This is a genomic window from Bacillus cereus group sp. MYBK95-2, from assembly GCF_051915225.1.
Lineage (GTDB): Bacteria > Bacillota > Bacilli > Bacillales > Bacillaceae_G > Bacillus_A > Bacillus_A cereus.
This window is the reverse complement of the sequence record NZ_JBQAEH010000001.1, coordinates 862,740-920,410: the sequence shown is the minus strand read 5'-3', so window position 1 is coordinate 920,410 and position 57,671 is coordinate 862,740. Positions and strand designations below refer to the sequence as shown.

Genomic DNA, 57,671 nt, shown 5'->3' with positions numbered 1-57,671 from the left:
TCGCGGAAATATCGATACACGTTTACGTAAATTAAAAGAAGAAGATTACGATGCAATTATTTTAGCGACAGCAGGATTACAAAGAATGGGCTGGGATAATGAAGTTATTACAGAACATTTAGATGAGACGTTATGTGTACCTGCTGTAGGACAAGGTGCATTAGCGATTGAGTGTCGTGAGGATGATAAGGATTTATTGCAGTTGTTAGCGCATATTAATGATACGATAACAGAAAGAACAGTGGCAGCGGAGCGAGTATTTCTTCATAAACTTGAAGGTGGATGCCAAGTTCCAATTGCTGGATATGCAACCCTTACAGAAAACGATACAATCGAATTAACAGCTCTTGTCGGCTCTATGGATGGCTCTGTTTTATTAAAAGAGACAGTAGTGGGTACTAATCCTGAGGAAGTAGGGTTAGAGGCCGCGGACCGTTTAATTAAACAAGGCGCCAAAGAACTCATTCTTGCTGCAAATAAGGAGCAACAATAAATATGAACGCTCTCGCTGGAAAAACGGTATTGATTACACGTGCCCAGCATCAAGCGAAACAAATGAGTGTAGCAGTGAAAGAAAAGAGCGGAATTCCATTGGAAATTCCGCTTTTGCGTATGGAAGGTATGTCTCATAGGCAAATTCAACATATTGAAGAACAGCTACATTCATACGACTGGGTTATTTTTACGAGCAGAAATGGTGTAGCTTTTTTTCTAGATAGTTTAAAAAAGAAACTACCGCTAACCATTAGAATCGCTGCGGTAGGTGTGAAAACAAAATTAGAGTTAGAAAAAAGGGGCTATCAAGTTCATTTTGTTCCGACTTCATTTGTTGCAGAAGCATTTGCAGAAGAGTTTCTAAAAGAATTAAGTGGAAACGAACGTATTTTATTTCCGAAAGGGAATTTAGCAAGAGAGGTAATTCCGGTTGCACTTCGGGAAATTGGTGTTTCTCTAGATGAGCTAATCGTATACGGTACGAAAGTGAATATAGAAAAAAAGCAAGAACTTATAGCAGCATTGAAGTTAGGGAAAGTAGACATTATTACATTTACGAGCCCTTCAACTGTTACTAGTTTTGTTCGTTTACTTGAGGGTACAAACTGGAGAGAATGGACAAAAAAATGTACAATTGCTTGTATAGGACCTATTACGGAAAAAGAGGCAAGTCTTTATTTTCCGTCTGTTATTGTGCCGAAAGAGTACACTGTAGAAGCATTACTACAATATGTTTGTGAATCTATAAAATGAAAGAATGGGGATAGAAATCTATGAACTCTTTACAATTTAATCGTCATCGTCGTTTAAGACAAAGCGGGGGCATGCGTGCACTTGTGCGTGAAACGTTTTTACATACGGAAGATTTTATTTACCCTATTTTTGTATTAGAAGGTGAAAATGTTCGTAATGAAGTTCCTTCTATGCCGGGCGTATATCAAATGTCTTTAGATTTATTGCAAGCTGAAATGCAAGAAGTTGTTGATTTAGGTATTCGTTCTGTTATTGTATTTGGTTTACCTGCTGAAAAGGATGAAGTTGGATCATCAGCATATTGTGATCATGGAATTGTACAACGTGCTATTCAGCAAATTAAAGGTGATTTCCCTGAGCTAGTAGTAGTTGCAGATACATGTTTATGTCAATTTACAAGCCATGGTCATTGCGGTGTAATTGAAGATGGGATTATTTTAAATGACGAGTCTCTTGCAGTTCTTGCGAAAACAGCTGTAAGTCAAGCGAAAGCAGGAGCGGATATTATTGCGCCATCAAACATGATGGACGGCTTCGTAACAGCAATTCGTCATGCATTAGACGAAAATGGTTTTGGACACGTGCCAGTTATGTCGTACGCTGTGAAATATTCATCAGCATTTTATGGACCATTCCGTGATGCTGCGCACGGTGCACCGCAATTTGGTGACCGTAAAACATATCAAATGGATCCGGCAAACCGTATGGAAGCATTCCGTGAAGCAGAATCAGATGTAATGGAAGGTGCAGATTTCTTAATCGTAAAACCAGCTCTTTCTTACTTAGATATCGTTCGTGATGTGAAAAATAACTTTAATTTACCAGTTGTCGCTTATAATGTAAGTGGTGAATATTCGATGATTAAAGCGGCAGCGCAAAATGGTTGGATTAATGAAAAAGAAGTTGTTCTTGAAAAATTAATTAGTATGAAACGTGCAGGGGCAGATTTAATTATTACGTATCATGCAAAAGATGCAGCAAGATGGTTACAAGAAGGAGGCGCTAAATAATGAAAAAGTTTGATAAGTCAATTGCAGCGTTTGAAGAGGCGCAAGACTTAATGCCTGGTGGCGTAAATAGCCCGGTTCGTGCCTTTAAGTCTGTTGGGATGAATCCGTTGTTTATGGAGCGTGGAAAAGGCTCTAAAGTATATGATATCGATGGGAATGAATACATCGACTACGTATTATCATGGGGTCCTTTAATTCATGGTCATGCAAATGATCGTGTTGTAGAAGCGTTAAAATCTGTTGCTGAAAGAGGTACAAGCTTCGGTGCACCAACAGAAATTGAAAATAAATTAGCAAAACTTGTTATTGAGCGCGTGCCATCAATTGAGATTGTGCGTATGGTTAACTCTGGAACGGAAGCAACAATGAGTGCACTACGTTTAGCTCGTGGTTATACAGGTCGTAATAAAATCTTGAAATTTATTGGTTGTTACCACGGTCATGGTGATTCGTTATTAATTAAAGCTGGTTCTGGTGTGGCGACTTTAGGTTTACCAGATAGTCCTGGTGTACCAGAAGGTGTAGCGAAAAATACGATTACAGTAGCTTATAACGATTTAGAAAGCGTAAAATACGCGTTTGAACAATTCGGTGATGATATTGCTTGTGTAATTGTAGAACCAGTAGCAGGAAATATGGGGGTTGTTCCTCCGCAGCCTGGATTTTTAGAAGGTCTTCGTGAAGTAACAGAACAAAACGGTGCATTGCTTATTTTTGATGAAGTAATGACAGGGTTCCGAGTAGCTTATAATTGTGGCCAAGGTTATTATGGCGTAACGCCTGATTTAACATGCCTAGGTAAAGTAATCGGTGGTGGTTTACCGGTAGGAGCATACGGTGGTAAAGCGGAAATTATGCGCCAAGTTGCGCCAAGCGGACCGATTTACCAAGCTGGTACTTTATCAGGTAATCCACTTGCAATGGCGGCAGGTTATGAAACGTTAGTACAGTTAACGCCAGAATCATATGTAGAATTTGAGCGTAAAGCTGAAATGTTAGAAGCTGGATTACGTAAAGCAGCTGAAAAACATGGCATTCCGCATCATATTAACCGTGCAGGCTCTATGATTGGTATTTTCTTTACAGATGAACCCGTTATTAATTACGATGCAGCAAAATCTTCAAACTTAGAATTCTTTGCGGCTTACTACCGTGAAATGGTAGAACAAGGTGTATTCTTACCACCATCTCAATTCGAAGGTTTATTCTTATCGACAGCACATAGTGATGCAGATATTGAAGCGACGATTGCAGCAGCTGAAATTGCAATGTCAAAATTAAAAGCGTAGTGTATTAGAGAAAATCGCTCTCCATAAGGGGAGCGATTTTTTTTATTCATAAAGTAAGCTTCCCACACATAAATCTGTAATGACATATAGTTTGGGAGGGGGAAAAGAAGTGGCTGCAGATCATTCATTACGATTTTCATTAAAAGAATCTGTGTGGTTCCAAAAAGGACAGGAAGTCGAAGAACTTTTGTCAATTTCGTTAGATCCAGACGTTGAGATAGAAGAGCTTGATCATGAAGTAATCGTGAGAGGACAATTAGATTTAACGGGAGAGTATGTTGCACGAAAAGATGATTCCGCGTATTCATTAAGAGAACTATCGCCAGCAAAGTCAATTGATTATGTAGAAACAAGAGAAGATGGGGTTAATGAACTTGTTCATTCCTTTCCACTTGAAATATCAATTCCGAGAAATCGAGTGAAAGTAATTGAAGAGCTATATGTATCAATCGAGGAATTTGATTATGAATTAAAGGAAAATGGTTGCTTACAATTATTAGCGGATATATCTATTACCGGTTTGTGTGATGAAGAGAGAAGCGAGGATGAAGTTGAAGAGGAAGAAACGGTGTATGCTGAGTTAGAAGAAGATTCAGCGCAAGAGGATGAAAATAGACCGGCGCCGCATGTAGAAGAACCAGCATATAAGGAATCAGATGAGTGGGAAGATTACGCATTTGAACCGTTCCAATTAGAGGAAAGAAAAGAGCAGGAATTAGAAGAAGAGAAAATAGAAGAACATGAATTTGTGGAACGTGAAGAGGAGCAAGAAACAACGCCGCAATTTGAACTGTTCGGACGAAAAGATTTCAAGAAAGAAAAAGCGAAAAAGCAGGAAGAACAAGAAGAAGAGTACTCACAGCGAGATGAAAATGCGCTTTATTTAACAAAACTATTTACGAAAGAACCGGAAGAAGAATTTACAAAGTTAAGAATGTATTTCGTGCAAGAAGGGGATACAATTGAATCTATTGCAGACCGTTATGAAACGTCTGTACAAAATTTATACCGTGTCAATCAAACAGAAGATATATTTTTAAATACGGGGCAAATTATTTATATTCCCGTTTCAAGGGTAAAGGTGAAATAAGGAAGTGAGTGTTTTCACTCACTTCCTTTCTTAGAGGCTATGTTTTGAATAGAAAGGGTTATTCGTATGGATATTGAGTTGCGAAATCACTATGAACCTATCGTGAGGCAATATAGATTAGATACGCAGCATATGGAAGAGCACGGAAATGTAATGAAAATTTATACGAATCAAGGTCCATATGCACTCAAGAAAATAGAAGGCAGAAAGTTAGAGCGGAATAACTTTCTGCATCATATTCAATATTTGAAGGAGAAAGGTTTTTCAAATTATGTACCTATATATCATGCGACGGATGGAAGTTATATTTTAAGTGACGGGACGTATAATTATTATTTAATGCCTTGGTTAGAACGTGCAGAAGGAAACGGTGAGGACAATGATCAATACCATAAAATGTTTCAGACACTTGGAACGTTGCATCAAAAAACTGTGAAGGAAGAAACGTATACGGAAGAAGATTTAGAAAAACATTATACAAGTATATCCGATCGTTGGGAAAATGATGGTGAGATGTTAGAAGAGTTTCTCGTAGAATCTGAATCAAAATGGTATATGTCCCCGTTTGAATTGCAATATTGTACGTACTATCATCATGTAATGAGAGCGCGTGAATTTGCAACGAAGCAATTAAATGAGTGGAACGATGCGATGAAAGAAAAGGAGAAAACGCGTATTACTTTTGTGCATGGTAATGTGTCACTGAATCATTTTTTATTTGACTATGAACGGAATGGCTATTTTATTAGTTTAGAAAAATCGAAGTTTGCAACGCCTGTGCAAGATATAGTAGGTTTTTATTCACGGTCTTTAAACACATATCCAATCGCAAGAAGTGATCGGTTTGAATGGTTTCAAATGTATCAAAAAAATTTCCCTTTTACGAAAGAAGAGCAACTACTTATGTTTGCGTATATGACGTATCCATCGCAATTTATTCGGCAAATCCAGTCTTATAAGAAAAGAAGAGATAATCGTAACGAGGAAAATGAACTGCGCGGAGTAAAGAGTTTGCAACAATCGCATTGGCTCGTTAGCAATATAGAATATTTCCTGTCACAATTACAAGCTGCCCAGCAAGGGAACGGATAAAGTAAACATTCCCCGCTGATGATTAGCCTTCACTAATTGGACGTTTACGGGCACCAGGGCTCCCATCTAACTTCTTTGCTTCAGCTGAGTTTTGAGGTGGAGGTCTTACTGCCCACAAATAGCGGGGTAAAGAAGATAAGTAGAGGATTCTACTTATCTTCTTTTTGGCACCAAAAGCTGTAGTTTTAAATTTATCTTGACGAATAAGGTTTCGTTTTTTACACTATTGTATATAATAATTAACAATCATATAAATGCCTTGAAGGGGAAGAGTATAACATGAAACGTCTTCAGAGAGGAGAATCATTAGCTGGGAGATTCTCTAGATAGTTATGTTAGAAGGTAGCCCTGGAGCATCTTTTCTGAACGGAATAGTTCTTATTAGGAAAAGACGGATTTGTCCGTTATCAAATTAAGAGTATAAGCAAATTATGAATTTGTTTGTAAATAAAGGTGGTACCGCGATGTCCCTCGTCCTTTTTGGATGAGGGACATTTTTTATTTTAAGGAGGGAAAATAATGTCAAACACGGAAAAGAATTTACCAACTAAATATGATCATATGTCCGTTGAAGAAGGCCTTTATCAATGGTGGCTTGAAGGCAAATATTTTGAAGCAACAGGAGACGAGAAGAAACAACCGTATACAATTGTAATTCCACCTCCAAACGTAACTGGTAAGTTACACTTAGGTCATGCTTGGGATACAACTCTTCAAGATATTTTAACTCGTACGAAGCGTATGCAAGGATACGATGTACTATGGCTTCCAGGAATGGACCATGCTGGTATCGCAACACAAGCGAAAGTAGAAGGAAAACTTCGTGAAGAAGGTATTTCACGTTACGATCTTGGCCGTGAAAAATTCCTTGAAAAAGCTTGGGAGTGGAAAGAAGAGTACGCTTCTCACATTCGTCAACAATGGGGGAAAGTTGGTTTAGGACTAGACTATTCTCGTGAACGCTTCACATTAGACAAAGGTTTATCAGATGCGGTTAATAAAGTATTCGTTCAATTATACGAAAAAGGCTTAATTTACCGTGGTGAATATATCATCAACTGGGATCCAGCAACACGTACAGCTCTTTCTGATATTGAAGTAATTCATAAAGAAGTTCAAGGTGCATTCTACCATATGAACTATCCGTTAACAGATGGTTCTGGTCACATTCGTCTTGCTACTACTCGTCCAGAAACGATGCTTGGTGATACAGCAGTAGCAGTTCATCCAGAAGACGATCGTTACAAACATTTAATCGGAAAAACAGTTACACTTCCAATCGTAGGCCGTGAGATTCCGATTATTGCTGATGAGTACGTAGAAAAAGATTTCGGAACGGGCGTTGTAAAAATTACACCAGCTCATGACCCGAATGACTTTGAAGTAGGTAACCGTCATGACTTACCACGCATCTTAGTAATGAACGAAGATGGATCGATGAACGAAAAAGCTGGTAAGTATAACGGTATGGATCGTTTCGAATGCCGTAAAGAATTAGTAAAAGACTTACAAGAAGCTGGCGTATTAGTAGAAATCGAGCCACATATGCATTCAGTAGGTCATAGTGAGCGTAGCGGTGCGGTTGTTGAGCCTTATTTATCAACACAGTGGTTCGTAAAAATGGCTCCACTTGCTGAAAAAGCAGTAGCGCTTCAACAAAAAGAAGAAGAAAAAGTAACGTTCGTACCAGAGCGTTTTGAAAACACATATTTACGTTGGATGGAAAATATTCATGACTGGTGTATTTCTCGTCAATTATGGTGGGGACACCGTATTCCAGCTTGGTACCATAAAGAAACTGGTGAAGTATACGTAGGTACAGAAGCACCAGCAGATATTGAAAACTGGAATCAAGATAACGATGTACTTGATACATGGTTCAGTTCAGCATTATGGCCATTCTCCACACTTGGTTGGCCAAATGAAGATTCAGCAGACTTCAAACGTTACTATTCAACAGATGCACTAGTAACGGGTTATGATATCATCTTCTTCTGGGTATCTCGTATGATTTTCCAAGGTTTAGAGTTTACAGGCGAGCGTCCATTTAAAGATGTATTAATTCACGGTTTAGTTCGTGACGAGCAAGGTCGTAAAATGAGTAAATCTCTTGGTAACGGTATTGATCCAATGGATGTTATCGAGAAGTACGGTGCAGATGCAATGCGTTTCTTCTTATCAACAGGAAGTGCACCAGGTCAAGATTTACGTTTCAGCATGGAAAAAGTAGAATCTACTTGGAACTTCATTAATAAAATTTGGAACGCATCACGTTTCGTATTAATGAACATGGATGATATGAAGTATGAAGAAATCGATTTAACTGGTGAAAAATCAGTTGCGGATAAGTGGATCTTAACTCGCTTAAACGAAACAATCGAAAGCGTAACACGTAACATGGATAAATATGAGTTCGGTGAAGCTGGTCGTTCATTATACAACTTCATTTGGGACGATTTCTGTGATTGGTATATTGAAATGGCGAAACTTCCACTATACGGTGAAGATGAAGCAGCTAAGAAAACAACTCGTTCTATTTTAGCTTACGTATTAGATCAAACAATGCGTCTATTACACCCATTCATGCCATTCGTAACAGAGAAAATTTGGCAACATTTACCGCATGAAGGCGAGTCTATTACAGTAGCTGCGTGGCCAACAGTTCGCGAAGATTTACAAGATACGGAGGCTGCGGCAGAAATGCACCTTCTAGTTGATATCATTCGCTCTGTTCGTAACATCCGTGCAGAAGTAAATACGCCAATGAGCAAAAAAGTTCAAATGCAAATTAAAGCAAAAGATGAGGCTGTACTTGCTCAACTTACGAAAAATAGCTCTTACATTGAGCGTTTCTGTAACCCAAGCGAATTAACAATTCAAACGGACTTACAAGCGCCAGAAAAAGCAATGACTGCAATCGTATCAGGTGCAGAGTTATTCTTACCGTTAGCTGATCTTATCAATCTTGATGAAGAGAGAGCTCGTCTTGAGAAAGAACTTGAGAAGTTCGATAAAGAAGTAGAACGTGTACAGAAGAAACTTTCTAACCAAGGTTTCGTAGCGAAAGCTCCTGCAGCGGTTATTGAAGGAGAGCGTGCGAAAGAGCAAGATTACCTAGAAAAACGCGAAGCAGTTCGTCAACGTCTAGCAGATCTTGAAAAGTAAAAATATTTTTAGAGACTCACTATATTGGTGAGTCTCTTTTCTTTGCGTATAATAGAACTATGAAAGTTGTCTTTTGAAAGGGGAAAAGCATACGTGATACATACATACGAAGAAGCGATAGGGTGGATTCATAGCCGATTGAAATTTGGTATTAAACCAGGATTAGAAAGAATGAATTGGATGCTAGAAGAGCTCGGAAATCCAGAGCGTCATATAAAATGTGTTCATCTTGCTGGTACAAATGGAAAAGGTTCAACGTTAACATATATGCGTTACATGTTAGAAGGCGCGAAATATAAGGTAGGAACGTTTACCTCTCCTTACATCGAATCATTTAATGAACGCATTAGTGTGAATGGAACACCAATTGCAGACGAAGAGATTACTGAACTTGTAAAGCTGGTAAAACCAGTCGTGGAAAAACTAGATGAAACGGATTTAGGGGAAGCGACAGAGTTTGAAATTATTACTGTTATGGCGATTTGCTATTTCGGCAAATTCAATTTCTGTGATGTTGTTTTATTTGAAACAGGGCTTGGTGGACGTTTTGATTCTACCAATGTTATACACCCTGTCCTCACGATTATTACGAATATCGGTCACGATCATATGCATATTTTAGGAAATACACTAGGAGAAATTGCATATGAAAAGGCGGGGATTATTAAGTCTGGCGTGCCGGTAATTACTGGTGTACAAGATGAAGAAGCTTTGCAAGTCATTCAAAATGTTGCAAAGGAAAATCATGCAAACTTATACGAGATGGGCAACCATTTTACAGCATTACATAAACAGTCTAGTGAAGATGGAGAACAGTTCGATTTCACTTGTCCTTTCGCCTCTTTTGAAGATGTGCGAATCACAATGAAAGGCAGCCACCAAGTAGGAAACGCAGCACTTGCGCTTATGGCAGTCATGTATGTAAAAACATACTTATCATTTTTAATTGAGGAAGAAGAAATAAGAACTGGATTACAGGAAGCGTATTGGGTGGGGCGCTTTGAAAAACTGCAAAGTAATCCAGATATTATTATAGATGGTGCTCATAATCCAGAAGGTATCGAAAGCCTTGTGAAAACAGTAGAAGCGCATTACAAAGATAAAAATGTAATAGTGTTATTTACTGCCCTTGGTGATAAACAATTACATAACATGGTAGGCCAATTAGAAACCATTGCAGATGAAATTATTTTTACAACATTCGCCTTTGATCGTGCTATTTCTGCTGATAAGCTTGCATCATATTCACAGAAAGAATCAAAATTAGTTTTTGAAAATTGGAAAGAGGCAATTGATACAAAAGTTGAAATGATAGCAGAAAATGATGTTTTTATCATAACAGGTTCTCTTTATTTCATTTCTGAAGTACGAAAATATATTTGCGAGAAAAACTAGATAGTCTTTGCTATCTAGTTTTTTTGTTCTACAAATGAAGTCAAATGCATACATATAAGATAAATATATAGGGTTATTTGGCGAATTCCTCTGACAAATATCTCGTTTTTTTATGAAATGAATATGATATGATGCGGACAACGATAAGAGGTGAGGTGTGAGTGTATGGACAAGCAATCACGAACGATCTCAGTGAAAGTGAATGGAACAGAAGCGAAGTATGAGGAAAAAAAGAAAGATGAATTTGAATGGATGGTAGTAGAAAGTGAACGACCGAAAAATGTTGTTCCGTTTCAAAAAGGGAAATCAATGTCTGTGGAAAAATACCGAAAGAAGTGGAGTAATACATTAATTGTAATCGTTGCAACTGCAATCATTATCGGTACGGCGTTTGGAATGGGGATGCTTCATTTACTTACTGGACAAGGGACGACAGGAGGAAGTGAAGTGACAGCTTCAAGGCCGACTGGAAATGGAGAATCAAAGGTGGGTGGAACGGCAGAACAAACACCAGCACCGAAAGAAGAAAAACAAAAAGCACAAGCAGGAACGTCATTGGATCCAATGAAATTATTTTTTGTTCAAGGGGGGCTTTATTCTTCTGAAGAAAAGGGACAGGCAGCTCTTGAAGAATGGAAAGGCAATGGGGGCATTGGTGCTTTAAGACCGAGCGGTGATAAGTATGCAATAGTTGTTGGTATTGCTAGCGATGAACAGTCTATAAATCAATTAATGACTAAGTATAAAAATGATGGTGTCTCCGTTTTAAAAAAGAACTGGGATATAACAGATAAAGCATTGCTGAAAGATGATAAAGAAGTAGGAACATTTTTAACAAAAGTGCAGCCATTATACACTCATTTAGCAAAATATGCTTCTAGCGTACAAGTTGGTGGAAAAAGCAGCGCAAAAGATATAGAAGTAATTGAAAAAGAATGGAAAAAGGTTGAAAAAGAAGGGAAAAGTATGAAACAAGAAGAAGCAAAGAAACTGTATATGTATACGTCGGTAGCTGTACAAACAGTAAAAGATGGGAAGATGGATAAGGAATCTTTGGCGAAATTAAATCAAGTTATTATTGATGGTTTACTCTCGTATGAAAAAATTGTTTCGTAGAAAGTGAAATGATAGGATAATAAAATGAGTAAGAAAGAAGTACATGTACTTCTTTCTTTTCTTTTGAATTTAGAGCAAAGTGCTTTCTCTATGACAGGAATATAATCGTATGCAATAAAGAAGTGTTATTTTAGTTAGAGAAATTAATATTTCTTTCATTTGTGGACAAACTATTCCTTTGATACGATTAATATAAATTGTTCTGCTTCATGTGAGAAAGGAAGGAGAAAATATGAGAAAAATAATTTTAGCTTCAGGGTCACCTCGGAGGAAGGAATTGCTTGAGTTAGCTAGTGTGCCATTTGAAATCGTTGTAAGTGAAGTAGAGGAAACAATTGGTGCATATTCATCGCCTTCTGATATTGTAATGTCGCTTGCCTTGCAAAAAGCATCAGCGGTGGCAGAAAATAATAGTGATCACATTGTGTTAGGTGCAGATACAATTGTTACATATGAGTCGCGTATTCTTGGTAAGCCTTCTAATGAGGATGAGGCGAAAGAGATGTTGCAATTACTATCAGGGAAAACACATGAAGTGTATACAGGTGTTGCAATTATAGCAAAAGAAAAAACGGTTACTTTTTATGAGCGTACAGAAGTTACATTTTGGGAGTTAACAGAAGAGGAAATTGATACATACGTCGCGTCGAAAGAACCTCTTGATAAAGCCGGTAGTTATGGGATTCAAGGTAAAGGATCTATTTTCGTTCAAAATATTCAAGGGGACTACTATAGTGTAGTTGGCTTACCAATTGCACGTCTCGTTCGGGAATTAAAACAATTTGATATTGATGTAACCCATGCGTAAAATTGCATGGGGTTTTCTTTGAGAGAACAAATAAAGGGGTGGAGAGATGAACGGTATTCGTGATGTTGTAAGAGAAGAACAGCCACGGGAGCGTTTATTGTTAGAAGGTGCTGGAAGTTTATCAAATCGAGAGCTTCTCGCAGTGTTACTCAGAACAGGTTCTAAAGAAGAAACAGTTTTAAAGTTATCAGATAAAATTTTACATCAATTTGATGGCTTACGTATGTTGAAAGATGCAACATTAGAAGAGCTAATTAGTATACATGGTATTGGGATTTCAAAGGCATCGCAACTTATGGCAGCCTTTGAACTAGGCAGAAGAATGGTACGTTTAGAATATCAAAATAGATATAGTATTCGAAGTCCAGAAGATTGTGCGAAATACATGATGGAAGAAATGCGTTTTTTACAACAAGAGCATTTTGTTTGTTTATATTTAAATACAAAAAATCAAGTTATACATAGGCAAACGATCTTTATTGGAAGTTTAAACACGTCAATTGTACACCCGAGGGAAGTTTTTAAAGAAGCCTTCCGTCGTGCAGCAGCCTCTATCATATGTCTTCATAACCATCCCTCAGGAGATCCCACGCCGAGCCGTGAAGATATTGCAGTAACAAAACGCTTAGTAGAATGCGGCCAGATTATCGGAATTGAAGTGCTTGATCATATTATAATAGGTGACCATAAATTCGTGAGTTTAAAGGAAAAAGGTCATATTTAAGACTATGCTTTTTACTTATTTTGTTTTATAATGTGATTTATGAGTTTTTTGTAGAAATTTATCTACAAAAAGGATAAAGATATAAAAAACGTACTGTTTTTATAATATAAAGTAAGAAAAAATGAGTCCGTGAAAACAAGAAAGGAAGATAAATAATATGTTTGGATTTGGTGGATTTACTCGCGATCTTGGAATAGACTTAGGAACTGCGAACACGCTTGTATATGTAAAAGGAAAAGGTGTAGTTTTACGTGAACCTTCAGTAGTTGCGTTACAAACTGATACGAAACAAATCGTTGCTGTAGGTAGCGATGCAAAACAAATGATTGGTCGTACACCAGGGAACGTTGTGGCACTTCGCCCGATGAAAGACGGTGTAATTGCTGATTATGAAACAACTGCAACAATGATGAAATATTACATTCAACAAGCTCAAAAATCAAACGGTTTCTTCTCACGTAAGCCGTATGTAATGGTATGTGTACCATCTGGTATTACAGCTGTAGAAAGACGTGCAGTAATCGATGCGACTCGTCAAGCGGGTGCTCGTGATGCTTATCCTATCGAAGAGCCATTTGCAGCAGCAATTGGTGCAAACTTACCTGTTTGGGAACCAACTGGTAGTATGGTTGTTGATATCGGTGGCGGTACAACAGAAGTTGCAATTATTTCTCTAGGTGGTATTGTAACAAGCCAGTCAGTCCGTGTTGCTGGTGATGATATGGACGATTCAATCATTCAGTACATTAAGAAAAGCTATAACTTAATGATCGGTGAAAGAACAGCTGAAGCATTAAAATTAGAAATTGGTTCTGCAGGCGAGCCAGAAGGTATCGAGCCTATGGAAATTCGCGGTCGTGATTTAGTAAGTGGTTTACCAAAAACAGTACTAATTCAGCCAGAAGAAATTGCAGATGCATTAAAAGATACAGTAGATGCGATTGTAGAATCAGTTAAAAATACGTTAGAAAAAACTCCACCTGAATTAGCGGCTGATATTATGGACCGCGGTATCGTATTAACAGGTGGCGGGGCATTACTACGTAATTTAGATAAAGTAATTAGTGAAGAAACGAAAATGCCAGTTCTTGTTGCAGAAGATCCATTAGATTGCGTAGCAATTGGAACAGGTAAAGCATTAGACAATATCGATCTTTTCAAAACTGCTGCTCGATAATATTGCAAAATAAAAATCAGTGAAATTAAGAGGGTGTGAACGTGCCACAGTTTTTCTTAAACAAAAGATTAATTGTTTTGTTGGTTAGTATTATTCTTCTCGTGGCATTGATTGGAATCTCATTGAAAGAACGGAACAGTTTAACATGGCCAGAGCAGTTTGTTAAAGATACTGTCGGTGTTGTAGAACGTGTATTCCAAAAGCCAGCGAAATACGTAGCTGGATTCTTCGAAAATGTAGAGGATGTAAAGCGCACGTATGAAGAGAATAAAGAATTAAAAGCAAAATTAGATAATTATGCAGGTCTATCAGGGAAAGTAAAACAATTAGAAGATGATAACAAGAAGTTACAAGAGCTAACTGGTAAAAAAGAGTTAAATAGCGGGTATACTGAAATTCCAGCTACTGTTGTTTCTCGTAATCCAGATAAATGGTACGATTTAATTGGAATTGATAAAGGGGCACAGCAAGGAATTAAAAAAGATATGGCTGTAGTAACTTCACAAGGGTTAGTTGGAAGAGTGAAAAGTGTATCTCAGTTTACATCATCAGTAGAATTACTAAGTTCTATGAGCCGAACAAATCGCGTTTCTGCTATTGTACAAGGGCAAGAGAAAATCTTTGGATTGATTGAAGGTTATGACAAAGAAAAGCAATTACTTCTTTTCACAAAGATTGGCTCTGATGCACCGGTAGAGAAAGATCAACTAGTTGTAACATCTGGACTGGGTGATATTTTCCCGAAAGGTCTTGTAATTGGAAAAATCGTTGAAGTTCAGCCGGATGCATATGGCTTAACAAAAACAGCTTATGTAAAACCTGCCGCTGATTTAAATGACGTAGAGCATATTACGGTTGCTAAACGTGCAACACCTTCAGCGCCATTAGAATAGGAGGAGAAGAAGAGATGATGAAGATATTAAAAAGAGCAGCTCTTCCTCTTTTGCTCCTTTTTGTGTTTCTATTTGAAAATATGTTTGCTACTGTTGTTCCAACGGATGTATTTTGGAAAGACAGCATAGCAGCACCGCATTTCTTTATAATCGTCTTATGTTTTATTACAGTGTATTATAGTCCGGTCCAAGGGATTTATTACGGACTATTATTTGGCTTCTTATTTGATACCGTATACACAGAACTTGTCGGGATATATATTTTTGCTTATCCGATTTTAGCTTATTTAGTATATAGTGTGATGAAAGTACTACAATTGAATTTATTTATTGTTGTTTCTATCATATTAGCTAGCGTTGTAGCACTAGAGTATTATGTGTATGGATTCTTAACTTTATTAGGACGTACTCATATGCCAGCGTATGTCTTTTTCACAGATCGTCTCCTTTCTACTTTATTGTTAAATGCTATTTTCTTATTGATAGTTTGTTTCCCACTGAGACGATATATAGTGCGTCTTTCAAAAGCGATGGAAGAAAAAGAAAAAAGGATTTTCTAATTTTATGTCGAATTGAATCGGTGGGGTGAACTTTAGTGGAAGAAAAAAAGCAACAAAATGTAACGATAAAAGGGACAAAAGATGGGATAACGCTTCATTTAGATGATTGTTGTTCATTCTCAGAATTATTGATGGAATTAGACGAAAAACTTTCTACACATTACTACGATGGTGATGGGCGCTCTTTAATTGAAGTGCATGTGAAAGTAGGAAATCGTTATTTAACAGAAGTCCAACAAGAAGAGATTCGTACGTTAATTCGTAATAAAAAGAATCTTGTTGTGGATTCAATTGAAAGTGATGTTATCACTAAAGCAGAAGCAATAGCTTGGAAAGAAGAAACAGAAATTGTCCCTATTTCCAAAATTGTTCGCTCTGGACAAGTTTTACATGTAAAAGGAAATTTGTTGTTAATTGGAGATGTTAATCCAGGCGGAACGGTTATCGCTGGGGGGAATATTTTTGTCGTAGGATCATTAAGAGGAATTGCACATGCTGGGTATTATGGGGATTCGGATGCTGTAATCGCTGCATCTGTTATGAACCCGATGCAACTTCGAATTAGTGATGTGGCAATGCGGGCTCCGGAAGAGAAAGAAGACGGAGCGGAGGCGGCAGAATGTGCGTATATTAATGAGAACAATCACATTGTTGTCGATCGCCTGCAACTTCTCACTCATCTTAGACCTAATTTAACAAAGTTAGAAAGGGGAATTGTATAGCTGTGGGAGAGGCAATAGTAATTACATCTGGAAAAGGCGGAGTAGGTAAAACTACTACATCTGCGAACATTGGTACGGCCCTAGCGTTATCTGGAAAGAAAGTGTGCTTAATTGACACAGATATCGGTCTTCGAAATTTAGACGTAGTAATGGGGCTGGAAAATCGTATTGTATTTGATCTTGTTGATGTCGTTGAAGGGCGTTGCCGTTTACCTCAGGCTCTTATTAAAGACAAACGTTTTGACGATCTTTATTTATTACCTGCAGCACAAACGAGTGATAAATCAGCGGTAACACCTGAACAAATGGATGAATTAATACAAGTATTACGTCAAGATTATGATTACATATTAATCGATTGTCCTGCGGGGATTGAGCAGGGATTTAAAAATGCGGTAGCTGGTGCGGATAAAGCAATCGTTGTTACGACTCCAGAAGTATCCTCAATGCGCGATGCGGATCGTATTATTGGGCTTTTAGAAAAAGAGGATATTGAACCACCCAAACTTGTTATTAACCGTGTACGTAGTCATATGCTTCATGAACAGGATATGTTAGATGTTGATGAAATTGTACGTACATTGTCAATCGAGCTTCTTGGTGTTGTCGAAGATGACGATGAAGTTATTCGAGCTACAAATACAGGTGAACCTGTGGCGTTGCAACCAAGCGGAAAAGCAGCGTTGGCTTATCGTAATATTGCAAGACGCTTGTTAGGTGAGAATGTACCATTACAAGCATTTGAACAAGAAAAGGTATCGGTATTTGCAAAGGTGAAAAACTTCTTTGGAATCCGTTAAGAGCACTTCGCACATATGCGAGGTGCTTTCTTTTTTCTTCACACGAATATCTTTCTTTCTTAGCTCATACATATGTACAAACTGTATACAACTGTTTCTAATGAAATTAGCTTAACGAAAGAAAGGAGACAGTATGAAGAATAGACGCGTAGAAGAAATTAAAAAGCGGATTGCAAAAAGGAAGGCCGAGCAAGAAAGGATGGAGGAAGAGCAGTATTTTAACGGAGGGAATTTTGATAGTGAAGCAGTATTTATTGAAGATGGAGAAAAGGAAATGCATCCTTTATTTCGAAAGGAAGTCTTTTTCTTCAAAGTTTTATTATCAGCAATATTAGTTCTTTCGGTTGCTATTTTATATAAGAATGCTCCTTCTTCATTCAATGGAGCTAAAGCTGTTACAGAAAAAGTGATGAAAGAGGAATTTCAGTTTGCTACTGTAGCGAAATGGTACGAAAAGCAATTTGGAAAACCGCTTGTATTCTATTCGCCGAACGAGAAAAAAGAAGGAAGTATTCAGCAAAAAGATTATGCAATTCCTGCTTCTGGAAAGGTAATGCAAGGGTTTCAAAAAAATGGCCAAGGTGTATTTGTCCAAACAGCTACAAATGCAAAAGTGGAGTCAGTAAATGAAGGGTTAGTTGTTTTTGCAGGCAAGAAAGAGGAACTTGGAAATACAGTTCAAATTCAACATGCAGATGGTACGGAGTCATGGTATGCAAACTTAAACGATATGTCAGTGAAATTATATGATTACGTTTCAAAGAAACAAAAAATTGGAACGGTGAGTAATGATACAAATGATAAAAATGGAAAGTTTTATTTCGCGATAAAAAAGAATGAGAAATTTATTGATCCGATCCAGGTGATATCATTTGATTAAATATAGGGACGTTTTAACGAAAATTTCCGTGCATCCATTATTTTGGGTTATTATTGTCATTGGTATTTTTACTGCGCGTTTTAAAGAGTTACTACTGTTATTTTGTATTGTTCTTATTCATGAACTTGGGCATGCTTTTGCAGCAGCACACTATAATTGGCGTATAAAAAGAATTCAGCTTTTGCCGTTTGGTGGCGTTGCCGAGCTTGAGGAACATGGTAATAAGTCATTGAAAGAGGAACTTGTTGTCGTAATTGCAGGACCGATTCAACATGTTTGGATGATGCTGGTAGGTTATATGTTGTTCAAAGCTGGTTGGCTGAATGCAGATTTATATTATTTCTTCATGTGGAATAATATAATTATTTTAGCATTCAATTTACTTCCTATTTGGCCGTTAGATGGCGGGAAAGTATTGTTTAATGTATTATCATATCGTTTCCCTTATTTACAAGCACATGAAAAGATGATGCAATTGTCATGTGTTTTTTTTAGTGTAATATTAGGATGGCAGTTACTTTGGAATAGTAACAATATTATGATGTGGGTACTACTCATATTTTTAGCAGTGTCATTATATCAAGAGTGGAAACAAAGACGGTATGCATTTATGCGTTTTTTATTAGAACGTTATTATGGAAACAAAAGAGGAATCGAAAAGATTGCACCTATTGAAGTGCAAACGGAAGATCGTTTATATACGATTTTCACAAAATTTCGTAGAGGATATAAGCATTCTATTATCGTCCGTGGAAAATATAAAGAGCATTACACATTGGATGAAAATGAATTGCTCTATGCATATTTTACTGAAAAACGAACAACTTCATCAGTTGAAGAATTAATCGGTTAGTGTTGACGATAGCACTAACCTTTTATTATTGTAAAAGCAAAGAAGATTATAAAGTGAGGAAATAATTTTGAAAACGTTATATGTGAATTACGCTGGTTCGGAAAAGCGCGTTGCAATTGAAGAGAAGAAAAAGATTGTTGAGTTTTTATGGAAACGTAATGAAGAGCAAGAGATTGTTGGGCATATTTATGTTGGACGTGTCGTAAGAACAATTGCTGGAATGAATGCAGCTTTTGTAAACATCGGTTTAGAAAAACATGCTTACCTTTCATACGATGATGTACCATCTTCTTATCGTATACATGAAGGGCAAGCGATACTCGTACAAGTTGTGAAAGAGGCAATTGATACGAAAGGGCCTAAATTGACAGCGAATATAGAATTTACCGGGAAATATGTCGTTTATATGCCGTTTGATGAGATGCGCGCTGTTTCTCGAAAAATAAAAAATAATAAAAGAAGACAACAGTTACTCCAAATTGAAATAGAGGGAACGGGGGGGTACATTTTCCGTTCTGCTTCTGAAAAAGGAGCAATTGAAGAAATACAAGCTGAAATGCAAGGATTACAACAGTTGTATGAAGAGTTAAAAAGAAAAGAGGGTCAAGGAAAGGTGCCGTTATTACTTCATCGACCGGCGACCTTTTTAGATCGTGTATTTCAAGAGAACCCAATTGAAACAATTGAAAAAGTAGTTGTAGATACAAGAAGTATAGTAAAGGAATTAGAAGACAAAGTTGGAAAAGAAAAAGTATCTTTTTATAATGAAAAGTCTTCGATGTTTAACCATTTTGGAATAGAGCGTGAGATTGAGAAAGCACTCCAAAAAATTGTTTGGCTTCCAAATGGTGCTTATTTAATTGTAGAACAAATGGAGACGATGACTGTAATTGATGTGAATACGGGCAAGTTTACGGGAAAACAAAATTTACAAGATACAGTACTTCGCACAAATGAGCTAGCCGCTGAAGAAATTGCACGCCAATTAAGACTTCGTGATATTGGTGGTATGATATTAATTGATTTTATTAATATGAAAAAAAGAGAAGATAAAGAAAAGGTAAGAGAATGTCTCATAGCTGCTATGCAAGATGACCGAACATATACAAGGGTGCTCGGCTTTACGGAGCTAGGGATTTTGGAAATGACACGTAAACGTAAAAAGCATTCTTTACGGGACGTATTATTAAAAGAGTGTGTACCTTGCAAAGCGACGGGTTATGTGATGTCGCATGAAACAATTGCGTATGAGTTAGAGAGAGAACTAATCACATATGGCAATATAGAAGATGAAGCAGTATTAATCGCTGCGCCTAAAGAACTGCAAAAACAGTTTTTGCAAAAAGGATTACAAAAAAATATTCCATTTGAAATTTATTTCAAAGATGATATTATCGAAAAGTATGCTATCGTTCGTTTTGGAAGTAAAAAAGAAATTGTAGAACGGAAAAAATAGTTAGCAGAACATTTATTGACAACCGTCTATGATTCATGATAACATCTTTATGTTATAGTTTATAGCACCTAAACGGCTATATGCTACAACCGCACAAGACAGGTTCCCTAAAGGCATTTATGTCTACCTCGTTTTTGGCGAGTCTTAGTAATTAAGAGGAGGTGCAAGTATGTACGCAATTATCGAAACAGGTGGAAAACAAATTAAAGTTGAAGCTGGTCAAGCAATCTACATTGAAAAATTAGATGTTGAAGCTGGTGAAACTGTTACTTTTGACAAAGTTCTTTTCGTTGGTGGCGAAAACGTTAAAGTTGGTAGCCCAGTTGTAGAAGGTGCAACAGTTACTGCGAAAGTTGAAAAACAAGGTCGCGCTAAGAAAATCATCGTTTTCAAATACAAAGCGAAAAAGAACAATCGTAAGAAACAAGGTCATCGTCAACCTTACACTAAGCTAGTTGTTGAAGCTATCAACGCTTAATTCTGGTTAACATGATTAAAATTACGATAAGTCGCACGAAATTAGGAAGTATCCAATCATTTAAAATGACTGGACATGCCGATTATGCGCCACATGGACAAGACCTTGTCTGTGCTGGAACTACAGCGGTTGTGTTTGGTTCTATAAATGCAGTGGAAGAACTTTGTAATGTGCAAGCAACTATTGAACTCGGAAGTGATGGCGGATTCTTAACGTATGAATTGCCTAATGATTTAGACGTTCATGCAGCAGAAAAAGCACAAACGCTTTTAGAAGGATTAGTTGTTTCGCTTAAGACGATCGAACTTGATTACGGAAAGTATATCCGTTTAATAGAAAAAGTGCAGGAGGTGTAACGTATGTTAAGATTAGATCTTCAGTTTTTCGCATCTAAGAAAGGTGTAGGTAGTACAAAGAACGGTCGTGACTCTCAGTCAAAACGTCTTGGTGCTAAACGCGCAGATGGTCAAACGGTTACAGGTGGTTCAATTCTTTACCGTCAACGCGGTACAAAAATTTATCCAGGTGTTAACGTTGGTCGTGGTGGCGATGACACTTTATACGCGAAAGTTGACGGCGTAGTACGCTTTGAGCGTCTTGGTCGTGACCGCAAACAAGTGAGCGTATATCCTGTTGCTCAAGAAGCATAAGAACTCACGGAAAACTCTAACCTGAGTGCAGGTTAGAGTTTTTCTATATTAAGGGGTATCTAAATGAATGAAAAATGGACAATTATAGATGCATTGCGCCATTCAAGACATGATTGGCTCAATCGTATGCAGATGGTGAAAGGAAACCTTTCCCTTGGAAAAGTGGAAGAAATTCATAGTCTCATCGATCGTTTTGTCCAAGAAGCGAGACAAGAATCCAATCTGATGGGGCTATCAATGCCTTTATTTTCAGAGTGGATTTTAACATATAATTGGAAACAGCAGCCGTGCTTATTGGAGTACGAAGTATTAGGGAAATTACATAACTTATCTCACTTAGATGAGACTGTATGTACATGGACGAATCAATTTTTCTCGATGCTTCAGCATAGTTTAGACGTATATGTTGAAAATTATGTTTGTATCACAATTGAATGTGACGCGGATAATGCTCGTTTCTTTTTTGATTTTCGTGGTAAGCTAACGAGTGTAGAAGAACTACAGAATTGGCTTGCGACCCAAAACAATAAATGGTATTCCATTTCTTATACAGTGCGAGACGAAGAAGTCTCAGTTATATTACAACCAATTGAAAAAAGTGTGGTGAAATAATGTTTGTAGATCAGGTCAAGATATATGTAAAAGGCGGCGACGGTGGTAATGGTATGGTTGCGTATCGTCGTGAGAAGTATGTACCAAAAGGTGGCCCAGCAGGTGGCGACGGAGGTAAAGGTGCAGATGTTGTTTTCGTAGTTGAGGAAGGCTTACGTACATTAATGGACTTCCGCTACCAACGTCATTTCAAAGCTGATCGCGGTCAGCACGGAATGAGTAAAGGTCAGCACGGACGTAAATCTGAAGATTTACTTGTAAAGGTTCCGCCAGGAACAGTAGTAAAAGATGAAAAAACTGGTCAAATTCTTGCCGATTTAGTAACGCATGGACAAACTGCTGTAATTGCAAAAGGTGGCCGTGGTGGCCGTGGTAACTCACGTTTCGCAACAGCTACGAACCCAGCGCCAGAAATCGCTGAGAACGGGGAACCAGGTCAAGAGCGTGATGTTATTCTAGAACTTAAAGTACTAGCAGACGTTGGACTTGTTGGATTCCCAAGTGTAGGTAAATCTACATTATTATCTGTTGTATCATCAGCGCGTCCGAAAATTGCAGAGTATCACTTCACAACAATCGTTCCGAATCTTGGTGTTGTTGAAACTGGTGATAACCGCAGCTTCGTTATGGCTGACCTTCCAGGACTAATTGAAGGCGCACATGCTGGCGTCGGACTTGGACACCAATTCTTACGTCATATTGAGCGTACACGTGTAATCGTGCATGTTATTGATATGTCTGGTTTAGAAGGCCGTGATCCATATGAAGATTACGTAACGATTAATAATGAATTGAAAGAATACAATCTTCGCTTAACTGAGCGTCCGCAAGTTGTTGTTGCAAACAAAATGGATATGCCAGATGCAGAAGAAAACTTACAAGCATTTAAAGAGAAAGTGGGAGACGAAGTAAAAATCTTCCCAATCTCAGCTGTAACAAGACAAGGTGTTCGTGACTTACTGTTTGAAGTAGCGAACTTAATAGAAACAACACCAGAATTCCCAATACATGAAGTTGCGGATGAGTCTGATACAAGTGTAATGTACAAATTTGATACTGAAGGTGTTAAATTTGAAATTACACGTGAAAGTGATGGCACGTTTGTTATCTCTGGTTACGATATCGAGAAAACATTCAAGATGACAGACTTCTCACGTGATGAATCTGTACGTCGTTTCGCTCGTCAAATGCGCGGAATGGGTATTGATGAAGCGCTTCGTGCACGTGGTGCAAAAGACGGAGATATTGTAAAAATTCTTGAATATGAATTTGAATTTATCGATTAAGACTGCCGAAATACGGCAGTCTTTTTTTATATCGTAAAAATCGGATTTATATAGGAAAAAATCCCCACTAATTAAATTTTCAATTTATAATAAAAAGGGAGTGGTTTTTAGAAGAATTTTTTATGGGGAGAAAACGAACATGTATAAAATATTAATTGTAGAAGATGATGAGAAAATCGCGGGAATATTAGAAGAGCATTTAGAAAGATATGGCTATCAATCATTTAGAGCAAGTGATTTACGTCAAATAAAAGATGAGTTTGTAAAAGTGAATCCTCATCTCGTGTTACTTGATATTAATTTACCGTACTTTGACGGTTTTTATTGGTGTCGTCAAATTCGTACTGTATCGAATGCGCCAATTATTTTTGTTTCTGCAAGAACAGGAGAAATGGACCAAGTAATGGCGATTGAAAATGGCGGCGATGATTATATTACGAAGCCATTCCATTTAGATATCGTAATGGCAAAGGTGAAGAGTGCGCTTCGCCGTGGTTACGGAGAGTATGCTTCTGCTGCTGAGAGTGATTGTTTAGGTGTAAATGGACTGTTGTTATTCCCGTCTCAGCATATTGTTGAGTGGCAAGGACAACAAACTGAACTGACAAAAAATGAGTTTTACTTATTAGAGTGTTTAATGAAACAGGTGAATCAATATGTAACGCGCGAAGAACTGTTAGAAGCTCTATGGGATGAAGTAGCATTTGTGGATGATAATACATTAACCGTAAATGTAAAACGTGTAAGGAAGAAACTAGAGGAGTTAGGCATTAAAAATGCAATTGTAACGAAACGTGGATATGGTTATGCGCTTCTTACGGAGTGGGGCGAAGGGCATGAAGGTTAAAATTTACCTCATGGACCGCTTTTCTTTAATTCTTTCTTATATTGTTAGCCTTTGTTTATTTGGGCTCGTTTTACAGTTGCAAAGTCTTTTAGAAAAGCGATCCATTGATTGGAGTACATGGTTATATGGACTTTTATTAGGAACAGTTGTGTTTACTGTATACCTCATTTACGATTACCGAAAACGGAGTGTGTTTTTAAAGAGGATCGAAAAGTATGTTACTGGTGGAAATACATTACATGACTCTTTACTTATTGATGAATCTTATACATCAGAGCAAGAAATGGTCGTTGAATCTTTTACGTTATTAAGACAGCAATATATGAATGAAGTTCATAAACAGCATGCGAAAGAGCAACAGCAAATGATATTTATGAACCAATGGATTCACCAAATGAAAACACCAGTATCTGTTATTGAATTATTGCTGCAAAAGTTTGGCAAAGAGCATCGTGAGGCAAGAGCAACAGTTGAAAGTATTCGTGAAGAAAATAATCGTATACTAAATGGTTTAGATTTAGCGTTACATATGGCAAGACTAGAGCAGTTTGCGAAAGATTATAAGGTAGAAGTAGTAAATGTTATAGATGTCGTGCGAGGTATTATTAATGAAAATCGGAAATCCTTCATTCAATCGTCTGTATTTCCGAAAGTGATGTTTGAAGAAGATACTTGTATGGTTGCCTCTGATAGAAAATGGCTAAGTATTGCTATAGGTCAAATTGTTGTAAATGCAATTAAGTATACAAAAATTTCAGCGGCAGAGAAAAAAGAAATTGAATTTCAAATTGAAGAGAAAGACCAAAAGGTGTTATTACATATTAAGGACAATGGAATCGGTATTCCAGAGCAAGATGTAAAGCGTATATTTGATCCATTCTTTACGGGGGTAAATGGCCGTAAAACGAGAGAAGCGACTGGAATGGGTTTATATATTACGAAGGAAATTTGCGATAATTTACATCATGGAATGTATGTTCAATCGGCTGAAGGAGAAGGGACAACATTCACGTTCCAATTTGCAAAAGATGAAGAATATCATACATTGATGAGAAAAATGACAAAACTGTAAGATAACAAAACGTTTTGTAAGGGAAATCACTCGTTTCTTTTTCTTATTTTTCTTATAGTAAATGTAAGAAGAAAACACGTAGGGGGATTAGAAATGAGTGTTCTTGAAGTAAAAGGATTAACGAAGGTGTACCAATCAAAAGGTTCAGTAGCGACGACTGCTTTAAACGATATAAATTTTAAAATAGAAGAAGGCGAATTTGTAGGGATTATGGGTCCTTCAGGAAGCGGGAAAACGACGCTTTTAAATTTATTAGCAACAATTGATAAGCAAACTTCAGGTCATGTGCTTGTAAATGGTGAAGAAATTAATCAAATGCGTGCTGCAAAATTAGCGGAGTTTCGCCGTACACATTTAGGGTTCATCTTTCAAGATTTTAATTTACTTGATACGCTATCGATTAAAGAAAATATTATTTTACCACTTGTAATGGCGAAGAAATCTGTAAATGAAATCGATGCGAAAGTACTGGAAATTGCGAAGTTTTTAAACATCGAAGAAATTTTAAATAAAAAAGTATACGAAGTATCTGGGGGACAACAACAACGTGCAGCAGCAGCGAGAGCAATCATTCATGAACCGACGTTAATTTTAGCAGATGAGCCAACTGGAAACTTAGATTCGAAGTCAGCGAAATCGCTAATGGGCGCTCTGCAAGATTTACATGAGCAAAAGAAAGTAACGATTGCAATGGTTACGCACGATCCAGTAGCGGCTAGTTATTGTGAACGTATCCTTTTCATACGCGATGGGGAAATTTTCTCGGAAATACATAAAGGAAGAACGAAACAAGCCTTTTTCCAAGAAATTCTGGACGTACTTGCGATGCTAGGAGGAGAATATCATGAACTTTCGCCAGCTCGCGCTTAATAACGTAAAAGGAAATTGGCGTAACTATAAAGCGTTTCTTATAAGTAGTTGTTTATCGATTGTCGTATTTTTCATGTATGCTTCTTTTATTTATCATCCAGATGTCGTAAGCGGTAATATTAGTATGAGAAAGATGATCACAAAAGGATTAGAATCGATGAATTATATTGTGGTCATCTTCTCGGCACTCTTTATTTTATATGCAAATTCAACGTTTTTACGAGCAAGAAAAAAAGAGTTTGGTCTACTAACATTAATAGGCGGAACGAAATCGCAGCTCGGCCGAATGATTATATTAGAGCAACTGATGTTAGGTAGTATTGCAATTGTAATTGGTATTGGGGTTGGAATGCTTTGTTCAAAATTATTTTTCCAAGCGTTAAGCGTATTATTGAAAATAGATAAGACACTTCCACTTGTTTGGAATAGTAAAGCAGTTCTTATTACAGCTGGCGTATACTTTATCCTATTTTTAATCCTATCATTGTTTAGCGTTTGGACGGTAGGACGCTTGCAAATTATTGATTTATTAAGAGAAGCTAGAAAGCAAAAAGTAGAGCCGTTTGCATTTACATGGTTATGTGTAGTTGGTATAGGATGTATTATTGCTGCATATGTACTTAGCTTCCAAGTAACGTTTCTGAATTTCCTCATCCTCTTTTTACCGGTGGTAGGACTGACAATTGGCGGAACGTATTTATTATTTACACAAGGTAGTACAGTTGTATTAAAAGCATTACAAAAAAGAAAGCAATCTTTCTATACGTATCCAAATATGTTTGTTCTTAGCAATCTTATTTATAAAATGAAAGATAATGCTCGTTTTCTATTTGTAATTTCTATTATTACGGCGGTAGTATCTTCAGCAGTAGGTACACTGTACGTATATTTTGAAAATATGAGTGCGAAAACGGTAGAACTTACACCACATGCTATTTCATATGAGGAAAAGGGGTTAAATACGCATAATCTTATTAATGAAGAAAAGGTACAGGAGCTTGTGAAGAGACACGGGTTTGAAGATGCGCGAAAAGTAACCTACGTTAAACTACCGGCAACACAGAAAATAACGTTGTTTAATAGTGAACATGAAGTACCGATGACGATTATTTCAGAAAAAGAATATAATGCAGAAGTGCGCAAACAAAAGAGAGAGCAACCTACAGAAGTTCATAATGCACCAGGTAGTGCAACGATGGTTATGGTTGATATGTCAAATGAACTGATGAAGATAGATCGTACGAAACCGTATGAATTTACAATTAACGGGCAAAAGCAGTCTGTTCAATTAAATAATCCAACGCAGTATTCTGTTTTTAATGATAGTGAATATCTTATTGTAAATGATCAAGATTTTGAGAAATATGCAAAACTCGTACCAGATGAAGAAAAGACGAAATATTACGGTTATTATATCGAGGATTGGAAAAATACAGAAAATCTTGTATTAGATTTGAAAAATGAAATTGCACCAGAAAAGCAAGGAGAATTGAGAAATTCAGTGTTTGCGTATAAGGATATAAGAGAAGGTGGAGCAATTACAATGTTCATCGGTTTCTTCGTAGCGGTACTGTTCTTCTTCTTCGCTTGTAGTATGACATACTTTAAATGGTTTAACGATAAAGAACAAGATCGTATTCAATTTAAATCGTTAAAGAGAATCGGTATGACAGATAAAGAAATTCGCAAAATTGCGATTCGACAAATGGGAGTTATCTTCTTTATCCCAATTTTAATCGGTTCCATTCATAGTGGAGTTGCTCTTCATACGTTAGGGAAAATGCTTTATATTGATTTATGGAAATCAGGTGCGCTTGTCATTGGAGCATACATTTTAGCTTCTGCCATTTACTTTATGATCGCGCAAAGAGGATATTTAAAACACGTAAAAAGCTAGGGGAACCTCTAGCTTTTTGCCTATGTAGTAAGTTACAGGAGGACGATAGATGAACATTTGGCAACTAGCGCTGCAAAATATAAAAGGAAATTGGCGTAATTATAAAGTGTTTTTCTTAAGTAGTTGTTTTGCAATATTTGCTTCTTACGCATATATGTCTGTCATTGTGCATCCGTATATGCAAGAGACGATGTGGTATCAAAACGTACGTTGGGGACTTATCATATGTAATGTTATAATCATTTCTTTTTTCGTCATATTTATTTTGTACTCTACTTCTATTTTCATAGAAGCACGTAAGAAAGAATTAGGGTTATATATGTTAATGGGAGCAACGAAGTCTAACGTAATAGGAGTAATTATGACCGAGCAAATATTAATTGGAATTTTTGCTAATATTTTCGGTATAGGGCTGGGCTTGATCTTTTTAAAGCTCTTCTTCATGGTATTTAGTATGTTACTGGGGCTTCCGAAAGAACTCCCTGTGATATTTGACGTAAGGGCGATTGGTGTAACATTTATTACATATATGGTCGTTTTTATTTTGTTATCTTTTATAAGTGCTTTACGTATATGGAATATAAAAATCATTCGGTTATTGAAAGAATTTCGAACAGATAAAAAAGAGAAGAAAACATCAAAGTGGCTTTGTTTATTCGGTTTTGCTTGTTTAGTGGGCGGGTATGCGTTGGCGCTACAAGTGACGATGACTACGATAGCAATATACTTTTTCCCTGTGTCTATACTTGTCTTTTTTGGAACGTACTTTTCTTTTACACATGGAGCTACCCAAGTGTTAGAAATGATAAAGCGAAATAAAAAGATTATGTATACATATCCGTATTTATTTATAGTGAATCAATTGTCACATCGAATGAAGGAAAATGGTCGCTTTTTCTTTCTGATGTCTATGGCAACGACGTTTGTAGTTACAGCAACAGGTACGGTGTTCTTATATTTTTCTAGCATGCAAGATATGTGGCGAACTGGAGGGGTACACTCGTTTTCGTACATAGAAAAAGGTATTTCTACTCATGAAGTCTTTGAGGAAGGTGCGGTTGAAAAATTACTGCATCAATATGAGTATGATGATTTTCAATATATGAGTTTTGTTGGAGTTTATGCATCCTTTCAGTCTAATAAGGGAGAAACAACAATAGTACCGCTTATAAAAGAAAGTGAATATAACCAAGAAGCAAGGAAACAAAGACAGAAAACGTATCGTCCTAAAAAAGGTACAGTGACACTCGTTTATTATAATAAATACAATAATTCGAATGTATATAATCAAAAAGAGATTCAATTGCAAGTAATGAATCAACCATATCAATTCGTATTTAACGGTCAGAAAGAAGGGGTTCAATTTAACCATCACCCTTCGTACATTAATGGTCTGTTCTTCGTTATGAATGATGAAGATTTTGACAGTATAGCAAATCAGGTTCCTGATTCTGAAAAAATGATATATAGAGGCTACACATTATCAAATATCGAAAAGACGAAGAAATTAAATGAAGATTTACGGAGACATATAAAACAAGATAATAATAATGCATTTCGAAGCAATATGGAGTTGTATGTAAATATGAAAGAAGGCGGCGATATTACTCTATTTGTAGGCTCATTTATTAGTATATTATTCTTTCTCACTTCATGTAGTATCGTGTATTTTAAATGGTTCCATAATATTGCATCGGACCGAAAGCAGTATGGTGCACTCTCTAAACTTGGAATGACGAAGGAAGAAGTATGGAAAATTTCTCGTTGGCAATTATGTATGCTATTTTTTGCGCCAATTATAGTAGGGAGTATGCATAGTGCAGTTGCATTATATACGTTTCATAATACGCTTTTTATGGATGGATCATTCAGAAAAGTAGGTTTGTTCATTCTGTTTTATATCGCAGCATGTATCATTTATTTCTTCTTCGCTCAAAGAGAGTATAAGAAACATTTAGACTAGCGAATGCTAGTCTTTTTTAAATATTCGAAATTTACATAGAAGAATATAAAAAAGTATGGTATAACAGTAAGAAAACGAAAAAGAGGGGAAAAGACGATGATTCGAGTAGGATATTTAGGACCAGAAGCAACATTTACAAATATGGCGGTGAGTCGTTTTTTTCCGGAAGCAGAGCATGTACCGTATCGAACGATTCCAGATTGTATAGATGCAGCTGCAAATGAAAATGTAGACTTCGCAGTTGTACCGTTAGAAAATGCAATAGAAGGTTCAGTGAATATAACGGTTGATTACCTTGTACATGAGCAGCCGCTTTCCATTGTAGGAGAAATTACAGTACCAATTCAGCAGCATTTACTTGTACATCCGCAGTATGCAGAAGTGTGGGAAGAAGTATATGCAGTGCATTCTCATCCGCATGCCATTGCACAGTGCCATAAATTTTTAAATGAAGAATTAAAAGGAGTAACTGTTCGAGATATGACATCTACAAGTGCTGCTGCACAATATGTGAAAGAACATCCTGAAGAGAAAATTGCCGCTATTGCAAATGAAGCGGCTGCAGAAAAATACGGATTAACAATTGTGAGACGTAGTATTCATACGCATAAAAATAATCACACACGTTTCTTAGTACTCCATAAGAAAAAGAAAGCAGTACTCCCGAATAACGGAGAGAACTGCGGAGAGAAAACGACGCTTATGATAACGTTACCTGCAGATTATGCAGGTGCCCTATATCAAGTGTTATCAGCTTTCGCATGGAGAAAATTAAACTTATCAAAAATCGAATCGCGTCCGATGAAAACAGGTCTTGGAAATTACTTTTTCTTAATCGATGTCGATAAAGCATACGATGACGTATTATTGCCAGGCGTAACGATGGAACTTGAAGCACTCGGTTTTTCTGTTACTGTACTGGGGAGTTATTCTTCTTATTGGTTGTAAGATGTAGATGGAATATTTGTATTTGCCTAATCGTCCATATCATTTCATTGCCTAGTATATTTTTTGATAGATTAATAAAATCCCACCTGCAAAAGGTGGGATTCTTTATCCCGCTATTTGCCGGGCAGCCCGATTGGTGAGGGCTGATTAAAGTTTCACTTTATTTTAACTTCGCAAGACGATCTTCTAATTGACCACGCCAAATATCAGCTAGTTCTGGAACAGCAAGAATCTTCTCGATGCCATCTTTATCTTTTCTATTATGAAAATAAATTTCGTTAGAGAATAAAACAGAAACATTGCTTGATGGACGTTCTAGTAATGTAATTTTTGAATCTTTACGTACAGTACCTTCTTGAAGAACGCGGCATAGGTAGCCAGTAAATCCAGTTGCTACAATACGCGGCAGTATGCCAGGGATGCCAAGACGTTTTGAAATTGTGCTACAAGGTACGCGAGCTTGCGTTACTTGAATGATTGCTTCGCCTAGTTGATATGTATCTCCGATGCATACGTCATGCTCTAACATATTTGTTACGGTAATGTTTTCACCAAATGTGGAAGCGGGAAGCGTAGTTTGAAATTCCTCTTCCCATAGTGCGTAATGCTCGTGTGGGTACACACAAACAGCGCGATCAGGTCCGCCGTGATGTTTTAAATCCGCTACGTCATCACCACGAAATCCGTCTTTTGAGAGAAAGGCCTCTTCTGTAGGATCTTTACATATACCTGTTATCATTTCTTTATCTTCGCCATATTTCATTTGTTTCGGTTTGCCAATGCTAAAGTGAACGAGTTCAATTCCCATATTTGATCTCCTTTACGATTGATTACAATATTATAGCATTAAAAAAGCACAGAGAATGATAAAAACTCTGTGCTTTACATTAATAAACGAGAAATCCTGCTTTATCTAATGCCTCACAAGCAGCATCTAATTTTTCTTTAGAATCTGCCTCGATTGTATGTAAGTGAATACCATCTGTTAGTTGTGAAAGATAGGAAGCATTTGTGTTTTCGATTTTTTGTAAATATTGCTCTACATCAAAGCGATTGCTTACCATAATGGAGGCTGTTAAGTCACCGTATACAGGATGCTCAACTTTTACGTCTTTAATCGTAACGCCATGGTCAACAAGCATTGTAAGTTCCTGACGTACTTCTGCTGGTTTATGTTGGCATACGATTACGCGTTCAAAAGTTTGTTGCTTCTCTTGTGGCTTTAAATATAAATAACCTTGAGCGGTCGCAATAATTGGTTCGTTTCGTGCTTTAAGCAAGGAAATATCTTGCACGATAACTTGTCTACTTACGTTCGTCTTTTTCGATAGTTCATTCCCCGATAACGGTTCATTTGCAGCAAGAAGCCACTGGAGGATAAGTTGTCGTCTTTCTTCACCTAAAATCTTTTTTTGTTCATTTTGTTTCATTATGATTTAACACCTCTATAAAATTGATTTCCAATTGTGTGTAGTGCATGAATAGTAGTATCAATTTGATCTTTCGTTGTTTGTTGTCCGAAAGAGAAGCGGACATATTGTTTTGCCTCTTCATACGTTTTTCCAATTGCAAGCATAGTTTTCGAAGGTTCTTGTTTACCGACTTGGCAAGCACTTCCGGTGGAAATGGCGATACCATGGCGATTACATTCTAGCATAGTATATTGACCTTCTATTCCTTTTATTGTAACCCCAACAATATGTGGTAAACAAGAAGTAGAATGACCTTCTACTTCAATTTCTAGCGGAAGTGTTTGTATTTGCTCTAAAAAGTAGGATCGTAACTCTTTAAAACGTAAACTTTCTTCCCATTGAGTTTTTAATATATTTTCAGCAGCTGTTAAAAAAGATGCGATGCCGGGAACGTTCACTGTACCTGGGCGAAATCCTTTTTCGTGAGAAGTTCCTGGAAATACTTGTTCCCAGCGAGTTTGCGGATTTATGTAGCAAGCGCCGACACCTTTTGGTCCGTATATTTTATGTGCTGAAACAGAAAGACTATCAATCCCCATCTCAAAAACATGGATAGGCAGTTTACCAAACGTTTGCACACAATCCGTATGAAATAAAACATTATATTTTTTTAAAAGTGCCCCGATTTCTGTAATGTTTTGAACGGTTCCGATTTCAGAGTTTCCATGCTGTATACTTGCTAGCACAGTATCTTCCGTAATAGCTGCCTCTAAATCTACTAAACAAATGAGTCCATTTTTATCAACAGGAATTTCAGTGATCGTATAGCCTTTTGATTTTAGAGATTGAAAATAACTTCGAATGGATGCATGTTCCATAGGTGTCGTAATAATATGCTTCTTATTTCGGGCATTTAGAAGTGATTGAATCGCAAGATAGTTCGATTCCGATCCACCGCTTGTGAAAAATACTCCTTGTTCTTTGCCTCCAATCATTTCCGCAAATGTTTTTCGGCAAACTTGTAATAAAGAAGAAGCCGTTCCTCCAATATCATGTAAACTTTGTTCATTTCCGAAGTATTGTGAAGCTGCTTTCATATATGTTTGTAACGCTTCCTCGCTCATAGGTGTAGTAGCTGCATAGTCAAGATATATCATCATGTAAGTTCCTCTCTCTAGTAAGAGTTACATTTCTTTTACTTTTTAAATGGTAGTGAAAATAAGAATTATAAAAAAACTCTTGTCATTATTTTAAAACTATGTAAATATAGGTGTCAAGACAGTTGGAAAGTGTAAAGTAGGAGGCAACAATTATGCCAAGCGCAGATGTCTTAATTATTGGAAGTGGCGTTGCGGCACTTCGTGTTGCAAAAGAGATTTGTCACGAAAAGAATGTGATTATTATCACAAAGGAGACGAAACGTAATAATAATACACATTTAGCTCAAGGTGGAATTGCCGCAGCGGTAGCTACATACGACAATCCTAATGATCATTTTGAAGATACGCTAGTAGCAGGGTGTCATTATAACAATGAAGAAGTGGTCCGTTATTTAGTCGAGGAAGGACCGAAAGAAATTAATAACCTTATTGAAAATGGAATGAAATTTGATGGAGATGAAACAGGTCCTCATCTTGGAAAAGAAGGAGCGCATCGAAAACGTCGTATTTTACATGCAGGTGGCGATGCAACAGGAAAGAATTTATTAGAGCATCTTATTCAAGAAGTAGCTCCATACGTTACGGTAGTGGAACAGGAAATGGTGCTCGATTTTATTATAGAAAAAGATAAATGTGTTGGGGCTTTAACTCGCAACAATAAAGGAGAATTGAAACGTTACAATGCAGATTATACGGTGTTAGCTTCAGGCGGTATTGGCGGTTTATACGCCTTTACTTCTAATGATGAGACGATTACAGGCGATGGACTTGCAATGGTGTACCGTGCAGGCGGAGAGCTTGTAGATTTAGAGTTTATACAATTTCATCCGACGATGTTATACGCGGGTGGGCGTTGTTCTGGTCTTGTGTCCGAAGCTGTTCGCGGAGAAGGAGCTGTCCTTGTAAATGGAAAAGGGCAGCGCTTTATGATGGATATACATTCCGAACAGGATTTAGCGCCTCGTGATGTAGTCGCAAGGGCTATTCATGAACAGCTACTTGCGGGTGAAAAAGTGTACTTAAACATCGAAATGATTCAAAACTTTGAACAACGCTTTCCGACCGTGTCATCGATATGTAAAACAAATGGAGTCGATATAAATAAAAAACTTATTCCAGTCGTGCCTGGTACTCATTTTCACATGGGCGGCGTGAAAACGAACTGTGATGGAGAGACGTCTATTCCGAACTTATACGCAGTCGGTGAAGTAGCTTGTAACGGGGTTCATGGTGCAAATAGATTAGCGAGTAATTCATTATTAGAAGGTCTTGTGTTTGGAAAAAGAATCGGACGACACATTTTATCTAGAGAGACAAAAGAAAAGGTGAACATGCTAGCCGAAAAGGAAGCAAAGTTTATCGTTCTGAATCATTTACCGACGAAAGAAGAAATACAAAAATGCATGATGAAATATGTTGGGATTGTGCGAACAGAGCAAAGTTTATCTTATGCGAAGAGATGGCTTAGTAAGTATGGTGTTCGAAATATGATATTACAACATGATGTTCTTACGAATGAAGAGATAACGCTTATTAATATGTTAACGGTTTGTGAGCTTATAGTTGTGTCAGCCTTGCAAAGAGAAGAAAGTATTGGCGGGCATTACCGGAGTGATTATCCAGATAGAAATATAGGAAAGAAAGAGATTGTTCGAGTAAAGAGAAAACGACAACTTGTGTAATGAGGGGAAGAGGGGCTTTATGAACACGATAAAAGTTAAAGAAGCATTAAATCGATTTTTTTTAGAAGATATAGGGGAAAGAGATGTAACATCTCAGCTTATTTTTCCAGATAACTTGCTTTCGAAAGGAACGTTTCTTGCGAAGGATACAGGGGTCTTTGCAGGACGTTTAGTAATTGAATCAGGATTTAAATTAATTGATGAGAGAATTGAAGTAGAGCTTCATAAAAAAGATGGGGACCTTGTAGAAAAAGGCGAAATCATTGCAACTGTGCAAGGTCCAATTGCATCGTTATTAACAGCAGAGCGCGTTATATTAAATGTTATTCAGCGTATGAGCGGAATAGCGACGATGACGCGTAAAGCGGTTCTTGCTTTAGATAGCAGTCATACTCGCATTTGTGATACGCGAAAAACGATGCCAGGACTACGTATGTTTGATAAGCATGCAGTCGTGTGCGGCGGTGGATTTAATCATCGCTTCGGTTTATATGATGGTGTCATGATTAAAGACAATCATATTGCGTTTGCTGGTTCTATTACAAAAGCTGTTACATCAGTGAAAGAGAAGTTAGGACATATGGTGAAAGTAGAAGTAGAAACAGAAACTGAGGAACAGGTGAGAGAGGCTGTTGCTGCTGGTGCTGATATTATTATGTTCGATAATCGTACGCCAGATGAAATCCGGGAGTTTTCAAAAATTGTACCAAGTGCTATCGTTACAGAAGCTTCAGGGGGCATCACAATTGAAGATTTACCGAAATACGGAAAAACAGGGGTAGATTATATTTCACTTGGAGCGTTAACACATTCAGTGAAAGCACTTGATATTAGTTTCAATATTGAAGGATAAGGAAAGTGGCTTAGAGGGGAGAAACGTATATGAGTATTTTAGAACAAGTACAGCCAATTGAAACGATGTTACCAGAGCGTTATTACACGATGTCAACGGAAGATATGGAAAAGCGTGTTCGTGAAATTAAAGAGAAAATGGGGAAAATGTTATTCATTCCAGGGCATCATTATCAAAAAGATGAAGTGGTACAATTTTCAGATGCAGCAGGGGATTCACTTCAGCTTGCACAAGTTGCAGCGAGCAATAAAGACGCAAAATATATTGTGTTTTGCGGGGTGCACTTTATGGCGGAAACAGCAGATATGTTAACGACAGATGATCAAGTTGTCATCTTACCAGATATACGTGCAGGTTGTTCGATGGCGGATATGGCAGATATTGAACAAACAGAAAGAGCATGGAAAGAGCTCACGAAATTATTTGGAGATACGATGATTCCGTTAACATATGTGAACTCTACAGCTGCAATTAAAGCGTTTTGTGGTCGTAACGGAGGAGCAACAGTAACATCTTCTAATGCAAAGCAAATGGTATCTTGGGCGTTTACTCAAAAAGAACGTCTCGTCTTTTTACCAGACCAACATTTAGGGAGAAATACAGCGTACGATTTAGGTATCCCGTTAGATAAAATGGCAGTATGGGACCCACACACAGATTCATTAGAGTACGATGGGGATATAGAAGAAATTCAAGTAATTTTATGGAAAGGGCATTGTTCTGTTCATCAAAATTTTACAGTGAAGAACATTGAGAGCGTACGAAAAAATCATTCTGATATGAATATTATTGTACATCCAGAATGTTGCTATGAAGTTGTAGCTGCTTCAGATTATGCAGGCTCAACGAAATATATTATTGATATGATTGAATCAGCGCCATCTGGTAGCAAATGGGCGATTGGTACAGAAATGAATTTAGTGAACCGAATTATTCAGCAACATCCAGATAAAGAAATTGTTTCACTTAATCCATTTATGTGTCCGTGCTTAACGATGAACCGAATTGATCTGCCTCACTTATTATGGACACTTGAAACGATAGAAAGAGGAGAAGAAATTAACGTTATTAGCGTAGACAAACAAGTAACGGCAGAAGCGGTTCTTGCATTAAATCGTATGTTAGAGCGTGTGTAAAGCAACGGTATTCCTGTTGCTTTTTTTCATACATATAATCATAACGAGAACGAAATGGGCATACATTGTTTTGAAGAAATCATTGTGGTTCTTTATGCTTATTCCGCTTCGAATGATATTGAAAATCGAAGAAGTGATAAAAGTGAAAAGAAGTTAATGTTATTTAGAAAGAGTTACTTCATGAGATTTGTTACTTATAGATAAGTTATACAGGAGGGGGAAAATTTGAAAATTCATATCGTGCAAAAAGGGGATACCCTTTGGAAAATTGCGAAAAAGTACGGAGTGGATTTTGACACGTTGAAAAAAACAAATACACAACTTAGTAATCCAGATTTAATTATGCCAGGTATGAAAATTAAAGTGCCATCCAAGAGTGTTCACATGAAACAACAGGCTGGAGCAGGTTCAGCGCCTCCAAAGCAATACGTAAAAGAAGTGCAGCAAAAAGAATTTGCAGCAACACCAACTCCGCTTGGAATAGAAGATGAAGAAGAAGTTACGTATCAATCAGCACCAATTACACAGCAGCCAGCTATGCAACAAACACAAAAAGAAGTGCAAGTAAAACCGCAAAAGGAGATGCAGGTAAAGCCGCAAAAAGAAGTACAGGTGAAACCACAGAAGGAGATGCAGGTAAAGCCACAAAAAGAAGTACAGGTGAAACCGCAAAAAGAGGTGCAAAAAGAACAGCCAATTCAAAAAGAAAAACCAGTTGAAAAACCGTCTGTTATTCAAAAACCACCTGTGATAGAAAAACAAAAACCGGCGGAAAAAGAAAACACGAAGTTTTCGGTAAATGTATTACCGCAGCCGCCACAACCACCAATAAAACCGAAAAAAGAATATAAAATTTCAGATGTAATAAAAAAAGGAAGCGAGTTAATTGCTCCTCAAATTAGTAAAATGAAACCTAACAATATCATTTCTCCGCAAACGAAAAAAAACAATATAGTATCGCCGCAAGTGAAGAAAGAAAATGTAGGAAATATAGTATCGCCGCAAGTGAAGAAAGAAAATGTAGGAAATATAGTATCGCCACAAGTGAAGAAAGAAAATGTAGGAAATATAGTATCGCCGCAAGTGAAAAAAGAAAATGTAGGGAATATAGTGTCACCGCAAGTGAAAAAAGAAAATGTAGGGAATATAGTGTCACCGCAAGTGAAAAAAGAAAACGTAGGGAATATAGTATCGCCAAATGTATCGAAAGAAAATGTAGTTATTCCACAAGTCATACCGCCAAATATTCAAATGCCAAATATTCAAATGCCAATCATGGATAACAACCAACCACCGAATATAATGCCAATCATGGATAACAACCAGCCACCGAATATAATGCCAATCATGGATAACAGCCAGCCACCGAATATAATGCCAATTATGGATAACAACCAGCCACCGAATATAATGCCAATTATGGATAACAACCAGCCGCCGAATATAATGCCGATTATGGATAACAATCAAATGCCGAATATGATGCCGATCATGGATAACAATCAAATGCCGAATATGATGCCGATTATGGATAACAATCAAATGCCGAATATGATGCCGATTATGGATAACAATCAAATGCCGAATATGATGCCGATTATGGATAACAATCAAATGCCGAATATAATGCCGATTATGGATAACAATCAAATGCCGAATATGATGCCGATTATGGATAACAATCAACCACCCAATATGATGCCCTATCAAATGCCGTATCAACAGCCCATGATGCCGCCGAATCCGTATTATCAACAACCAAATCCATATCAAATGCCATATCAGCAAGGAGCGCCGTTCGGACCGCAATATACGTCTATGCCAAACCAGAATATGATGCCAATGGATAATAATATGCCGCCGCTTGTGCAGGGTGAGGAAGATTGTGGATGCGGAGGAGAAAGTAGACTATATAGTCCACAACCAGGCGGTCCGCAATATGCGAATCCTTTATATTACCAACCAACTCAGTCTGCATATGCACCACAGCCAGGAACGATGTATTATCAACCAGATCCACCGAATGTATTTGGAGAGCCCGTTTCAGAAGAAGAGGACGAAGAAGAAGTTTAAAAAGGCGGGAGTATTCCCGCCTTTTTTACATTCCTGTTAATTAAGAAAATGAAGTTTTTTTATGAAGTGCTAGAAAATTCCCAGTGAAATATTAACAGTGTAAAAACCTTCTCGGTTACTCATCATAAGAGGGAGCTTTTCAGTAGAGAAGCTCATTCTAACAGAGGGGGTTTTTGTATTGAATACGAAAGTAAAAGTGATTGCTGCTTCTTTGTTAGTTACCAGTGCATTAGCTGCATGTGGTACACCGAAAGATAACAATGCAATGGATGGACGTAACTACAATTACGAGCGTACATCTTATAATGATACACACCAGTATCGTGATAATGTGACACGTAATGATCGTTATACAGATTATGTAACATATAGAAATGGTCGTAACGATACAGGATACAATTATTATCGAGATGTAAATTACAATGGACAAATTGCTAATCCGCATCCAACTCGTAATATTACAATGAACAATTCATACATTAACAATGATGGTAAAACAGCTGAAAGAATAACAAATCGTGTGAAACGTATGAATAACGTAGACCGTGTGTCTACAGTTGTATATGGAAACGATGTAGCGATTGCGGTAAAACCACGTAACACAGTGACAAATGAAACGGCGATGGCTAACGAAATTCGTCAAGCTGTTGCAAATGAAGTTGGAAACAGAAACGTATATGTTTCTGTAAGAAATGATATGTTTACTCGTGTCGATGCAATGAGTACGCGTCTACGTAACGGTACAGTTACAAACGATTTTAATCGTGACATAGTGAATATGTTCCGAGACATTCGTTACGGTTTAACTGGTACAGTGCGATAACAAAACAAAAGAGGAAGGGATAGCCCTTCCTCTTTATTCATCGTTGTCTTGTAAGCGACGTTTTTTAATAAAATAACTAACGGAATAAGAAACTAAAAAGCATATGAAAAGAATACTACCTGTTGAAATAGCTTCAAATAGAGGTCTTTCTGGAATGAAAATAATATAAATAATAGCCGTAACGATTCCTACAATAAGGGAGTGGAAGACAAGTTTGTAATAAGGAGTTAACTGTATTTCCTTTTCGCCTTCTTCTACATCGATTGAAACACTTAACTGTAAATAAGCAAGTAAAATACTTGTAAACATAAATAATAGCCACAATGGAGATTTCGTAATTTGATCAATGCCTTCAGTGAATCCGATATAGCCTAAAATTCCAACTACGCCAATGTATTGAAAAAGAAAGACAATACGTATGTTTTTTAACATTTGAAGAATGAGGCGTTCATCCTTTATTTTTTTCATAATATTCATCCCCTGCTTATTATGATTTCGCTGTCACATTAATTGTAACATATATATTGCAATTATCAATTTATAATTTACATAAAATAATTTGGATGAAAGAGGAAATAAAATATTTTTATAAACATGTTGCACTTATACTTTATTAATGTTATATTAGCAAAGCGATGAGCTAATTTACGTAAGACGAGAGATATGCTTAAGTGCTAAACACGCGAATGTGGTCGCCTGGTCTCTCGCCGTAAACGCATCAAGACGCCTGCTTTGCAGGCGTCTTTCATTTTATATAAAAGTAAATGATACATGCAGATGAGGTAAACCCTTATCTGCATTTTTTATTTTTCGAAAGAAATGTAATATGGATAAAACCCCCATTTCCGGAAAAACTACTAATGAAAGTATGATCTTGCCTAAAAGAGGTGAACGGAAATGAAATGGATACTGATTGCGATGCAAGCTTTCGTTATGATGTTTTGTTTCGTTTATGGAACGAATGTGAAGGCGGAAGGGCCAGTACCAGAAGTAACGAAAAAAGAACCTGAGGTTACAATTTTATTAGAGCGTATGTATGTTGATGGCGAAGTAAGCGAAGAAATACTTACAGAAAAAGTGACGGATTTAGAAAAGTTTTTACAGCAGTATAAAGAATGGCAGCTCGTTGATCGTGATGATGTACAAATTGTATTGCAAAAGAAAGTTGATGATATTTCTCCGTTATTGAAAACGAGCGGGTATTTTGGTGTTTCAGAGGAAGGGATATTACAAATTTTCAAAGGTGTACCGAAAAGTGATAATGCGATCCATTCTTTCTTTCAAATTGATATGAAAAAGCTTGAGAGCTATGAACGTGCGAAATTGAAACGTGGCATTCGTATTAAATCAAAAGAAGGTTTTGTGAAGACGATTGAAAAAATGAAGCAATACGCAGTTCAAAGTAAGAAAAAAAGCAGCTCATGGTGAGCTGCTTTTTTTTCTTATTTGTTTTTAGCTAAAATTTCTTTTGCGATTTCATCAATTAGCATATCTTTTCCGATTGGATTGAATGCTTTCGTATTGAAGACTTCATTTGATACTTCATATACGTGATTATTTTTAACTGCTTTATTGTCTTTCCAAACGGCACTGTTTTTGTAGTCTTCGTAAACTTTATCAGCTTCGCCGCCGAAGTTTACAATAAACATTTGGTCAGGCTGGAATGCAACTAGACCTTCTAGTGATACTTGCGCCATCGTTTGTTTTAAATCCGTACCTTTTGTTGCTGGAAGTTTTAAGTCATTAAAGATGATGTCACCGTATCCGAAGCTACCGTATACACGGAAGTTTTGTGGTGTAACTGCAACGAACATAAAGTTCTCATCTTTTGTTTTCTCTTTAATTTTTTTAGATAAAGAGTCTGCTTTCTTATCGTAGTCTGCAATCCATTTGTCTGCTTTCTTCTCTTCGTCAAATAGCTTACCTACTTCTTTAAACTTACCACGCCAGTCTTCTAAGTTTGTTTCTAGAACAACTGTAGGTGCAACCTTTTCTAGTTGATCATAAATTTTTAATTGACGGTTGTTTAAAATAATTAAGTCTGGTTTTAAAGCAGTAACAGCTTCTAAATCAACTCTAGGTGCCCAGTACCAACCTACTGCTTTTACTCCATCTAACTTGTCTGTTAAGTGATTTTGGATTTTATCTTTATATGTATTTGCTGTACCAACAGGTTTGTGTCCAAGAAGTAATAGTTCTTCTGTTGATCCAGATAAGTCAACAATTCTCTTTGGATTTACTGGAATTGTAGCTTCACCTTTAGCATGTTTTACAACTTTTGTTTTCGGTTGTTCTTTTGCCTTCGATTCTTCTTTTTGAGAAGAACAGCCAACGATAGAAAGAACAACGAGCATAATAGTAAATAAAATAAATAGCTTACGTTTCATCCTGATGTAACCCCTTTAATTAGTATTGATAATCATTATCGACTCCTGTATATTAAGGTGCTTTAACCTTTCTGTCAATGGAAAATAACAGAAGTTTCAAGTGGAGAACATTTGTTGGGGCAGTCTCGCTTTTCTATCATTAAATATGTTAAAATGGAATACATGATTTAAGAGGGAGAGATCGTATTTTGTTTGAATATGTTACAGGTTACGTGGAGTATGTAGGGCCGGAATATGTCGTAATTGATCATACTGGAATTGGTTATCAAATTTTCACACCAAATCCGTATGTATTTCAAAGAAGTAAGCAAGAAATCCGTGTCTATACATATCATTATGTGAGAGAAGATATTATGGCACTTTACGGGTTTAAAACACGTGAAGAGCGTTTATTATTTACAAAGTTGTTAGGCGTGTCTGGCATTGGGCCAAAAGGAGCTCTTGCAATTTTAGCTTCTGGTCAAACAGGACAGGTCGTTCAAGCGATTGAGCATGAAGATGAGAAGTTTTTAGTGAAATTCCCAGGCGTCGGAAAGAAAACAGCACGCCAAATGATTTTAGATTTAAAAGGAAAACTAGCAGATGTCGTACCAGATGCATTTGTTGATTTATTCTCAGACACAGAACGTTTTGATGAGAAGAAAGGTTCATCAGCTGAGCTTGATGAGGCACTGGAAGCTCTCCGCGCACTTGGATACGCAGAACGCGAAGTTTCTCGTGTTGTACCAGAGTTATTAAAAGAATCATTAACGACGGATCAGTATATTAAAAAGGCACTTAGTCTTTTACTAAATGGTAAGAGGTGAGTATAATGGACGAACGTCTCCTTTCAGGGGAATCTGCATATGAAGATGCGGATTTAGAATATTCATTACGGCCACAGACGCTCCGTCAGTATATTGGCCAAGATAAAGCAAAACATAATTTAGAAGTATTTATTGAAGCGGCGAAAATGCGTGAAGAAACGTTAGATCACGTGCTTTTATATGGACCACCAGGTCTTGGTAAAACGACGCTTGCGAATATTATTGCCAATGAGATGGGCGTTAATGTTAGAACAACTTCAGGTCCCGCAATTGAAAGACCAGGAGATTTAGCTGCTGTATTAACAGCGCTTCAGCCAGGGGATGTATTATTTATTGATGAAATTCATCGTTTGCATAGATCAATTGAAGAAGTATTGTATCCTGCGATGGAAGACTTTTGCCTTGATATTGTAATTGGAAAAGGGCCTTCAGCACGTTCTGTACGCCTAGATTTACCGCCATTTACATTAGTTGGAGCAACAACACGTGCTGGAGCATTATCGGCACCGCTTCGTGACCGCTTCGGTGTACTTTCAAGGTTAGAGTACTACACAGTAGATCAGCTTTCTGCGATTGTTGAACGTACAGCAGAAGTATTTGAAGTTGAAATCGATTCGTTAGCTGCATTAGAAATTGCAAGACGTGCTCGTGGTACACCTCGTATTGCGAATCGTCTTTTAAGACGTGTACGTGATTTCGCGCAAGTTCGTGGTAACGGAACGGTTACGATGGAAATTACACAAATGGCATTAGAGCTACTGCAAGTAGATAAATTAGGTCTAGATCATATTGATCATAAATTACTGCTTGGTATTATTGAGAAATTCCGTGGCGGTCCAGTTGGATTAGAAACGGTTTCAGCAACAATTGGAGAAGAATCTCATACGATTGAAGATGTGTATGAGCCGTATTTATTACAAATTGGCTTTTTACAACGAACGCCAAGGGGCCGAATTGTAACGCCGCTTGCGTATGAACATTTCGGAATGGAGATACCAAAAGTATGACGGAGATGCCAAAGCTGCTTATTACAGCCGGGATCTTACTCATCGTTGTTGGATTAGCTTGGAAGTTCATTGGAAGGCTTCCAGGCGATATTTTTGTGAAAAAAGGAAACGTTACCTTTTATTTTCCTATCATTACATGTATTGTGTTAAGTATTGTATTATCTTTTATTATGTATATAATAAATCGATTTAAATAAGAAATAGGTGGATATAGCTATGGATATAAATCTGTTTGATTTTCATTTACCAGAAGAACTTATTGCACAAGTCCCGTTAGAAGATCGTGAAACATCAAGATTAATGGTGTTAGACCGTGAAACAGGTGATATTGAGCATAAACATTTTACGGATATTCTTTCTTACTTACATGAGGGGGATTGCTTAGTTTTAAATGAAACGAAAGTTATGCCTGCTCGTTTGTACGGTGTGAAAGAAGATACAGGCGCGCACATTGAAGTACTTCTTTTAAAACAAGAAGAAGGTGATAAGTGGGAAACGCTTGTAAAGCCAGCGAAACGTGTAAAAGAAGGAACTGTTATCTCTTTTGGCGAAGGGAAATTAAAAGCAACTTGCACAGGAACTGCAGATCAAGGTGGACGCCAGCTTGAATTTTCATATGATGGCATCTTCTATGAAATTTTAGATGAACTTGGGGAAATGCCGCTTCCTCCATATATTAAAGAGACGCTGGAAGATCGCGATCGCTATCAAACAGTATATGCGAAAGAAATCGGTTCAGCAGCAGCGCCGACTGCGGGACTTCACTTTACAGAAGAGTTACTTGAGAAGTTAAAGCAAAAAGGCGTTCAGTTAGCATTCATTACACTTCACGTAGGACTTGGAACATTTAGACCAGTTTCTGCAGACACGATTGAAGAACACCATATGCACGCAGAATATTATCATATGTCTGAAGAGACAGCGGCATTATTAAATCGTGTGAAAGAGAATGGTGGACGTATTATTACTGTAGGTACGACATCAACTCGTACGTTAGAAACAATTGCAACAGATCATGACGGTAAGCTCTGCGCCGCTTCTGGATGGACAGATATTTTCATGTATCCGGGATATGAATTTAAAGCAATTGATGGTTTAATTACAAACTTCCATTTACCGAAATCAACATTAATTATGCTTGTAAGTGCATTTGCAAATAGAGATAATGTACTTCATGCTTATAATGAAGCAGTAAAAGAAAAATATCGTTTCTTTAGCTTCGGTGATGCAATGTTCGTTGCATCTCACGCTAAAATGAGAAACAAATAAAAGGAGTAAGTTATGACAGCAATTCGTTATGAATTTATTAAGACATGTAAACAAACGGGTGCCCGTTTAGGTCGTGTGCATACGCCGCACGGTTCATTTGATACACCAACATTTATGCCAGTTGGTACACTTGCAACAGTTAAGACAATGTCACCAGAAGAATTAAAAGCAATGGATTCTGGCATTATTTTAAGTAATACGTATCATTTATGGCTACGTCCAGGTCATGAAATTATTCGTGAAGCAGGCGGCTTGCATAAATTTATGAACTGGGATCGTGCAATCTTAACAGACTCTGGTGGTTTCCAAGTATTCAGTTTAAGTGACTTCCGTCGTATTGAAGAGGAAGGCGTTCACTTCCGTAATCACTTAAATGGAGATAAATTATTCTTATCACCAGAAAAAGCGATGGAAATCCAAAATGCATTAGGTTCAGATATTATGATGGCATTTGATGAGTGTCCACCATTCCCGGCTACTTTTGAATATATGAAGAAATCTGTAGAGCGTACGAGCCGCTGGGCAGAACGTTGCTTAAAAGCGCATGAACGTCCGCAAGATCAAGGTTTATTCGGTATTGTACAGGGCGGGGAATACGAAGAGCTTCGTCGTCAAAGTGCGAAAGACCTTGTTTCAATGGACTTCCCTGGTTACGCTGTAGGTGGTTTATCTGTTGGTGAACCGAAAGATATTATGAACCGTGTTCTTGAGTTTACAACACCACTTCTTCCAGATAATAAGCCTCGTTACTTAATGGGTGTAGGTTCTCCTGATTCGTTAATCGATGGCGCAATTCGTGGGATTGATATGTTTGACTGCGTACTTCCAACTCGTATCGCTCGAAATGGTACGTGTATGACAAGTGAAGGTCGCCTTGTTGTAAAAAATGCGAAATTCGCAAGAGACTTCGGTCCGCTTGATCCAAACTGTGATTGCTACACATGTAAAAACTACTCACGTGCGTACATTCGTCACTTAATGAAATGTGATGAAACGTTCGGAATTCGTTTAACGTCTTATCACAACCTTCATTTTCTGTTAAACTTAATGGAGCAGGTGAGACAAGCTATTCGTGAAGACCGTCTTGGCGATTTCCGCGAAGAGTTCTTTGAACAGTATGGCTTTAATAAACCGAATGCTAAAAACTTCTAATACATAATTTAAAAGGAGGAACAAAAGATGAATGCAGGTATGATGAATATCGTTATGATCGTTGCGATGTTTGCGATTTTCTATTTCTTATTAATTCGCCCGCAACAAAAACGTCAAAAAGCAGTTGCTCAAATGCAAAGTGAGTTAGCAAAAGGTGATGCTATCGTAACAATCGGTGGTTTACACGGTACAATCGAATCAGTAGATGAGACAAAAATCGTTATTAAATCTGGTGGTTCACACTTAACTTTCGATCGCAATGCGATTCGTGAAGTTGTGAAAAACTAATGTGGAAGGCCCTGCATGAAATGTGCAGGGCCTTTTTTAGTTACTTTGCTTTGACATATTTACACCGAAAATACCACCGAGTGTACTCGCCCCCATTAATGCTAATTGATATAGTAATTGTGAGTTCGATAAGGTTTGAGAAAAGCCTAAATAGTTAACTAGAAAGACGAGTATAGTGAACGTGAGCCCTGTTGTGAAACCTACTAGCCAACCTTTTCCTTGAGCCTTTTTGCCGGCAGTAAATCCAGACATAAGCATAGATAAAAGAGCGAGTATAAAAATAGTAACGGTTAATGTCCCTTCATTTATATTCGTAAACTTTAATAAAAGAGCCATAATCATACTAGTAATAGATGCGAGAATTAGTAGCGTAACAATACCGAAGCCAATTGCAGTTGATAATTTTTTCGTTCCATCCATTTATGCATTCCCCCTTTTTAATACAAGCATATTTTCCTTTTGCTCAAGTTAGACTAGTTTCTTTTTTATAGGGGAGTCTATACGTAAAAAAGGAGATGTAGAAATGGAATGGATATCGGTAATTGGACGGACAATGCTTTTGTATATCATCATCTTAATTATTTTTCGTCTTATGGGTAAACGTGAGATAGGAGAGCTAAGTGTATTAGATTTAGTCGTATTTATTATGCTTGGAGAAATGGCTGTAGTAGCAATTGAAAATACCGATAAATCACTTTGGCATCAATTAGTTCCGATGACTTTTCTTATGTGCATACAAATCATTTTGTCAGTCATTTCATTAAAGTTTCAACGATTTCGGCATTTAATAGAAGGTGAACCAGCAATTATTATTAATGCGGGAAAGATTGATGAAAAAAAGATGAGAAACCAACGATATAATATTGATGATTTAATGATGCAATTAAGGGAACAAGGAGTTGGCGATATTCGGGATGTAGAATATGCTATTTTGGAACCGTCTGGGAAGTTATCTGTCTTTCAAAAACAAAAAAATAAACAAGATACATTGCAGTTTACGCTTCCTCTTATTATTGATGGAGAAATTCAATCTAGTCATTTACAAATGATTGAGCATACAGATGAATGGCTTATTGAGAAATTAAAAAACTTAGGTTATAACGATATAACACAAATTTTATACTGTAGTTTTCAAAATGGACAATTTTTTGTTGATGTAAAAGAAAATTAGAGACTTATCCTTTGGAAGAGTAAGGATGATTAGTATAACTAATAATCAGTGGAGATTACCCCACTGATTAAAGTTTCACCTTATTTCAAAAATGAAAGCTTACGAATGATAGGGAGACGACTTAACTCTTCTTTTCGAATGAGTTTGAAAGTGAAGAGAAGTACGATATAAACAATTGTTGTTAAAGTGATTTCCCATAATGTTTGTATGCCAAGGGAATGAGAGAAAATAATATATTTATGAAGATAAAAACCGAAGGCGCCTGCGATACCGATGGCAAGTCCGCCGAAAATATAGTCTTTTGCGTAAATGGTAAATGTAATCTTTTTTAAAACAGTAGCGTAGTGAAGAAATGTTACTGTTACAATATTTGCAGCAATAGCAAGTGCAACCCCCATCATTTGAAACTCTGGCCTTGATGCTAGTACAAAAATAACGATTAATTTCACGATGGCACCAATAAATGTATTCATCATTGCGGCTCTTGCTAAGTTTAAAGCTTGCAAAACAGAGGTGAGTGGACTTTGGAAATAATGAAATAAAAAGCAAGGCGCAAGAAGTTGAATGAATGCTGTTGCGCTGTCTGATCCATACATAAGAGTTAAAACAGGAGAAGCGAATACGTATAATATAACGACAGACCATCCGCCGGTAATTAATGAAATTCGAAGTGCTTGTTGTAAACGGTGCTCTACTAATTTATGTTGTCTTTTTGCCATTGCTTCACTAATAGAAGGAACGAGCGCTGTAGAGAGAGCGTATGTAATAAAGGCGGGTAGTGATAGGAGCGGGAATGCATAACCGTTTAATATACCGTATTGCTGGGTTGCAACAGAAGCAGCGACACCAGCGATTGCTAAGCTTTGCATAACGACAATAGGTTCAAAAAAATATGAAACGGAGCCGATTAAACGACTTCCTGTAGTTGGAAGGGCAATATCCATCAGAGAATAAAATGTCCCTTTGCTTTCCTTTACAGTAGTGAAAAATCCAGAGCGTATTGATAAATGTTTTTCTCGCTGAAATAACGTGAGTAAAAATAATAAGGATGCAACTTCACCGAGAACAGCTGATAACATAGCGCCGGCTGCAGCATATTCTATGCCGTAAGGTAAAAATAATTGAATGCATATAGCGATAATGGTAATGCGGACGACTTGTTCTAGAACTTGCGCATAAGCGCTAGGTTTCATGTTTTGTTTCCCCTGAAAGTAACCACGCAAAACAGAAGAAACAGCAATAACAGGAACAACGGGCAAAATGGCCATTAATGGATAGTAGGTTCTTTCGTCGGTTAATAATGTTTTTGCTAAAATAGGTGTGAGGAACATAATTCCGATTGTTAAAATGATACTAATAACGGATGTAACAGCTAGTGATATGGTTAATATTTTTTTAACTCTTTGTTTATCGTTCACAGCTTCCGCTTCTGCTACAAATTTTGCAATTGCGACAGGAAGACCAATTTGTGTCAATGTAATTGCTAAAATGAATGTAGGAACGGCCATCATATAAAGACCAACGCCTTCTTCTCCTAAAATACGTGCCATTACTATGCGGTTGATAAAGCCGAGTATTTTTGTAATAAAGCCGGCTATCATTAAAATAAATGCGCCTTTTAAAAAGCTTTGTCTCGTCATGTTCTTCTCCTACCTTCTCAAAATCAATGGAATGATTTACAATAATTTATATGCACGTACGAGACAAGAATGACAAGCATTTAAGAGAGTGAAGTATGATAGTGCTCTTGAAAGTAGTTATTGCTGTCCATTAGAGCGGGATTAAAGCGACTTTTTCGTGCTGAAATAAGAAGGAGATGTTTATAGATGTTAGATAGAGAGGCTTTGGTAGAATCATACCGCGGACAGTTACAAGTCGTTTTAGAAAGTAAAGTAGAAGAGTTTCAAATGTTCGGTTACGACCGAGTGACAGATGATGACATTTGGAAGTTTCTTAAAGTGAAAAAGTGGAAGAAGATAGACAGCGATGTTAGATTGTATGAATTAGTTAATGACGTATTAACAGTAACAGCTAATGAATATATGACATATTTAACTGTTGAAGCTTACCAAGCGCCACTTTGGTCATTTGATGAGTACGAAAATAAATAACCGACTGCAATTGGTTTGTTCTTCCTTTTGCAGTATAATGATATGTATTGATAAAGAGGAAATAATTATGTCTAAGATTATATATAAAGGAGGTAGTGAAGAGGAAAATAAATGATGGAAGTGTAGGTAGTGTAAAAGCTTACCTATAGAGCTAGTGATGAACTAGCAAAAATTATAGAAAGGAAGTCTACTAACTAGGCGTATGCACACGTATAGCAGTGAATCGTAAGAGATTTATTGAAAGTGTTAGTAGCAGAAAGAGGGTACATATGGCAAAGCGTGGTACGAGAATTGCCGCCTTTTTCCTCATCGTCTTATTAATCGGTGGAGTAATTGGTGCGGCAGGAAAAGACATAGCAAAAGGAATTAGTCTAGGACTAGACCTTCGCGGTGGTTTTGAAATTCTGTATGAAGTAAAACCAGCCAAAAAAGGTGATAAAATCGATCGAGATGTACTTGTAAGTACAGTAGGTGCTCTTGAAAATCGTGTCAATGTTCTCGGTGTAAGTGAGCCGAACATTCAAATCGAAGGGCAAGATCGAATTCGTGTACAGCTTGCTGGTGTACAAGATCAGCAAAAAGCACGTGAAATGTTATCAACACAAGCGAAATTAACATTCCGTGATGTGGACGATAACCTTCTTATGGATGGAACGGATTTAAAAGGCGGCGGAGCGAAGCAAACATTTGATGAGCAAGGCCGTGCGAGCGTAGGTCTTACACTAAAAAGCGCTGAAAAATTCCGTGAAGTAACTGAAAAAATTTCTAAAATGCCACCACCAACGAATTTAATGGTAATTTGGCTTGACTTTGAAGAAGGAAAAGATTCGTATAAAGCAGAATCTGCAAAACCGAATCCGAAATTCTTATCAGCAGCAACAGTAAACCAAGTATTTAACCAAGCTGAAGTATCTATCGTAGGTGGAAACTTCACAGTTGAAAGTGCGAAACAACTTTCATCTTTATTAAATGCAGGTGCACTTCCTGTTGATTTAAAAGAAATGTATTCAACATCTGTTGGAGCGAAATTTGGTCAACAAGCGTTAGAGCAAACGATTTTCGCTAGTGCGATTGGTATCGCTCTTATTTTCTTATTTATGCTTGTATTCTACCGTTTACCAGGACTTGTAGCGGTTATTATGTTAGGTTTATACATTTTCGTTACATTACTTGTCTTTAACTGGATGCATGCAGTTCTTACGTTGCCAGGTATTGCAGCGTTAGTGCTCGGAGTAGGTATCGCAGTTGATGCGAATATTATTACGTACGAGAGACTGAAAGAAGAGCTGAAAATCGGTAAGTCAATGATGTCGGCATTCCGTGCTGGTAACCATCGTTCATTAGCAACAATTCTAGATGCAAACGTTACGACTCTTGCAGCAGCTGGTGTGTTATTCGTTTATGGTAATAGCTCTGTAAAAGGATTTGCAACAAGTTTAATCGTAAGTATTTTAGTTGGTTTTATTACGAACGTATTCGGTACTCGTTTCTTACTAGGTCTACTTGTAAAGAGCCGTTACTTTGATAAAAAACCAGGATATTTTGGTGTGAAACAAAAGGATATTATTCCATTAACAAAAGGTGTAGTACATCCGCCAACGAGATTTGATCGTATTAATTTCGTAAATATCGGTCATAAATTCCTTATTTTCTCGATTGTAGTTGTAATTGCAGGAGCAATTATCTTACCAATTTTCAAATTGAACCTTGGTATTGACTTTGCGAGTGGTACACGTATCGACTTGCAATCAAAACAAGCCGTTACTGTGTCTGATGTTCATAAAGATTTTAAAGAATTGAACATTGATGTGAAGGAAGAAAATATTGTACCGACTGGAGATGACAATAAAGGTTTCGCAGTTCGTACATTAGGTGTTTTATCAAAAGATGAAATTGCGAAAACAAAAACATTCTTCCACGATAAATATGGTACAGATCCAAACGTAAGTACAGTTTCACCGACAATCGGTAAAGAAATTGCACGAAATGCATTTATCGCAGTACTGATTGCTTCTGCGGTTATCATTTTATACGTAAGTATTCGTTTCCGCTTTACGTATGCGTTATCTGCAGTACTTGCATTATTACATGACGCATTCGTTATGATTGTTATGTTTAGTATTTTCCAACTAGAGGTAGACTTAACGTTTATTGCTGCAGTACTAACAATCATCGGTTATTCTATTAATGACTCGATTGTTACATTTGATAGAAACCGTGAATTATACAAACAGAAAAAACGAGTGCGCGATATAAAAGATCTAGAAGAAATCGTAAATGCAAGTATTCGCCAAACGCTTGGTCGCTCGATTAACACCGTATTAACAGTGTTATTCCCAGTAATTGCACTGCTTATCTTCGGTAGTGAGTCACTACGTAACTTCTCGTTTGCGTTACTTGTTGGATTAATTGTAGGTACGTACTCTTCTGTTTTCGTTGCCTCTCAAATTTGGTTAATGCTTGAAAACCGTCGTTTGAAAAAGGGAAAAAACAAGAAGAAGGTTGAGAAAGTAGAATCTGAACCGCAAGTATAGAAAAGATGATGTCTCTTTATGAGGCATCTCTTTTTTCGTTTGTGGATACAATAAGATAGCAACTTTTTAACAGAAAGAAGATGGAAGAAAGTGGTGGTGCTATCGCTGTTTTTGTTAAAATAAAAAGATAGGTTAAGAAAAGAAGGGATTTTAATTATGGAAAAAGATGAACGTTTTAAACAGGCCGAGTTTGGTGCTATTGTCGGGATCGTTGGTAATATTATATTAGCGATTGTAAAGGCGGTAATTGGTTATATTGGGAACAGTAAAGCGCTATTAGCGGATGCCGTGCATTCTGCATCAGATGTAATAGGTTCGCTAGCTGTACTTTTTGGATTGCGAGCGGCAAAGCAGCCACCTGATGAGGATCATCCGTATGGTCATGGTAAAGCGGAATCGATTTCAGCGATTATTGTTGCGGTATTATTATTTATTGTGGGACTTGAAATCGCGATTTCGTCTATAAAAGCTTTTTCGCAAGAACTAGAACCGCCGAAAGGAATTACGATATTTGCTGTTGTTCTTTCAATCGTCGTGAAAGAAGGAATGTTTCAATATAAATTCCGATTAGGGAAAAGAGTAAACAGTGATGCAATTATTGCAAATGCATATGAGCACCGTTCGGATGTATTTTCTTCAATTGCAGCTTTAATCGGTATTTGTGCAGCTATAATAGGTGGTAAGCTTGGTATAGACTGGCTTGTATACGCTGATCCAATTGCGGGATTAGTTGTTTCACTTCTTGTTGTAAAAATGGCATGGAGCATTGGAGCGGAAGCAATTCATGCAACGCTTGACCATGTTCTTCATGAGGAGGATGTTATTCCGCTTAGAGAAGCAGTTCTTCAAGTAGATGGTGTGAAAAAAATTGGTTCTTTATATGCACGGGAGCATGGTCATTATGTTATTGTCGATATTAAAGTGTCCGTAGATCCATACATTACTGTAGAGGAAGGACACCGTATTGGAAAACATGTGAAAGAAATACTTATGAAACAAGATAATGTACAAAATGTATTCGTACATATAAATCCGTATTCTCCAAATTAAACATCATTAACATTTTAGTATATAGATATTGCATCGTAGTTTGCATTATATTGTCACCCCTTAATCTGTCTTGTATAATGAACAGGTTAAGGGGTGATTTCGTGTTACAACCGAAGACGCGTTGGAAAGAAAAAGAATATAATGACGAGCGAGTGAGTGAATTAGCAAGTAAATTACAGTTATCGCCACTTGTCGTTTCGTTATTCCTCGGTAGAGGACTCGATACAGAAGATAAGATTTTAGATTTTTTAAATACAGAAAATCAAGAATTTCATGATCCATTTTTATTAGAAGGAATGGATAGAACGGTAGAACGTGTAAATAAGGCGATTCAAAATGGAGAGCAAATATTAATATTTGGTGATTACGATGCGGACGGAGTAAGTAGTACGACAGTTTTATATCTTGCTCTTCAAGAATTAGGTGCAGAAGTAGAATTTTACATTCCAAATCGTTTTACAGAAGGGTATGGACCGAACGAAGAAGCATTTCGTTGGGCGCATAGCGCAGGGTTCTCGCTAATTATTACTGTCGATACTGGTATTGCAGCGGTACATGAAGCGAATGTAGCGAAAGAGCTTGGAATAGATCTAATTATTACAGATCACCATGAGCCACCGCCAGAATTGCCAGAAGCACTTGCGATTATACATCCGAAATTAGATGGCGGTGTATATCCGTTTCACTATTTAGCTGGTGTAGGTGTTGCGTTTAAAGTTGCGCATGCACTATTAGGCCGTGTACCAGAACATTTATTAGAGATCGCAGTAATTGGTACAGTAGCCGATTTAGTATCACTTCATGGTGAAAATAGGTTGCTAGTGAAACGCGGTTTAAAACATATGCGTATGACGAGAAATATTGGTTTGAAGGCATTGTTTAAAGTTGCTAACGTTTCGCAAAGTGAAATTACCGAAGAGAGTATTGGTTTCTCAATTGCACCTCGTATTAATGCGGTTGGGCGTTTAGAAGATGCTGCGCCGGCTGTACACCTTTTATTATCAGATGATCCAGAGGAAGCGAAAGAGCTAGCTGAAGAAATTGATGAGCTGAACAAACTGCGAAAAGATATTGTAAAGCAAATTACAGAAGAGGCTATCGCTGAAGTGGAAAATAACTTCCCACCAGAAGAAAATAAAGTATTAGTACTTGCGAAAGAAGGCTGGAACCCAGGGGTAATTGGAATTGTTGCTTCGAAATTAGTTGAACGTTTTTATCGTCCGACGATTGTATTAAGCATTGATCCTATAAAAGAAACAGCAAAAGGCTCAGCACGTAGTATTGCAGGATTTGATTTGTTTGCAAATTTATCAGATTGTAGAGAGTTATTACCACACTTCGGAGGGCATCCGATGGCAGCGGGAATGACGCTACATATGAATGATGTAGATGAATTACGTCGCCGCTTAAATGAACAAGCAGATGCAATTTTAACAGAAGAAGATTTTATTCCAATTACAGCAGTTGATGTTTTTTGTAAAGTAGAGGATGTAACGCTAGCGGCAATTGAAGATATGCAAAAACTAGCCCCGTTTGGTGTTGGAAATCCGAAACCACGTATTGCAGTAAAAGATGCAGAGTTAGAAAGCATTCGCGCAATCGGATCAGATGGCTCTCATTTAAAAATGGCTCTTCGTGATGGACAAGCAACACTGGATACAATTGGATTTGGCTTTGGTGCATATGCGAAAGAAATCTCTCCAGTTGCAAAAGTATCTGTAATAGGAGAAGCGTCTATTAATGAATGGAATAACTTTAAGAAGCCACAACTAATGGTACAAGATATTGCTGTAGAGGCGTGGCAATTATTTGATTGGCGTAGTATGCGTAATGCAGAAGCAAATTTAGCAGAACTTCCGAAAGAAAAAATAACAATGGTGTATTTTTCTGAAGAGGTATTGAATAAATTTTCTTTAGAGAGCTATAAAGAAAAGCTCATGCATGCTTCAGAAGTAACGCATTTAGATGATCAATATATCGTGTTACTTGATTTACCAAAAGGAACAGATGAATTACGTGAGCTATTTAAGGTAGGATTCCCAGCGCGAATTTATACGCTATTTTATCAAGAGAATAACCACTTATTTAGTACAGTTCCGACGAGAGAACACTTTAAATGGTACTATTCTTTCTTAAGCCAAAAAACACCATTTTCTTTAAGACAATATGGAGAACAACTATGTCGTCATAAAGGTTGGTCAAAAGATACAGTAAATTTCATGACACAGGTGTTTTTTGAGTTAGAATTTGTTACAATAAAAGATGGCGTCATTTTTATGGCAGACAAAAAACAAAAGCGTGATTTAATTGAATCGAACACATATCGTGAGAAAATGAACCACTTACAATTAGAAAAAGAATTGGTTTATAGCACATATCAGCAACTATATACATGGTTTGAAACGATTCGTAATCATAAAGAAGTAGAACAGTTAGGGTAAAGGATTTGTATTTACAAACCTTTTAGATCTGAGGAGGATTCAGAAATATGGATTTCAAGCAACATATCGCAATTGTACCGGATTATCCGAAAGAAGGTATTGTGTTTAAAGACATTACACCTTTAATGAATGACGGTAAAGCATACAAAGCAGCAACAGACGCAATCGTTGAGTACGCAAAAGAAAGAGATATCGATGTTGTAGTAGGACCAGAAGCTCGTGGTTTCATTATCGGTTGCCCAGTTTCTTATGCGTTAGAAGTAGGATTTGCGCCAGTTCGTAAATTAGGAAAATTACCACGTGAAGTAATTACAGTTGACTACGGTAAAGAATATGGTAAAGACGTTTTAACAATCCATAAAGATGCAATTAAGCCAGGTCAACGCGTATTAATTACAGATGATCTATTAGCTACAGGTGGAACAATCGAAGCGACAATTAAGTTAGTTGAAGAGCTAGGCGGAGTTGTAGCAGGAATTGCATTCTTAGTAGAACTTACTTACTTAGATGGTCGTAAAATGTTAGATGGTTACGATGTATTAGTATTAGAAAAATACTAATCACTATATAGGTAAAACTACGGTGATAAAAAGTACCCGTGAATCTCTTGGAGAGGAGCGGGTACTTTTGTATAATTGAACAAAAAATTATGGTGAAATGTCAGTAAAATCTTTTCCTTTTCACAATTCACAATCATTGGGTTATAATGATAGAATATAATTTATTCTATTAAATAAAGATAAAGTCAATTTTCAATAAAAGGTGATTCGATGGCAAATGAGCAGGTACTAACAGCTGAACAGGTACTCGAGAAAGCAAGTCAATATTTAGCGGATGAAGATATTGAGCTAGTGGCACGTGCCTATGAATATGCACGTGATGCGCATAGCGAACAATATAGAAAATCGGGTGAACCGTATATTATTCATCCGATTCAAGTTGCAGGTATTTTAGTTGATTTACACATGGATCCAGCTACGGTATCAGCAGGTTTCTTACATGATGTAGTGGAAGATACAGAGATTACATTAGAAGATATTGAACGGGAATTTAACAAAGAAATTGCTATGCTTGTTGATGGCGTTACAAAGCTTGGGAAGATCAAATATAAATCTCACGAACAACAACAAGCAGAAAACCATCGCAAAATGTTTATTGCAATGGCTCAAGATATTCGAGTTATTTTAATTAAACTAGCTGATCGTCTTCATAACATGCGTACATTGAAACATTTGCCTCAAGAGAAGCAGCGTCGCATAGCGAATGAAACGTTAGAAATCTTTGCACCTTTGGCACATAGACTCGGAATTAGTACTATTAAATGGGAGCTAGAGGATACGTCACTTCGCTATTTAAATCCACAACAATATTATCGTATTGTAAATTTAATGAAGCGTAAACGTGCAGAACGTGAA

The 57,671-nt window shown here is 37.2% G+C and carries 55 protein-coding genes, 1 pseudogene and 2 other annotated features (2 of these 58 cut by a window edge); of the genes and pseudogenes, 49 read left to right on the top strand and 7 right to left on the bottom strand.

Going from position 1 to position 57,671, the window contains the following annotated elements; all coding sequences use genetic code 11:
• From hemC to pheA, 30 genes are all read left to right on the top strand, one after another.
• A protein-coding gene (gene hemC, locus ACTFN4_RS04750; protein ID WP_439962102.1) for a hydroxymethylbilane synthase crosses the window boundary here: on the top strand, positions 1-493 show its 3' portion. The gene continues 437 nt to the left of window position 1, outside the view; the window shows 493 of its 930 coding nt (coding positions 438-930); its start codon lies off the left edge, out of view; it ends in the stop codon at positions 491-493.
• Positions 494-495: 2 nt separating this feature from the next.
• Entirely contained in the window at positions 496-1,248 is a 753-nt protein-coding gene (gene hemD, locus ACTFN4_RS04745) for a uroporphyrinogen-III synthase (RefSeq protein ID WP_000992353.1), read from the top strand.
• A gap of 20 nt (positions 1,249-1,268) precedes the next feature.
• A complete protein-coding gene (gene hemB, locus ACTFN4_RS04740) occupies positions 1,269-2,258 on the top strand; it encodes a porphobilinogen synthase (protein ID WP_001087065.1) in 990 nt (329 codons plus the stop codon).
• Positions 2,258-3,547, top strand: coding sequence for a glutamate-1-semialdehyde 2,1-aminomutase (gene hemL, locus ACTFN4_RS04735; protein ID WP_000712943.1), 1,290 nt, complete (start codon positions 2,258-2,260; stop codon positions 3,545-3,547). Before hemB ends, hemL begins: the two co-directional genes overlap by 1 nt.
• Positions 3,548-3,626: 79 nt before the next feature.
• Positions 3,627-4,637 (top strand): stage VI sporulation protein D, encoded by a 1,011-nt coding sequence (spoVID, locus tag ACTFN4_RS04730; protein ID WP_439962101.1) that lies wholly within the window; start codon positions 3,627-3,629, stop codon positions 4,635-4,637.
• Positions 4,638-4,703: 66 nt separating this feature from the next.
• Positions 4,704-5,729 carry a spore coat protein YsxE gene (gene ysxE / locus ACTFN4_RS04725; RefSeq protein WP_000350658.1) on the top strand — a complete coding sequence of 342 codons (1,026 nt, stop codon included), beginning with the start codon at positions 4,704-4,706 and terminating at the stop codon, positions 5,727-5,729.
• 250 nt (positions 5,730-5,979) lie between these two features.
• Positions 5,980-6,211 (top strand) — a binding site (T-box leader).
• 37 nt (positions 6,212-6,248) lie between these two features.
• Positions 6,249-8,894: a valine--tRNA ligase gene (locus tag ACTFN4_RS04720; protein WP_000072244.1), complete on the top strand. Its 2,646-nt coding sequence runs from the start codon at positions 6,249-6,251 to the stop codon at positions 8,892-8,894.
• Between the two features lie 93 nt (positions 8,895-8,987).
• Entirely contained in the window at positions 8,988-10,289 is a 1,302-nt protein-coding gene (locus ACTFN4_RS04715) for a bifunctional folylpolyglutamate synthase/dihydrofolate synthase (protein ID WP_000582039.1), read from the top strand.
• A gap of 165 nt (positions 10,290-10,454) precedes the next feature.
• A complete protein-coding gene (locus ACTFN4_RS04710) occupies positions 10,455-11,405 on the top strand; it encodes a hypothetical protein (RefSeq protein ID WP_000361018.1) in 951 nt (316 codons plus the stop codon).
• A 232-nt stretch (positions 11,406-11,637) separates the two neighbouring features.
• Entirely contained in the window at positions 11,638-12,213 is a 576-nt protein-coding gene (locus ACTFN4_RS04705) for a Maf family protein (RefSeq protein ID WP_001226291.1), read from the top strand.
• Between the two features lie 46 nt (positions 12,214-12,259).
• Positions 12,260-12,937 carry a RadC family protein gene (gene radC, locus ACTFN4_RS04700; RefSeq protein WP_001013390.1) on the top strand — a complete coding sequence of 226 codons (678 nt, stop codon included), beginning with the start codon at positions 12,260-12,262 and terminating at the stop codon, positions 12,935-12,937.
• Between the two features lie 157 nt (positions 12,938-13,094).
• A complete protein-coding gene (gene mreB, locus ACTFN4_RS04695) occupies positions 13,095-14,114 on the top strand; it encodes a cell shape-determining protein MreB (RefSeq protein WP_000466736.1) in 1,020 nt (339 codons plus the stop codon).
• Between the two features lie 41 nt (positions 14,115-14,155).
• The gene (gene mreC, locus ACTFN4_RS04690; RefSeq protein WP_001135488.1) at positions 14,156-15,007 is read left to right on the top strand and encodes a rod shape-determining protein MreC; all 852 of its coding nucleotides are present in this window, start codon (positions 14,156-14,158) and stop codon (positions 15,005-15,007) included.
• Positions 15,008-15,021: 14 nt separating this feature from the next.
• Positions 15,022-15,567 (top strand): rod shape-determining protein MreD, encoded by a 546-nt coding sequence (gene mreD / locus ACTFN4_RS04685; protein ID WP_000975766.1) that lies wholly within the window; start codon positions 15,022-15,024, stop codon positions 15,565-15,567.
• A gap of 35 nt (positions 15,568-15,602) precedes the next feature.
• Complete coding sequence (gene minC, locus ACTFN4_RS04680) at positions 15,603-16,289, top strand: septum site-determining protein MinC (RefSeq protein ID WP_000391521.1); 687 nt, start codon at positions 15,603-15,605, stop codon at positions 16,287-16,289.
• Between the two features lie 2 nt (positions 16,290-16,291).
• The gene (minD, locus tag ACTFN4_RS04675; protein ID WP_000503309.1) at positions 16,292-17,089 is read left to right on the top strand and encodes a septum site-determining protein MinD; all 798 of its coding nucleotides are present in this window, start codon (positions 16,292-16,294) and stop codon (positions 17,087-17,089) included.
• A gap of 133 nt (positions 17,090-17,222) precedes the next feature.
• On the top strand, positions 17,223-17,969 hold the full coding sequence (gene spoIVFA / locus ACTFN4_RS04670; RefSeq protein ID WP_000797471.1) for a stage IV sporulation protein SpoIVFA: 747 nt from the start codon (positions 17,223-17,225) through the stop codon (positions 17,967-17,969).
• Entirely contained in the window at positions 17,962-18,822 is an 861-nt protein-coding gene (spoIVFB, locus tag ACTFN4_RS04665; protein WP_000599058.1) for a stage IV sporulation intramembrane metalloprotease SpoIVFB, read from the top strand. The genes spoIVFA and spoIVFB overlap by 8 nt, the downstream gene beginning before the upstream one ends.
• A gap of 67 nt (positions 18,823-18,889) precedes the next feature.
• Complete coding sequence (locus ACTFN4_RS04660) at positions 18,890-20,278, top strand: Rne/Rng family ribonuclease (RefSeq protein WP_000855491.1); 1,389 nt, start codon at positions 18,890-18,892, stop codon at positions 20,276-20,278.
• Between the two features lie 77 nt (positions 20,279-20,355).
• Positions 20,356-20,433: a sequence feature (ribosomal protein L21 leader region), on the top strand.
• A gap of 14 nt (positions 20,434-20,447) precedes the next feature.
• Positions 20,448-20,756 carry a 50S ribosomal protein L21 gene (gene rplU, locus ACTFN4_RS04655; RefSeq protein WP_000270907.1) on the top strand — a complete coding sequence of 103 codons (309 nt, stop codon included), beginning with the start codon at positions 20,448-20,450 and terminating at the stop codon, positions 20,754-20,756.
• 11 nt (positions 20,757-20,767) lie between these two features.
• On the top strand, positions 20,768-21,112 hold the full coding sequence (locus ACTFN4_RS04650; RefSeq protein ID WP_001973720.1) for a ribosomal-processing cysteine protease Prp: 345 nt from the start codon (positions 20,768-20,770) through the stop codon (positions 21,110-21,112).
• Between the two features lie 3 nt (positions 21,113-21,115).
• A complete protein-coding gene (gene rpmA / locus ACTFN4_RS04645) occupies positions 21,116-21,406 on the top strand; it encodes a 50S ribosomal protein L27 (RefSeq protein WP_000944958.1) in 291 nt (96 codons plus the stop codon).
• A gap of 63 nt (positions 21,407-21,469) precedes the next feature.
• Positions 21,470-22,018: a sporulation initiation phosphotransferase B gene (locus ACTFN4_RS04640; RefSeq protein ID WP_001003584.1), complete on the top strand. Its 549-nt coding sequence runs from the start codon at positions 21,470-21,472 to the stop codon at positions 22,016-22,018.
• A complete protein-coding gene (gene obgE / locus ACTFN4_RS04635; protein WP_000497128.1) occupies positions 22,018-23,304 on the top strand; it encodes a GTPase ObgE in 1,287 nt (428 codons plus the stop codon). Before ACTFN4_RS04640 ends, obgE begins: the two co-directional genes overlap by 1 nt.
• Before the next feature lie 139 nt (positions 23,305-23,443).
• Positions 23,444-24,151, top strand: a complete 708-nt coding sequence (locus ACTFN4_RS04630; protein WP_000276723.1) for a response regulator transcription factor — start codon at positions 23,444-23,446, stop codon at positions 24,149-24,151.
• Positions 24,141-25,223: a HAMP domain-containing histidine kinase gene (locus ACTFN4_RS04625; protein WP_439962100.1), complete on the top strand. Its 1,083-nt coding sequence runs from the start codon at positions 24,141-24,143 to the stop codon at positions 25,221-25,223. The genes ACTFN4_RS04630 and ACTFN4_RS04625 overlap by 11 nt, the downstream gene beginning before the upstream one ends.
• A gap of 93 nt (positions 25,224-25,316) precedes the next feature.
• Positions 25,317-26,093, top strand: coding sequence for an ABC transporter ATP-binding protein (locus ACTFN4_RS04620; RefSeq protein ID WP_000114529.1), 777 nt, complete (start codon positions 25,317-25,319; stop codon positions 26,091-26,093).
• Positions 26,068-27,990: an ABC transporter permease gene (locus ACTFN4_RS04615; protein WP_001011410.1), complete on the top strand. Its 1,923-nt coding sequence runs from the start codon at positions 26,068-26,070 to the stop codon at positions 27,988-27,990. Before ACTFN4_RS04620 ends, ACTFN4_RS04615 begins: the two co-directional genes overlap by 26 nt.
• A 49-nt stretch (positions 27,991-28,039) precedes the next feature.
• A complete protein-coding gene (locus tag ACTFN4_RS04610) occupies positions 28,040-29,953 on the top strand; it encodes an ABC transporter permease (protein ID WP_001028683.1) in 1,914 nt (637 codons plus the stop codon).
• 96 nt (positions 29,954-30,049) lie between these two features.
• A complete protein-coding gene (gene pheA, locus ACTFN4_RS04605; RefSeq protein WP_000621704.1) occupies positions 30,050-30,901 on the top strand; it encodes a prephenate dehydratase in 852 nt (283 codons plus the stop codon).
• Positions 30,902-31,061: 160 nt separating this feature from the next.
• Here pheA and ACTFN4_RS04600 read toward each other — a convergent pair whose 3' ends face one another.
• From ACTFN4_RS04600 to ACTFN4_RS04590, 3 genes are all read right to left on the bottom strand, one after another.
• Entirely contained in the window at positions 31,062-31,709 is a 648-nt protein-coding gene (locus ACTFN4_RS04600) for an MOSC domain-containing protein (RefSeq protein WP_000510666.1), read from the bottom strand.
• 79 nt (positions 31,710-31,788) lie between these two features.
• Positions 31,789-32,331 carry a transcription repressor NadR gene (locus ACTFN4_RS04595; protein WP_000812275.1) on the bottom strand — a complete coding sequence of 181 codons (543 nt, stop codon included), beginning with the start codon at positions 32,329-32,331 and terminating at the stop codon, positions 31,789-31,791.
• The gene (locus ACTFN4_RS04590; protein ID WP_000973777.1) at positions 32,331-33,473 is read right to left on the bottom strand and encodes an IscS subfamily cysteine desulfurase; all 1,143 of its coding nucleotides are present in this window, start codon (positions 33,471-33,473) and stop codon (positions 32,331-32,333) included. Before ACTFN4_RS04590 ends, ACTFN4_RS04595 begins: the two co-directional genes overlap by 1 nt.
• Positions 33,474-33,625: 152 nt before the next feature.
• Between ACTFN4_RS04590 and nadB the strand changes: the two genes are divergently transcribed.
• The 5 genes and pseudogenes from nadB (at position 33,626) to ACTFN4_RS04565 (ending at position 40,040) form a co-directional block, all read left to right on the top strand.
• Positions 33,626-35,155, top strand: a complete 1,530-nt coding sequence (gene nadB, locus ACTFN4_RS04585) for an L-aspartate oxidase (RefSeq protein WP_001138533.1) — start codon at positions 33,626-33,628, stop codon at positions 35,153-35,155.
• Between the two features lie 19 nt (positions 35,156-35,174).
• Entirely contained in the window at positions 35,175-36,008 is an 834-nt protein-coding gene (gene nadC, locus ACTFN4_RS04580) for a carboxylating nicotinate-nucleotide diphosphorylase (protein WP_001092227.1), read from the top strand.
• 29 nt (positions 36,009-36,037) lie between these two features.
• On the top strand, positions 36,038-37,144 hold the full coding sequence (gene nadA, locus ACTFN4_RS04575; protein ID WP_079004406.1) for a quinolinate synthase NadA: 1,107 nt from the start codon (positions 36,038-36,040) through the stop codon (positions 37,142-37,144).
• A gap of 225 nt (positions 37,145-37,369) precedes the next feature.
• A pseudogene (safA, locus tag ACTFN4_RS04570) lies at positions 37,370-37,526 on the top strand (SafA/ExsA family spore coat assembly protein); the annotation flags it as partial.
• 1,869 nt (positions 37,527-39,395) lie between these two features.
• Complete coding sequence (locus ACTFN4_RS04565; protein WP_001093536.1) at positions 39,396-40,040, top strand: YhcN/YlaJ family sporulation lipoprotein; 645 nt, start codon at positions 39,396-39,398, stop codon at positions 40,038-40,040.
• A 33-nt stretch (positions 40,041-40,073) separates the two neighbouring features.
• Here the strand turns inward: ACTFN4_RS04565 and ACTFN4_RS04560 are convergent, their stop codons facing one another.
• Positions 40,074-40,508: a branched-chain amino acid ABC transporter substrate-binding protein gene (locus ACTFN4_RS04560; protein ID WP_134207599.1), complete on the bottom strand. Its 435-nt coding sequence runs from the start codon at positions 40,506-40,508 to the stop codon at positions 40,074-40,076.
• A gap of 429 nt (positions 40,509-40,937) precedes the next feature.
• On the opposite strand from ACTFN4_RS04560, the gene ACTFN4_RS04555 reads away from it, so the two are divergent.
• Positions 40,938-41,468 carry a BofC C-terminal domain-containing protein gene (locus ACTFN4_RS04555; RefSeq protein ID WP_000871192.1) on the top strand — a complete coding sequence of 177 codons (531 nt, stop codon included), beginning with the start codon at positions 40,938-40,940 and terminating at the stop codon, positions 41,466-41,468.
• A gap of 14 nt (positions 41,469-41,482) precedes the next feature.
• On the opposite strand, the gene ACTFN4_RS04550 is transcribed toward ACTFN4_RS04555, so the two are convergent.
• Positions 41,483-42,427: an iron-hydroxamate ABC transporter substrate-binding protein gene (locus tag ACTFN4_RS04550; RefSeq protein ID WP_439962099.1), complete on the bottom strand. Its 945-nt coding sequence runs from the start codon at positions 42,425-42,427 to the stop codon at positions 41,483-41,485.
• Positions 42,428-42,615: 188 nt separating this feature from the next.
• Between ACTFN4_RS04550 and ruvA the strand changes: the two genes are divergently transcribed.
• The 6 genes from ruvA to yajC are packed head-to-tail and all read left to right on the top strand — an operon-like array spanning position 42,616 to position 46,949.
• Positions 42,616-43,233, top strand: a complete 618-nt coding sequence (gene ruvA, locus ACTFN4_RS04545) for a Holliday junction DNA helicase RuvA (protein ID WP_439962098.1) — start codon at positions 42,616-42,618, stop codon at positions 43,231-43,233.
• 5 nt (positions 43,234-43,238) lie between these two features.
• Positions 43,239-44,240 carry a Holliday junction branch migration DNA helicase RuvB gene (ruvB, locus tag ACTFN4_RS04540; protein ID WP_000344449.1) on the top strand — a complete coding sequence of 334 codons (1,002 nt, stop codon included), beginning with the start codon at positions 43,239-43,241 and terminating at the stop codon, positions 44,238-44,240.
• Entirely contained in the window at positions 44,237-44,437 is a 201-nt protein-coding gene (locus tag ACTFN4_RS04535; protein WP_000138162.1) for a DUF2905 domain-containing protein, read from the top strand. The genes ruvB and ACTFN4_RS04535 overlap by 4 nt, the downstream gene beginning before the upstream one ends.
• Positions 44,438-44,456: 19 nt before the next feature.
• Positions 44,457-45,509 carry a tRNA preQ1(34) S-adenosylmethionine ribosyltransferase-isomerase QueA gene (gene queA / locus ACTFN4_RS04530; RefSeq protein ID WP_439962097.1) on the top strand — a complete coding sequence of 351 codons (1,053 nt, stop codon included), beginning with the start codon at positions 44,457-44,459 and terminating at the stop codon, positions 45,507-45,509.
• Positions 45,510-45,521: 12 nt separating this feature from the next.
• A complete protein-coding gene (tgt, locus tag ACTFN4_RS04525; RefSeq protein WP_000125365.1) occupies positions 45,522-46,661 on the top strand; it encodes a tRNA guanosine(34) transglycosylase Tgt in 1,140 nt (379 codons plus the stop codon).
• Between the two features lie 27 nt (positions 46,662-46,688).
• Positions 46,689-46,949: a preprotein translocase subunit YajC gene (gene yajC, locus ACTFN4_RS04520; protein WP_000991115.1), complete on the top strand. Its 261-nt coding sequence runs from the start codon at positions 46,689-46,691 to the stop codon at positions 46,947-46,949.
• A gap of 36 nt (positions 46,950-46,985) precedes the next feature.
• On the opposite strand, the gene ACTFN4_RS04515 is transcribed toward yajC, so the two are convergent.
• Positions 46,986-47,369 carry a TIGR04086 family membrane protein gene (locus ACTFN4_RS04515; RefSeq protein WP_000349148.1) on the bottom strand — a complete coding sequence of 128 codons (384 nt, stop codon included), beginning with the start codon at positions 47,367-47,369 and terminating at the stop codon, positions 46,986-46,988.
• A 103-nt stretch (positions 47,370-47,472) separates the two neighbouring features.
• On the opposite strand from ACTFN4_RS04515, the gene ACTFN4_RS04510 reads away from it, so the two are divergent.
• On the top strand, positions 47,473-48,120 hold the full coding sequence (locus ACTFN4_RS04510; protein WP_000454838.1) for a DUF421 domain-containing protein: 648 nt from the start codon (positions 47,473-47,475) through the stop codon (positions 48,118-48,120).
• 80 nt (positions 48,121-48,200) lie between these two features.
• On the opposite strand, the gene spoVB is transcribed toward ACTFN4_RS04510, so the two are convergent.
• Positions 48,201-49,760, bottom strand: a complete 1,560-nt coding sequence (spoVB, locus tag ACTFN4_RS04505) for a stage V sporulation protein B (protein WP_259591324.1) — start codon at positions 49,758-49,760, stop codon at positions 48,201-48,203.
• A 186-nt stretch (positions 49,761-49,946) separates the two neighbouring features.
• Between spoVB and ACTFN4_RS04500 the strand changes: the two genes are divergently transcribed.
• From ACTFN4_RS04500 to relA, 6 genes are all read left to right on the top strand, one after another.
• Positions 49,947-50,231 carry a post-transcriptional regulator gene (locus tag ACTFN4_RS04500; RefSeq protein WP_000886980.1) on the top strand — a complete coding sequence of 95 codons (285 nt, stop codon included), beginning with the start codon at positions 49,947-49,949 and terminating at the stop codon, positions 50,229-50,231.
• 269 nt (positions 50,232-50,500) lie between these two features.
• The gene (gene secDF / locus ACTFN4_RS04495) at positions 50,501-52,765 is read left to right on the top strand and encodes a protein translocase subunit SecDF (protein ID WP_001119066.1); all 2,265 of its coding nucleotides are present in this window, start codon (positions 50,501-50,503) and stop codon (positions 52,763-52,765) included.
• A 156-nt stretch (positions 52,766-52,921) separates the two neighbouring features.
• Positions 52,922-53,815, top strand: coding sequence for a cation diffusion facilitator family transporter (locus ACTFN4_RS04490; protein ID WP_000409743.1), 894 nt, complete (start codon positions 52,922-52,924; stop codon positions 53,813-53,815).
• Between the two features lie 101 nt (positions 53,816-53,916).
• Positions 53,917-56,256 (top strand): single-stranded-DNA-specific exonuclease RecJ, encoded by a 2,340-nt coding sequence (recJ, locus tag ACTFN4_RS04485; RefSeq protein ID WP_000941229.1) that lies wholly within the window; start codon positions 53,917-53,919, stop codon positions 56,254-56,256.
• 47 nt (positions 56,257-56,303) lie between these two features.
• Positions 56,304-56,816, top strand: a complete 513-nt coding sequence (locus ACTFN4_RS04480; RefSeq protein WP_000346215.1) for an adenine phosphoribosyltransferase — start codon at positions 56,304-56,306, stop codon at positions 56,814-56,816.
• Positions 56,817-57,026: 210 nt separating this feature from the next.
• Positions 57,027-57,671: the beginning of a GTP diphosphokinase gene (gene relA / locus ACTFN4_RS04475; protein ID WP_001262795.1), read on the top strand. Its footprint extends 1,539 nt past the window's final position; the window shows 645 of its 2,184 coding nt (coding positions 1-645); the start codon lies at positions 57,027-57,029; its stop codon lies off the right edge, out of view.

Coding starts and splice junctions, on each gene's coding strand:
- hemD (WP_000992353.1), top strand. CDS start 496: ATGAACGCTCTCGCTGGAAAAACGGTATTGATTACACGTGCCCAGCAT.
- hemB (WP_001087065.1), top strand. CDS start 1,269: ATGAACTCTTTACAATTTAATCGTCATCGTCGTTTAAGACAAAGCGGG.
- hemL (WP_000712943.1), top strand. CDS start 2,258: ATGAAAAAGTTTGATAAGTCAATTGCAGCGTTTGAAGAGGCGCAAGAC.
- spoVID (WP_439962101.1), top strand. CDS start 3,627: ATGACATATAGTTTGGGAGGGGGAAAAGAAGTGGCTGCAGATCATTCA.
- ysxE (WP_000350658.1), top strand. CDS start 4,704: ATGGATATTGAGTTGCGAAATCACTATGAACCTATCGTGAGGCAATAT.
- ACTFN4_RS04720 (WP_000072244.1), top strand. CDS start 6,249: ATGTCAAACACGGAAAAGAATTTACCAACTAAATATGATCATATGTCC.
- ACTFN4_RS04710 (WP_000361018.1), top strand. CDS start 10,455: ATGGACAAGCAATCACGAACGATCTCAGTGAAAGTGAATGGAACAGAA.
- ACTFN4_RS04705 (WP_001226291.1), top strand. CDS start 11,638: ATGAGAAAAATAATTTTAGCTTCAGGGTCACCTCGGAGGAAGGAATTG.
- radC (WP_001013390.1), top strand. CDS start 12,260: ATGAACGGTATTCGTGATGTTGTAAGAGAAGAACAGCCACGGGAGCGT.
- mreB (WP_000466736.1), top strand. CDS start 13,095: ATGTTTGGATTTGGTGGATTTACTCGCGATCTTGGAATAGACTTAGGA.
- mreD (WP_000975766.1), top strand. CDS start 15,022: ATGATGAAGATATTAAAAAGAGCAGCTCTTCCTCTTTTGCTCCTTTTT.
- spoIVFA (WP_000797471.1), top strand. CDS start 17,223: ATGAAGAATAGACGCGTAGAAGAAATTAAAAAGCGGATTGCAAAAAGG.
- rplU (WP_000270907.1), top strand. CDS start 20,448: ATGTACGCAATTATCGAAACAGGTGGAAAACAAATTAAAGTTGAAGCT.
- ACTFN4_RS04650 (WP_001973720.1), top strand. CDS start 20,768: ATGATTAAAATTACGATAAGTCGCACGAAATTAGGAAGTATCCAATCA.
- rpmA (WP_000944958.1), top strand. CDS start 21,116: ATGTTAAGATTAGATCTTCAGTTTTTCGCATCTAAGAAAGGTGTAGGT.
- ACTFN4_RS04640 (WP_001003584.1), top strand. CDS start 21,470: ATGAATGAAAAATGGACAATTATAGATGCATTGCGCCATTCAAGACAT.
- obgE (WP_000497128.1), top strand. CDS start 22,018: ATGTTTGTAGATCAGGTCAAGATATATGTAAAAGGCGGCGACGGTGGT.
- ACTFN4_RS04630 (WP_000276723.1), top strand. CDS start 23,444: ATGTATAAAATATTAATTGTAGAAGATGATGAGAAAATCGCGGGAATA.
- ACTFN4_RS04625 (WP_439962100.1), top strand. CDS start 24,141: ATGAAGGTTAAAATTTACCTCATGGACCGCTTTTCTTTAATTCTTTCT.
- ACTFN4_RS04620 (WP_000114529.1), top strand. CDS start 25,317: ATGAGTGTTCTTGAAGTAAAAGGATTAACGAAGGTGTACCAATCAAAA.
- ACTFN4_RS04615 (WP_001011410.1), top strand. CDS start 26,068: ATGAACTTTCGCCAGCTCGCGCTTAATAACGTAAAAGGAAATTGGCGT.
- ACTFN4_RS04610 (WP_001028683.1), top strand. CDS start 28,040: ATGAACATTTGGCAACTAGCGCTGCAAAATATAAAAGGAAATTGGCGT.
- pheA (WP_000621704.1), top strand. CDS start 30,050: ATGATTCGAGTAGGATATTTAGGACCAGAAGCAACATTTACAAATATG.
- ACTFN4_RS04600 (WP_000510666.1), bottom strand. CDS start 31,709: ATGGGAATTGAACTCGTTCACTTTAGCATTGGCAAACCGAAACAAATG.
- ACTFN4_RS04595 (WP_000812275.1), bottom strand. CDS start 32,331: ATGAAACAAAATGAACAAAAAAAGATTTTAGGTGAAGAAAGACGACAA.
- ACTFN4_RS04590 (WP_000973777.1), bottom strand. CDS start 33,473: ATGATGATATATCTTGACTATGCAGCTACTACACCTATGAGCGAGGAA.
- nadB (WP_001138533.1), top strand. CDS start 33,626: ATGCCAAGCGCAGATGTCTTAATTATTGGAAGTGGCGTTGCGGCACTT.
- nadC (WP_001092227.1), top strand. CDS start 35,175: ATGAACACGATAAAAGTTAAAGAAGCATTAAATCGATTTTTTTTAGAA.
- nadA (WP_079004406.1), top strand. CDS start 36,038: ATGAGTATTTTAGAACAAGTACAGCCAATTGAAACGATGTTACCAGAG.
- ACTFN4_RS04560 (WP_134207599.1), bottom strand. CDS start 40,508: ATGAAAAAAATAAAGGATGAACGCCTCATTCTTCAAATGTTAAAAAAC.
- ACTFN4_RS04555 (WP_000871192.1), top strand. CDS start 40,938: ATGAAATGGATACTGATTGCGATGCAAGCTTTCGTTATGATGTTTTGT.
- ACTFN4_RS04550 (WP_439962099.1), bottom strand. CDS start 42,427: ATGAAACGTAAGCTATTTATTTTATTTACTATTATGCTCGTTGTTCTT.
- ruvB (WP_000344449.1), top strand. CDS start 43,239: ATGGACGAACGTCTCCTTTCAGGGGAATCTGCATATGAAGATGCGGAT.
- ACTFN4_RS04535 (WP_000138162.1), top strand. CDS start 44,237: ATGACGGAGATGCCAAAGCTGCTTATTACAGCCGGGATCTTACTCATC.
- queA (WP_439962097.1), top strand. CDS start 44,457: ATGGATATAAATCTGTTTGATTTTCATTTACCAGAAGAACTTATTGCA.
- tgt (WP_000125365.1), top strand. CDS start 45,522: ATGACAGCAATTCGTTATGAATTTATTAAGACATGTAAACAAACGGGT.
- yajC (WP_000991115.1), top strand. CDS start 46,689: ATGAATGCAGGTATGATGAATATCGTTATGATCGTTGCGATGTTTGCG.
- ACTFN4_RS04515 (WP_000349148.1), bottom strand. CDS start 47,369: ATGGATGGAACGAAAAAATTATCAACTGCAATTGGCTTCGGTATTGTT.
- ACTFN4_RS04510 (WP_000454838.1), top strand. CDS start 47,473: ATGGAATGGATATCGGTAATTGGACGGACAATGCTTTTGTATATCATC.
- spoVB (WP_259591324.1), bottom strand. CDS start 49,760: ATGACGAGACAAAGCTTTTTAAAAGGCGCATTTATTTTAATGATAGCC.
- ACTFN4_RS04500 (WP_000886980.1), top strand. CDS start 49,947: ATGTTAGATAGAGAGGCTTTGGTAGAATCATACCGCGGACAGTTACAA.
- secDF (WP_001119066.1), top strand. CDS start 50,501: ATGGCAAAGCGTGGTACGAGAATTGCCGCCTTTTTCCTCATCGTCTTA.
- ACTFN4_RS04490 (WP_000409743.1), top strand. CDS start 52,922: ATGGAAAAAGATGAACGTTTTAAACAGGCCGAGTTTGGTGCTATTGTC.
- ACTFN4_RS04480 (WP_000346215.1), top strand. CDS start 56,304: ATGGATTTCAAGCAACATATCGCAATTGTACCGGATTATCCGAAAGAA.